Below are 56,352 nucleotides of genomic sequence, written 5' to 3' on the forward strand. Positions count from 1 at the left end.
CGTATTCATCTGCTCAGCCGACTTCAAATGCTGCGCCACCACCGGTTCGGTCTTCTCGACCAGGGCCTTCACTTCCGCATCCTTGGCCTTCTTGGCGTCGGCCATCAGCTTGGCGTGGACGGTCTTGTGGTCCTGCACCCCGGCCTGCTTCATGTAGGCCTTGTCGAAGTCGGCGCCGCTCATCTTTTCCAGCTTGGCGGCCATGGCCTTGTGCTTGGCGTCCGGTTCGCTCGGCAGGGTCACGCCGCGGGCGTCGGCCAGGGTTTTCACTTCGTTCAGGTTGGCGGTGTGATCGTCGATCATCTGCTGGCCGAAGGCTTTCACTTCGCTGCTCTGGCCCTTGCTCTGGGCCAGCTTGCCGCCCGCGACTTCGGCCATGTCGGCCATCGCGATGTCCTTGAGGATCTTCGTGTCGCCTGCGCTCAGTTTGGCGCCCGAAGCCGTCGCACCTGCGGCGCCGCTGGCGCCCGACGCGCTCATGCCGCTGCTGCTGGAACCCGAGGAATGCATGCCGGACGACTTCGAGGTCGAGCTGCTCGAGCTGCCCATGCTCTTGGTCGACTGCTTGGCGCGGTTTTCCATGCCGGTGCTGTTGCTGTTGTCCATCGTCCCTTCCTTGGTCGTCTTGCCGGCCTGGTTGGGGTTGGTGGAACTGGTGCCGGTCTGGGACGGGCTGGAGCCGACCGAGGTCTGGGCGTGGACGCCGACTGCGCCGAACATGGCTGCCACTGCCGACACGGCCAGCAGTCCCTTCAAGGTTTTATTCTTGTGCATGTCGTTCTCCTGATCTCTTATGGTGAAGTTTGACCCGTGTTCAAATGACAACGGTGGCACAAAGTGTATCGCCGTGCTTTACCGCACAGCGCGCGTTAGCCCATAGGAAATTTGCGATCAGCGGAAGCTGAGCGCCGCCGTCAGGTCGCCCGGCGGACGCGCGCCGCGCGACTCGAAGGCGGCGTTACGCGCGGCCAGGCCTTCCAGCAGTGGCAGACCGTGCAGGCGGGAGATGAAGCGCAGGACCGAGGTCGTGTCGTAGAAGTTGTGATCGACGGCGCCCTTCTTCGCGAACGGCGAGACGACGATGGCCGGAATGCGCGAACCCGGCCCCCAGCGGTCGCCCTTGGGCGGCGCCACGTGGTCCCACCAGCCGCCGTTCTCGTCGAAGGTGATGACCACCACCATATTGTTCCACTGCGGCGATTTCTTGAGGTGCTCGATCACGTTGGCGACGTGGGCGTCGCCCGATTCGATGTCCGAGTAGCCGGCATGCAGGTTCAGGTTGCCCTGCGGCTTGTAGAAGGCCACGGCAGGCAGGCGGCCGGCCACCGCGTCGGCGATGAACTTGTTCGATATCGGGCTGTCGCCCAGGCCGCCGTCGCGCAGGTGTTGTTCGCGCGCGGCCGTACCTGGCGCAAATTGCTTGAAGTAATTGAAGGGCTGATGATGGTGCTGGAAGTTCGGGCGCGAACCTTCGCCGCGGCCGTCCAGCGCCGCCTGCCAGGCGCCGCCGTACCAGGCCCAGCTGATGGAACGCCGGGACAGCAGGTCGCCRATCGTGTCGTAGCTTTGCGGCGGCAGCACCGAAGCATCCATCGGGTCGGCCGCGTTCGCATCGCCGCCCGGCGCCGGACGCACCCAGCTCGGCTGGTAAGGCGGGGCCATGGTGTTGACCGCATAGCCGTCCGGCGTGATGGCGCCATGGTTGACGAATTTCGGCTTGCCGTCCAAAGCCGACTTCGGCGAGTCCGGCGCCACCGCCAGGCGCATGCCCTGCGGACCGTCTTCGAGCACCGCGATCTTCTTCTTCGCCGGGGTCTCGGCGGCGTTGAAGAATTCCGGCGTGCGGCCGCTGATCAGGAACTGGTGGTTCAGGTAGGAACCGCCGAAGGCCGCCATGAAGAAGTTGTCGCACAGCGTGAACTCGCGCGCAATCTGATACAGGCCCAGGTTCTTCGAGGTCTCGCCGTAATGGCCCATCACCATCGCGCCGCTGTCGCCCCAGGCGACGAAACCGTCGTTCTTGCCGCCRTTGATCTGCATCTGGTTGTGATAGAACTGGTGGGTCAGATCGCGCGTGACCAGCCCTTCCGGCAGCGGCTTGCCTTGCGCATCGGCGAGTGCGAACGGCGCGTTGGGCAGGTGCTGGATATCGTCTTCCTTGATGATGTAATCCTTGCCGCCCAGGTTCTGGCGCGCCGGCACCATGCCGCCCCAGATCTTCGGCAGTTCCGGCAGCACCGAGCCGTCGCGGTCCTTCTGCGCGGTGGCGGACGCGGGCAGGCTGGCGAGGGGCTGGGCCAGGCCGGGGAAATCGGCGAACAGGTTGTTGAAGCTGCGGTTCTCGAGATAGATCACGACCACGTTCTTGACGTGTTCCTTCAGCTTGGCGTCGAGCGAGCCCTTGACGGGCTTGTGGGCCTTCGCCGTTTTCGTGGCCGCTTCGCTGGCGGCCGGCAGGGTGGTCGACAGGCCGACCGCCGCAGCCGCCTGGAAGATCTTGCGGCGCGAAGGATTGGCGGGCTGGCCGGCTTCCGGCTGCTCGTGGTCGTGATGCTTTTCTTGCACGGTTCTCTCCTGGACGGGCATCGGGTCGGCCCGCGAAAACACCGATTATGGGCGTTTTTTGCCAGGTGGAAAAGATCTCAGCGGCAATACCGACTATTGACGCGCGCGTGCCTCGACACGTTTCAGCAGCAGGCCGATCTCGTCGAGCACCAGCCAGGGGTCCTGTTCGTCGAACAGATGGGCCGTGTAGCGCATGCGCACGTGGCGGGTGTCGGTAGACACTTTCGCCAGCTCGAACTGGGCGGCGTCCCAGGTCGTGTTGAAGGCGTCGACGTCGTCGTAGCTCATCTTCGCCTGGCGGATATTCGTGTACGGCAGGCCGCGGCTGAGCACCGTCACCGGCAGGTCCAGCGTGCGGGCGCCGGCCAGGGCCTGTATCGCCTCGACGTAATCTTCGTGGGAATTCTTGTCCCGTTCCCAGCTGATGACCATGTCCATGATGCGCCAGCCGTCCGGCGACATCGTCCGCTTCATGGCCGGGTACCAGGATTCGTGCACGCTGTCGACGAAGACGATGCCCTTGACGGTATCCGGATGCGCCTGCACATAAGCGCGGGCGATCATGCCGCCGAAGGAGTGGGCGACCAGCACCACGTCGCGCCAGCCGCGCTCGCGGATCAGGCCGTCGAGCTCGTCCGTGAGCGCGCGCATGGGACGGGGCGCGTTCTGCGGCGTGCTCTTGCCGACGCCGGCGCGGTCGTACAGGCAGACCCGGTAACCCGGCACCGAGAAATTGCGGAAGGTATTCTTGTAAGTCGCGTGGGCATCGAGTCCCATGCCGGCGATCAGCACCACCGTCTTGCCGCCTTCGCCGCGGCATTCCCAAGCCAGGCGGTTGGGGCCGACCTGGGCGAACTGTTCGCCCGGCGCTTCAGCGGCCACGGCATGCAGCGACAGGGTGAAAAGCAAGCCGGCCAGCAGTGTCTTCATCGACGATCCTTTCGCGCAAGAATTCTGTCGAATGTAAGACGCGGGTTGCAAGACGTCAATTCATCACGCATGAAGACCGGGAGGTCGATTGCGTCAAACGCCTGTCACATTTCAGGGCCAGAATACGCATCGCTCCTGGGAAAAGAGCACGGCGGCCCTGCCGCCCTACCGGCGCCGGCGGTCGGGAAATATACCGGCACCAATTCAACGTATCGTCTCAGAAGCCCGCCCGCGCGCGCAGCTTGCGGCGCACGTGCTTGCCGGCGCGCGGCAGGTTTTCCACGGCGCGCTCGGCCAGCACGCCTTCGATGAAGCCGAGCAGCGCAATCTCCTGCGGCACCCGTTCGCGCAACTGGGCGACCAGTTCGCGCGCGACCACGCCATCGTTCAGCAGCCCCAGCTCATCCTGCATGTCGGACAGCAGATCGTGGCGGCGCACTTCCTTCCTGCCGTGGCTGAGCGCTTCGAAGAACTCGCGCGCATAGCGCTCCTTCTTGGCGGCGATGCGCACCTTGTGCAGGGTTTCCGGGTGCTTCAGGTCGATCACGCGGGCACGCTTGCGCACGCGCGCGGCGGCATGCTGCACCAGGCGCGGCGCGGCCTTGCTCACCTTCTGTTCCAGCGCATCGGCCGGCGCATCCCCGGGGCGCGGATCGGCCTGGCGCCCACTTTGCTTCCATCCCTGACCGGCAATCCATGCGCCCAGCCCCAGCATCAGGCCCGTATAGCGCGGGCTGCCGACCGCCGCGCGCACGCGGGCGCGATGCCGCTCCGCTTCTTCGCGCGCCGCCACCGCGACCCGCGCCAGCGCCGGCTTGTGTTCTTCCGGCAGCGGCAGGCCGGGCAGCAGCGATTCGATGAAGACGTCCCAGTTGCGGGCGTCGCCCAGCTCGCCCGCCAGCCATTCGACGTCGGCCGCCAGCGGCGCCGGCAGCTGCACCATGTCCTTCACCATCGCCATCGCCGCGCGCAGGCGGCGCAGGCCGACGCGCATCTGGTGCAGGCTCTCGACCTCGCCCGCCAGCAGGCCTTGCTCGTTGGCCTGCATCTGCGCCAGGCAGTTCTGCAGGATGCCGCCCAGGGCCTCGCCCAGGCTGGCCTTGCGCCTGAGCGCCACCGCGCCCGCCTTCACGGCGTGCGGCGTCACGCCGCCAGCCAGCGCATAGCCGCGCTCTGCCTTGCTGACGTTCTCGATCCGCACCGGCACCGCCTCGTGCACCTGGCGCGCCAGGTCGTACAGGCGCGCGGGGTCGCCCTCCTTCATTTCGAGTTCCAGTTCGCGCACCGGCACCGTACGGTCGCCGCGCTGCAGCTCGCCGGTATCGAGGGCGCATTCGACCTGCACGCCATCGTCCAGTTCCAGCAACCAGGCGGCGCGCTTGACCTTGTTGACGAACACCGGCTCGAGCGCCAGCTCATGCCGGCCGAGCTGTTTGGCCAGGGCCGGCACGGCGTCGCGCAGCTGGCGCGCGAACAGCTCGCGGTCCGGCTCGGCCGACGGCACCTCGGCTTCCAGCTCGACGCGCCGGTGCAGGCCGGCGACCACCGTGCCGCCGCCCTTCAGCGTCTGCACGTGGCGCGTACCCTCGCTGCGCACCCGCAGTGCGAAACCGTGCTGCCACAGCGTGAAGTCGGCGGTGTCGAAATAGCGGTCGACGTGTTCGCGCTCTTCCGGCTTGTTGCCGCCCCGGGGGCGCAGCAGCGGGATCTTCCTGACCTGGCTGACGCTGGCGTTATCGAGGGCCAGCTTGATTTCGCATTCCATCGTTTGTCCTCCTGACAGCGTTACTGTAGCGCTTTCGGTGCGAGACGGGCACACCGGTCGCCCCGCCATGGCAACGGGCTCGCATGTCAGGAGGAGGTCAGACGGAGATTCCGGCAGGCAAGGAATGAAGGTCCAGGCGCCGGCCGGCCTTGACGATCTGGCTGGGCAGCTCGTGGCCCAGCAGTTCCTGCAGGCGCCGCGCAGCCTGCAGCAGCAGGGCCAGGTCGACGCCGGTATCGTAGCCCATCAGTTCAAGCGCGTGCACGATTTCCTCGGTGCAGACGTTGCCGGTGGCGCCCGGTGCGTAGGGGCAGCCGCCGATGCCGCCCAGCGACGCGTCGAAGCGCTCGGCGCCGGCATCGATCCCGGCCAGCACATTCGCCAGGCCCATCCCGCGCGTGTTATGGAAGTGCAGGGTCAGCTCGAGACCGGGCCAGCGTTCCCGCACTTTTCCGGTCAGTTCACGCACCTGGGTCGGATAGGCCATGCCGGTCGTATCGCACAGGGTGATGCCCTGCACCTGCAGCTCGTCGACGAAGCGCGCGCACCAGTCCAGTACCGCCTCCTGCGCCACTTCCCCTTCCATCGGGCAGCCGAAGCTGCAGGACAGCGAGATGTTGACGCGTACGCCATGCGCTTGCGCCAGCGCCGCCACGTCCCGCAAGCCGGCGAAGGACTGCGCGCGTGTCATGCGCAGGTTGCTCAGGTTGTGGCTTTCGCTGGCCGACATCACCAGGTTCATCTCGTCGACGCCGGCGGCGATGGCGCGTTCGGCGCCGCGCAGGTTGGGCACCAGGGCGCTGTAGACGACGCCAGGCCGACGGGCGATCCCCTCGAACACCTCGACCGCATCGGCCAGCACCGGCACCGCTTTCGGCGACACGAAGGAACTGGCTTCCAGTTTGGCCAGGCCGGTCTTCGAGAGCGCATCGGCCAGTGCGATCTTCTCTAGCGTCGGCACGAAGCGTGTTTCGGCCTGCAGGCCGTCGCGCAGGCCGACTTCCTGGATGTGGATGCGGCGGCCCTTGCCGCTCCACGCATTCATGTTCGCATTCATGCCACCACCTTGCGCTCGCGCAGCGCCGCGATCTGCTCTTCGGTGAGGCCGATCTCGCGCAATACCGCGTCGGTGTCCTCGCCCAGGCGCGGCGCGGCCGAACGCACCGCGCCCGGCGTGCCCATCAGCTTGGGCACGATGCCCGGCACCTCGACCTGGTAGCCCTCGCGCGTCTGCTGGGTCAGGATCATGTCGCGCGCACGGTAATGCGGGTCTTCGGCGATGTCCTGCACGGTATAGACCTTGCCGGCCGGGACCCGGGCCCCATTCAGGACCTCGAGCACTTCGGCCACGCCGCGGGTCGCGGTCCAGACACCGATGGCGGCATCGATCTCGGCCACCCTGGCGACGCGGCCGGCATTGTTCGCCAGGTCCGGCGCTTCGGCGAGGTCGGGGCGGCCGATCGCCGCCATCAGGCGCTTGAAGATGCTGTCGCCGTTGCCGGCCACGAGTACGTAGCCGTCATTGCAGCGGTAGGCGTTGGACGGGGCGATGCCCGGCAAGGCGCTGCCCGCCGCCTCGCGCACCGCGCCGAAGGCGCTGTATTCGGGGATCAGGCTTTCCATCACGTTGAACACGGCTTCGTGCAGGGCGACGTCGATCACCTGGCCGCGTCCGCCGTTGACCTTGCGGTGATACAGCGCGGTCAGCACGCCGATGGTGCCGTGCAGGGCGGCCAGGGTGTCGCCGATCGAAATCCCGCAGCGCACCGGCACGCGGCCCGGTTCGCCGGTCAGGTGGCGCAGGCCGCCCATCGCCTCGCCGATCGCGCCGAAGCCCGGCAAGTCGCGGTAGGGACCGGTCTGACCATAGCCGGAAATGCGCAGCATGACCAGGCCCGGATTCAGTCCGGACAGCACATCCCAGCCCATGCCCCAGCTTTCCAGGGTGCCGGGGCGGAAGTTCTCGACCAGCACGTCGGCCTCCGCGATCAGCTTGCGCGCGATCTCCTGCCCCTCTTCGCTGCGCAGGTCGAGCGCGAGCGAGCGCTTGTTGCGCGACTGGACCTGCCACCACACCGAGGTCCCGTCCTTCATCATGCGCCAGTTGCGCAGCGGGTCGCCGGCGCCCGGCGCCTCGATCTTGATCACGTCGGCGCCGAATTCGCCCAGCGTCTTGCCGGCGAAGGGCCCGGCGATCAGTTGTCCCATCTCGATCACGCGCACGCCCTTCAGCGCCTGGTCGGAAAAATTCGCGTGGATCATGTTCGATGCCGTCATGTGCTTGCCCCTTCAATGTTCGGATTGTTCGCGCCGGCGCAGCCGCTCGGGCATGCCGAAGGCCAGGATGGCCGCGCACACCAGGCTCAGGCCGGCGATCGCATACAGCGCCGGCGTGGTGCTGCCGGTGACGTCCTTGATGCGCCCGACCATCACCGGGCTGACGATGCCGCCCAGCTGGCCCAGCGTGTTGATCAGTGCGATGCCGCCCGCCGCGCCGGCGCCGCTCACCAGCTTGGGCGGCAACGCCCAGAACGCCGGGATCGACGCTACCACGCCGGCGCCCATCACGGCCAGCGCCGCCAGCAGCAGGGCCGGCTGGTGGTCGAACAGGCCGGCGCAGCAGAAGCCGGCGGCGCCCAGCAGCACCAGGCCGATCACGAATTTTCGGCGCTCGCCGCTGGCGTCCGAGATCCGGCCGACCAGCACCATCGCGATCGCGCCGCACAGGTAGGGCACGGCGGTGAGCAGGCCGATCATGGTCGGGTTGGTGGTGCCGGCGCTGCGGATCATGTGCGGCGCCCAGAAATTCAGGCCGTAGGAACTCACCTGGATCAGAAAGTAGACCAGGCCCAGGGTCAGGAAACCGGGCGTCTTGAGCGCGCCCAGCAGCGAATGGCTGCCGATCTGGCGGTTCTGCTCGGCGATGCGCGCGGCCAGCAGGCTGCGCTCCTGGGGAGTGAGCCATTGCGCATCCTCGATCCTGTCCTTCAGCGACAGGAACACGACGGCGCCCAGCGCCACGCACGGCAGGCCGCCCACCAAAAACAGCCAATGCCAGCCGGCCATGCCCAGTGCGCCGTCCATGTGGCCCAGCACCAGGCCGGCGGCAGGCGCGCCGACCAGGCCGGAAAAGGCCGAGGCCAGGAACAGCATCGAGGTGATACGGCCGCGGTAGGCGGCCGGGAACCACAGCGTCAGGAAATACAGCACGCCAGGCGCGAAGCCGGCCTCCATGGCGCCGATGAGGAAGCGCAGCACATAGAACTGCCACTCGGTCTGTACCAGCGCCATCAGGGCGGTGGCGATGCCCCAGGACACCATGATGCGGGCGATCCAGCGGCGCGCCCCGACCTTGTACAGCATCATATTGCTGGGCACCTCGAACAGGACGTAGCCGACCGAGAACAGGCCCGCGCCCAGGCCGTAGGCGGTGTCGGACAGCGACAGGCTGTTCTGCAGCGCGAACTTGGCGAAACTGATGTTGATGCGGTCGAAGAAGGCGAAGAGATAGCAGACCATGATCAGCGGCATGATGCGCCATGCCACTTTTGCCACGATCTTCGCTTCGCCCGGAACGGCCACGGAGGCCGCACCGGCGGGGGCGGACAGGATTTTGCTCATGATGTCTCCGGATAGGGTGTCGTCGAATGACCCGGCGCGCTCATGCGGGATGGCGCGCTTTTGGTGTTGTGGGTCGATTCTGGCACTCCGGGTCCGGATGGCGGAATGACCAAGACGGGAACCCGGCTTTCGCGTTTCGCGAAAGCTCGAGCACTCAGCGTCCGGGCTGGGGCGCAGCGGCGAGGTGCTCGACCAGCATCCGCGCATGGCGCGGCAGGGTCTCCAGGTCGCGCACGCCAATCAAGAGCTGGCGCCGCGCCCATGCGTCCTGGAGCGGGATCTGGCGCAGGTTCAGCGAGCGCACCAGCGCCCGCACGGCATCCGCCGGCAGTACCGCCACGCCCAGTCCTGCCGCCACCATCTGGCACATGGCGTCGAAGCTGCGCACCTGGATCCGCAACTTGAGGCGCTGGCCCATGGCCTCGGTCTCGGCCTGCAGGCGCTGCGCCAGCGAGGTGCCCTGCGACAGGCTGACGAAGTCGAATTCGGCGGCTTCCTCGAAACGCAGCGAGCGCCGCCGCGCCAGCGCATGCCCGCTTGGTGCCACCAGCACCAGCCGGTCCTCCCGGTAGGGCATCAGCTGCAGGCCGAGGGCCGGGGTGCGGTCGGCAAAGATGCCGATATCGGCCCTGCCCTCGAGCACGCCGAGCACGATCTCGCCACTGTTGAGTTCCGCCAGTTCGATGCGGATCGCCGGCGTGGCGCGCGCAAAGGCGGCGATGTCGGCCGGCAGGAACTGGGTGATGGCCGAGGTATTCGCCCACAGGCGCGCCACGCCGACGATGCCGTTCGCGTGGTCGCGCAGCTCGGCCGCCAGCAAGTTGACGTCGCCGAGGATGCGCAGGGCATGGCGGGCCAGCGCCTCGCCGGCGGCGGTGATGGTGATACCGCGCGAATGCCGCTCCAGCAGCCCCGCGCCGACCGCCGCCTCGAGGTCGGAAATGCGCTTGCTGGCCGCCCCGACCGCCAGGTTGGCCAGCTGCGCGCCCTTGCTGATGCTGCCGGAGCGCACCACGTGCATGAACAGGGAAAGCGAGACGAGATCGAGGCGGTGCAGGTTCATGCCGACATGCTACACTGAACGCATGTTCAATCGATCCTTCCACCACGGAGTGTGTTACCGCAGGCCATAGAAGCCTGCCGATTGCATTGTCATATCCACAGATTCCATGGCCACAGCGAGAACCGTCTCCTGTGGCCTTTTTCATTTCCGGAGACCCGATGACACTCAAGCTGTACGACACCTGGGAGCGGCGCCTGCGTCCTTTCGACCCCCTCGAACCCGGCCGCGCCGGCCTGTACGCCTGCGGCCCGACGGTCTACGACTACGCCCACATCGGCAACCTGCGCACCTACCTGTTCGGCGACCTGCTCCGCCGCGTGCTGCAACTGAACGGCATCGAGGTGAGGCACGTCGTCAACATCACCGACGTCGGCCACCTGACCTCGGACGCGGACCTGGGCGAGGACAAGATGGAAAAGGGCAGCCGGCGCACCGGCCGCAGCGCCTGGGACATCGCCGCCTTCTACACGGATGCCTTCCAGCGCGACCTGGAGCGCCTGCGCATCCTGCCGCCGACCGTCTGGGCGCGCGCCACCGACCACATCCCCGAGCAGATCGCCTTCATCCTGGACATCGAGCGGGCCGGCTTTACCTACCGTACCGCCGATGGCATCTATTTCGACACGACACGCCTGGAACGCTATGGCCACCTGGCCCGGCTCGACATCGCCGGACTGCAGGCAGGCCACCGCGTCGATCCGGGCGACAAGCGCTCGCCCACCGATTTCGCGCTGTGGAAGTTCAGCGGCGCCGAACAAAGGCAGATGGAATGGGACAGCCCCTGGGGCCGCGGCTTCCCCGGCTGGCACATCGAGTGCTCGGCGATGTCGACGCGCTACCTGGGCGCCCTGTTCGACATCCACATCGGCGGCGAAGACCACGTGCCGGTCCACCATTCGAACGAAATCGCCCAGCACGAGGCCTGCCACGGCCACCCGCCGGCGCGCTACTGGCTGCACGGCGCGTTTTTGCGGCTGCAAGACAGCGACAAGATGTCGAAGTCGGACGGCAGCTTCATCCGTCTCGATTCGCTGGTCGAGCGCGGCTTCGATCCCTTGGCCTATCGCTATCTTGCGCTGACCGCGCATTACCGCTCGAAGCTGGTGTTTTCGTGGACGGCGCTGGAGGCGGCGCAGACGGCGCTCGGGCGGCTGCGGCGGGCGTATGTCGAACTGCCTTCCGGTGGCGTGGCCGATCCCGCTTATCGCGAGCGCATGCTGGCTGAGCTGAACGACGACCTGAATACGCCGAGGGCACTGGCACTGGCATGGGAGGTATTGAAATCCGGGCTGCCGGGTGCGGTGCAGAAAGCGACGCTGGGCTGGCTGGACGAAGTGCTCGGGTTGGGATTGGATACCTGGCGGCCCGAGACGCACGCCGTGCCGGACGCGGTGCTGGCGCTGGTCGAAGCGCGCCGGCAAGCACGCCTCGATAAGCGCTGGGCCGATGCCGACGCCTTGCGGACCGCGATCGAGGACCAGGGTTTCGTTGTGCGCGACACGGCCGAGGGTTCCGTCGCGGCGCCGAAAACGGCCACTCTCCCGGTTACCGATTGATACGCCTCTTACAGACTCGTCGGCAGGATCTGCGGGCGCCGKATGACATACTGTACGTACGGATGCGCACAGAACTGTCCAGCTCAGCGCGCTAGCATTCGTCATCGATAGAACGGGAGGAAAATATGAAAATCGCACACCGACACATCGTCCGCATTGCCGCCGTGCTGGCCTTGACCGCCGCGTCCACCGGCGCATTCGCCCAGAGCGCCGAATACCGCCGCGGCTACGACGACGGTTACGCAGCAGGCCAGCGCGACGCCCGCAACGGTCCGGACATCGCGGACGGTTCGATGTCCTGGGGACGCCTGCACATCGAGGAGGCCGAGTATGGCGTGCGCGACGCAAGCTGCAACGCGCGTCGCAGCGTGCGCGACCAGGTCGAGCGCAATCGCGGCTTCGTCATCGCCAACGACCAGTTGTGCGGCGACCCGGCGCCGAACCAGAGGAAGCGCCTGCGCGTGATCTACCGTTGCGGCGACAGCGCACCGGCACGCGCCTACGCAAACCAAGGCGAAAGACTGCGCCTGAGCTGCAGCCGCTGAAGCCCCGCCGCCGAAGCCCATAGGCAGGCCTGCGGCGAAGCGGGCCGGCCTCGGCTTCAGGTTGATCCCAGGCGCGTAAAACCGTCGGCGCTCCAGTCTTCGCTGCCGACGCCGTGGTGCACACAGAACAGTCCTTCGGGATCGTATGCCGATTTTATGGCCCGCAATCTCGGATAGTTCTCGCCCCAATACTCGCGTTGCCAGTCGCGGTTGAAGTAGTTGCTTTCCGAAACATAGGAACCCGAATGCGGCGCGATCCTGCGCAGTTCGGCGGCGGCCCGGTCGATGTCGCGGGCGTTCCTGCGGGCCGCCGCCAGGTCGATAGCGGGCCGCGCATAGCCCGGATAGGCGGGCGGCCTTTCTCCTTCGGCGATGATGACCAGGGTGAATGCATCGGCGACCGCGGGATTGGTCGCGGTCTGCCGGGCCGCGGTGCGGACCTCGGCCGGTGCGCCCGCCAGGCCCTTGCCGATGTGCAGCCGCAGCATCTGGTGGCGGCTCGCCGCAAACAGCGCGTCCGCGAGCGCCTGCCGTCGTTCCGCCTGCAACAGGGCCGCCGGCAGCCACAGCGAATCGTAACCGTGCAGGAAGACGCCAACCTCGCCCTGGTCGCCCTTCCCCCACACATGATGCCGCGGCGCGCCATCGCGCATGTCCCGCGAATAGGTCGATGCGCGCTTGGCCGGGTCCCACCAGCTGCGTGCCTCCCAGGCCCAGGCGCCGGGCGAGACGAGTTCGTAATCCCGCGGCGCCGCCGCTATCCAGTCGAAGAAGGGTTGCCATGCATCGCGCGTCTGCTCGGGACTGAGGCCCTGGCTGACCATGTCGATTTCCAGCACGTTGTCCGGCCTGAAGTGCACGTGTTCGCCCCAGTGCGGATTGAACAGGGTCTCGCGGTAGAAGTCGATGAAGCGGGCGATCAGGCGCGCGAAGGCGTCGTTCGAGCGCGCCCTGACCTCGCCCCAGGCGCCGCCGACGAAGCGCGGCAGTTCGTGGGTGCGCAGGGTGACCCGGGTGACCACGCCGAAGGTCCCGCCACCGCCGCCCTTGAGCGCCCAGAACAGGTCGGGATCCTTGCATGCGTTGACGATGCGCACGCGGCCGTCGGCGGTGACGATTTCGGCTTCGAGCAGGCTGGAGGCCRCCGTACCGAAGCCTTTCGAGAACGCATTGAAGCCGCCGCTCTGCACCAGGCCGGCCACGCCCACCGTGGTGCAGCTGCCGCCCTGGACGTAGCGGCCGCCTTCCGTCGTCACGGCGTGATACAGATCCATCCACATGGCGCCGGCGCCCGCGCTGACCGCCGGGACGGGGGCGGCATGGCCCGCACAGCCCTCGGCGACGAAGGCATCGTGCAGCGTGACCTGGTTCATCGCACGCGTCCAGATCAGTAGGGAATCGGGCGCGTTCGAGGTCCCCAGGTAGCTGTGGCCGCCGCCCTTGACCGCCAGGCGCAGCCGGTTCTTGCGCGCGAAGACGACGCCGGCGGCGACGTCCCCGGCATGGCGCGCTGCGATCGCATACGCGCTCGGCGCCGGCGTCCAGGCATCTAACCAGCCCGAGTTCTCGGTGCCGCCGGGCTGGTCGCCGATCCAGTAGGGGTTGCCGATGTTCTTGTGCGCCTCGAGGCAGGCGGCGCCGTCCGGATCGGCCACGCAGCCTTGAAACAGCGCGTGAGCCTTGATCAGGTTGCCGCCTACGGTCTCGTTGAGCCTGGCCCAGCTGGCGGCGTTCGGCCATGCGGCGTCCAGGGGCCGTACGCGCCGATAGACGGCCTTGGCCGGCGCGCTGCCCGCCGATGCAGCGCCCAGGGTCGGCAGCGTCCCGGCGGCGGCCACTGCCAGCGACGACAGGAAATCTCTTCGTTTCAAGGGTGCCTCGCATTCGGATGGCGAATGCCGGCAAGCTTAGCGAAGGGATGTCCTCGGCGACAAAGCAATTGTGGCGAAGCGGGCGCCGCCTGGGGTGAACCGGATCCGGTTCACCGCGAGGATACGCTCAGTCGAACTTGCTGAAATCCGGCTTGCGCTTCTCGAAGAAGGCCGTGAACGCCTCCTTCGCCTCGGCGCCCACCAGCATCGCGCTGAAGCGCTCGTTCTCGGCCGCGATGGTGTCCTTGACCAGCGCCGCGCGCGAACGCTTCATCAGCGCCTTGGTGGTGCGGATCGAGGCGGCCGGCAACTTGACCAGCTTGGCGGCCTGGCCCTGGGCGAAGGCCAGCAGCTCGCCAGACGGCAGCACTTTCGCGACGATGCCCATCTCGAGGGCTTCCTGGGCCAGGAAGGCTTCGCCCAGCATCAGCTTCTCGGCGGCGCGGGTGTAGCCGGCCGCTTGCTGGACCAGCAGCGACGATGCGAATTCCGGGCACAGGCCCAGCTGGCTGAAGGGCATCGAGAACTTGGCGGTGTCGGCGGCGTAGACCAGGTCGCAGTGCATCAGCATGGTGGTGCCGATGCCGACGGCGGCGCCGCTGACTGCCGCGATTACCGGCTTGCTGCAGCCCTCCAGCGCCTGCATGAACTGGAAGACCGGGCGGGTTTCGGTCATCGCGCCTTCGCCGACGTTGTTGAGGAAGTCGTCGAGGTCGTTACCGGCGGTGAAGATCTCGGGCTTGCCGGTGATGAGGACGACGCGGATCTGCGCGTCGGTCTCGGCGGCGCGCAGGGCTTCGGCCATGGCGGTGTACATGGCGCCGGTGATGGCGTTCTTGCGCTCCGGGCGGTTGAATTCGATGGTCAGGATGCCGTTGGCGGTGGTGGTCTGGATGTCCATTCAGGAGGTCTCCGGTATTGTTTGTTCGTGTATTGCGCGGGCACGGCGTGCCCACCCTACGAAAAAAGGGTGGGGACGGTTTTCCRTGCCCACCCTCCTCGACTTGCTGCGTGTGGATTACACGCGCTCGATGATACCCGCAGCGCCCATGCCGGCGCCGACGCACATGGTGACCATGCCGTACTTCAGCTTGTTGCGGCGCAGGGCGTGGACCACGGTGGCGGCGCGGATGGCGCCGGTCGCGCCCAGCGGGTGGCCGAGGGCGATCGCGCCGCCCATCGGGTTGACCTTGCTGGTGTCCAGGTTCAGGTCGCGGATCACGGCCAGCGCCTGGGCGGCGAAGGCTTCGTTCAGCTCGATCCAGTCCAACTGGTCCTGGGTGATGCCTGCGGCAGCCAGGGCTGCGGGAATCGCGACCTTCGGGCCGATGCCCATGATCTCCGGCGGCACGCCGCGCACGGCGAAGGACGAGAACTTGGCCAGCGGGGTCAGGTTGTGCTCCTTCAGGATCTTCTCGCTGACGACGATCAGCGCGCCGGCGCCGTCCGACATCTGCGAGGAGGTCGCGGCGGTGACCGAGCCCTTGGCGGCGAACACCGGCTTCAGCTTGGCCATGCCTTCCATGCTGGCGTCGGCGCGCGGGCCTTCGTCCAGGTCGACGGTGCGGCGCTTGACGTCGATCTCGCCGGTCGCCAGGTTCGGCGTGCGGGTCACGATCTCGACCGGGGTGATCTCGTCCTTGAAGAAGCCGGCCTGCTGGGCGGCGATGGCCTTGCGGTGCGATTCCAGGCCGAAGGCGTCCTGGTCTTCGCGGCTCACCTTCCACTGGGCGGCGACCTTCTCGGCGGTCAGGCCCATGCCGTAGGCCAGGCCGACGTTCTCGTCGTCGAACACGCGCATATTGATCGACGGGTGGTGGCCCATCATCGGCACCATCGACATCGATTCGACGCCGCCGGCGATCATGACGTCGGCTTCACCGACGCGGATGCGGTCCGCAGCCATCGCCAGGGCGGTGATGCCCGAGGCGCAGTAGCGGTTGACGGTGACGCCGCCGACGGTGTTCGGCAGGCCGGCCATGACGACGGCCTGGCGCGCCACGTTGAAGCCCTGTTCCGCTTCCGGGAAGGAGCAGCCGACGATGGCGTCGACAATCAGGGCCGGGTCCAGGTTCGGCACGGCGGCCATGGCGCCCTTGATCGCGGCGATCAGCAGGTCGTCCGGACGGGTCTTGTTGAAGAAGCCGCGCGGCGCCTTGCCGATCGGGGTGCGGGTCGCTGCGACGATGTATGCGTCTTGAAGTTGTTTGCTCATGTCATTAAGTCCTTATGTCCGCTGACTAGGTTACGCACCGCTTAGTTCCGTACTGGTTTACCGGTCTGCATCATGCCCATGATGCGTTCCTGGGTCTTCGGATTGTTCAGCAGCGAGATGAAGGCCTTGCGCTCCATGTCCAGCAGCCACTGCTCGGAGACGTAGCTGCCCTGGTCGATGTCGCCGCCGGTGACGATCTCGGCGATGGTGTCGCCCAGGTGGTAGTCATAGGCCGAGATGAAGCCGCCGTCGCGCATGTTGACCAGCTGGCCGCGGATGGTCGCCCAGCCGTAGCGGCCGGTGACCGGGACCGGGCGGCGCAGCGGTGCGCGGTAGCCGGCGTCGAACATCGAGCGCGCGGTGACCTTCGCCACGTGCAGCAGTTCGTAGGGGTTGAAGACGATGACGTCGTCGTCCTTCAGGTAGCCCATGGCCTTCGCTTCGAGGGCGGATTTCGATACCTGCGCGGTGGCCGCGTTGGTGAAGCCGGTCTTCAGGAATTGCAGGATGTCGTTGCCCTTGGCTTCGTTGGCGGCGCGTACAGCCGCTTCCTTCAGGCCGCCGCCGGCCGGCACCAGGCCGACGCCGACTTCGACCAGGCCGATGTAGGACTCGATCGAGGCCACGCGCTTCGACGCGTGCAGCGCCATCTCGCAGCCGCCGCCCAGGGCCAGGCCGCTTACTGCCGCCACCACCGGGATGTTCGAGTACTTCATGGCCATGAAGGTGTCCTGCAGCTCGCGCACGATCGGCTCCATCGCCTTCGCGCCGCCGGTCATGAAGGCCGGCAGGGCCGATTGCAGGTCGGCGCCGGCCGAGAAGGCGCCGCCTTCGGCTGCGTCGGTATTCCAGATCACCAGGCCCTTGTAGCCCTTTTCCGCCTCTTCCAGGCCGCGCTTGATGCCCTTGATGACGCCGTCGCCGATCACGTGCATCTTGGTCTTCAGCGAGATGACCAGCACTTCATCGTCCGAGTGCCACAGGCGTACCGAGTCGTCCTCGAACACGGTGGTGCCGGCAGTCTTCGGATCGACCGTGGTGCTGCCGACGACCGGCGCGCGGAATTGCTGGCGCTGGTAGACCGGCAGGTCCGATACCGGCACATAGGCGTTCTTCGAGACCGAGTAGGAACCCTCGGCGGTGTGCACGCCTTTCTCCGACACCGGTGCGCTGAACACCCAGGCCGGGAGCGGTGCGTTCGACAGGGCCTTGCCGGCCTCGATGTCTTCCTTCACCCACTGGGCGATGGTGTTCCAGCCGGCGGCCTGCCAGGTCTCGAACGGGCCGACGCTCCAGCCGAAGCCCCAGCGCATCGCGAAGTCGATGTCGCGTGCGTTGTCGGCAATCGACTCCAGGTGGAAGGCGATGTAATGGAAGGCGTCGCGGAAGATCGCCCACAGGAACTGCGCCTGCGGGTTGGTCGATTCGCGCATCGCCTTGAATTTCTTGACCGGGTCCTTCTCTTTCAGGATGCGCGCGACGATGTCGGCCGCCTTGGCGCCGCCCGGCACGTATTCGCCGGTGGCGAAGTCCAGGCGCATGATGTCCTTGCCGACCTTCTTGTAGAAGCCGGCGCCGGCCTTCTGGCCCAGCGCGCCCTTCTCGATCAGCTTGGACAGTACGGCCGGGGTCTGGTAGACGCTGAAGAAAGGATCGTCCTTCAGGTTGTCCTGCATGGTCTTGATCACGTGGCCCATGGTGTCCAGGCCGACCACGTCCGCGGTGCGGAAGGTGCCCGACTTGGCGCGCCCCAGCTTGGCGCCGGTCAGGTCGTCGACCACGTCCACCGACAGGCCGAACTTCTCGGCTTCATGGATGGTGGCCAGCATGCCGAAGATGCCGACGCGGTTGGCGATGAAGTTCGGGGTGTCCTTGGCGCGCACCACGCCCTTGCCCAGGGTCGAGGTCAGGAAGGTCTCGAGCTGGTCGAGGATTGCCAGGCGGGTAGCCGCGGTCGGGATCAGCTCGACCAGGTGCATGTAGCGCGGCGGGTTGAAGAAGTGGACGCCGCAGAAGCGCGCCTTCAGGTTGTCGTCGAAGCCGTCGGCCAGCTTCTCGATCGACAGGCCCGAGGTGTTCGAGGCGAAAATGGCGTTGGCGCCGATGTGCGGCGCGACCTTCTTATACAGGTCGTGCTTCCAGTCCATGCGCTCGGCGATGGCTTCGATGATCAGGTCGCAGCCGGCCAGCACGTCGAGGTTGTCTTCGTAGTTGGCGACTTCGATCAGGCTTGCATCTTCCTTGTTGCCCAGCGGAGCCGGCGACAGTTTTTTCAGGTTCTCGATGGCCTTCAGGACGATGCCGTTCTTGTTGCCCTCTTTTGCAGGCAGGTCGAACAGCACGACCGGGACCTTGGCGTTGACGCAGTGCGCGGCAATCTGCGCGCCCATCACGCCGGCGCCCAGCACGGCGACTTTCTTGACGATGAAATTAGTCATCTCTCGTAATCCTTAGTTAGCGTCGTTCCCGCGAAGGCGGGAACCCAAGTTCGTCGATCTGCAGGCAAACTTGGGTCCCTACCTGCGCGGGGACGACGGGTCTATGTAGCGGGTGTACGCGTTGGTACGTGATGGTCTTGCTTAGAACAGATCTGCATCCAGCGCCAGCAGGTTCGCCGAACCCGAACGCGCCTGACGGATCAGCATCGCGGTTTCCGGGTACAGGCGGCCGAAGTAGAAGCGCGCCGTTGCCAGCTTGGCTTCGTAGAACTTGTCGCTTGAATCCTTCTTCTCCAGTGCGATCTTCGCCATCTGCGCGAAGAAGTAGCTGAACACCAGGTGGCCGACCACGCGCAGGTAAGGCACGGCGGCGGCGCCGACTTCGTCCTGGTTCTGGAAGGCCTTCATGCCGATTTCCATGGTCAGCTTGGTGACCTTCTCGCCCAGTTCGCCCAGCGGGGTGACGAATTCGCTCAGCGACTCGTCCAGGCCGTTGTCTTCCACGAAGGCCTTGATCTTCTCGCCGAAGGCGCGCAGCTTGGCACCGTTGTCCATCAGGATCTTACGGCCCAGCAGGTCCAGCGACTGGATGGTGTTGGTGCCTTCGTAGATCATGTTGATGCGGGCGTCGCGCACGTACTGCTCCATGCCCCACTCGCTGATGTAGCCGTGGCCGCCGTACACCTGCATCGCTTCCGAGGTGGCGATCCAGCCGTTGTCGGTGATGAAGGCCTTGACGATCGGGGTCAGCAGCGCGACTTCGCCGGCGGCTTCCTTGCGCACTTCTTCGTCCGGATGGTTCAGTTCGCGGTCGATCTGCAGCGCCACGTAGGAGGTCAGCGCGCGCGCGCCTTCGGCATAGGCCTTCGCGGTCAGCAGCATGCGGCGCACGTCCGGGTGCACGATGATCGGGTCGGCCGGCTTGTCCGGTGCCTTCGGGCCCGACAGCGAACGCATCTGGATGCGGTCTTTCGCATACACCAGCGCGTTCTGGTAGGCGACTTCGGTCAGGCCCAGCGACTGCATGCCGACGCCCAGGCGGGCGGCGTTCATGAACACGAACATCGCGTTCAGGCCCTTGTGCGGCTGGCCGATCAGGGTGCCGACCGCGCCGTCCAGGTTCATCTGGCAGGTGGCGTTGCCGTGGATGCCCATCTTSTSYTCGATGGCGCCGCAGAAGATCGGGTTGCGCTCGCCCGGCTGGCCGTCGGCGTTCGGCAGGAATTTCGGCACCAGGAACAGCGAGATGCCCTTGCTGCCTTCCGGTGCGTCCGGCAGGCGCGCCAGCACCAGGTGGACGATGTTTTCCGACATGTCGTGCTCGCCGGCCGAGATGAAGATCTTCGAGCCGGTGATTTTATAGGTGCCGTCGGCTTGCGGCTCGGCCTTCGAGCGCAGCAGGCCCAGGTCGGTGCCGCAGTGGGCTTCGGTCAGGCACATGGTGCCGGTCCACTCGCCCGAGGCCAGCTTCGGCAGGTAGAACTTCTTCTGGTCTTCGGTGCCGTGCTCCTTCAGGCACTCGTAGGCGCCGTGCGACAGGCCCGGGTACATCGACCAGGCCTGGTTCGACGAGTTCAGCATCTCGTAGAAGGAGTTGTTCAGCGCCACCGGCAGGCCCTGGCCGCCGTATTCCGGATCGCAGGCCAGCGCGGCCCAGCCGCCTTCCACGTACTGCTTGTAGGCTTCCTTGAAGCCCTTCGGCGTGGTGACGGTCCTGGTTGCGGCGTCGTAGTGGCAGCCTTCGCGGTCGCCGGAGTGATTCAGGGGGAACAGCACTTCCTGCGTGAACTTCGCGCCTTCTTCGAGCACCTGGTTGATGATGTCGGCGTCGATCTCCTGGTACGCCGGCAGGCTCTTGAACTCTTCGGCGACGTTCAGGAATTCATGCAGAACGAACTGCATATCCCGGATTGGCGCGACGTACTGACCCATGTTGTTCTCCTGACGAAGGTAATGATTGGTGTGTGGTGATTACTTTGCGGGATTGCGGTAGTTCTCGATCAGGCGCGCGAAGCCGCGGTGAGCGCGGTCGGGGGCGCCGGGAATGCGCAGGAAGCGGGCATCGTGGTGCACCGCCAGCACCAGGCCGTACATCTCGTACACCAGCTGCTGGGGGTCGGTGTCGGCCTTCAGGTCGCCGCAGTCGACGGCCTGCCGGGCGCAGCGTACCAGGGCGTTCTGCCAGATCTGCACCATGCCGACCAGCTCGTCGCGGATCGGTCCCGGACGGTCGTCGTACTCGACGGCGCCGCTGATATAGATGCAGCCCGACGCGATCTCGACCGAGACGCGCTTGAGCCAGTGCTTGAACATCGCCTCCAGGCGCGGCAGGCCTCGCGGCTCCTTCACGCTGGGGAAGAAGATTTCCTGTTCGAAGCGGCGGTGATAAAGTTTCAGCACTTCGATCTGCAGGTCTTCCCGCGAACCGAAGTGGGCGAACACGCCCGATTTGCTCATGTTCATGCGATCGGCCAGCAGGCCGATCGTGAGGCCCTCGAGGCCGTCGCGGCTGGCGAGTTCGAGCGCAACGTCGAGAATCGCTGCACGCGTCATCTCGCCCTTGCGCATGACCATGGATTTGGCTGAAGTATTGATACGATGCTCCCAGTGGATCGAGAAAAATCCGAACGCTCGTACTATTATCTACCAGCCTTGAAATGTCAAACGGGAAGTTTAGAGGCGCGGTTCTAGTAGGGTGGGCGCGGCCGGCGTGGACACGCAGTGTGCACCCTACGAGTCCCCGGCCCGTTCGATCGCCCGGCGGTCGCGCTTGGTCGGCCTTCCCTTGATCGTGCTGCTGGGCTCGGGGAACAGGCGGCGCGCTTCCTGGTCGTTCGCGCGCTTCTGGATGCTGACCTCCGTTTCGCGGTAGAGCGCCTGCGCAACCGGGGCCGGGCCGCGGGTGCCGGACAGGCCCTGCACGATGACTTCCCAGCGGGTCGAACCGTTGTCGATGAGGAGCTTGTCGCCCACTTTCACGGCGCGCGCCGGCTTGACGTTCTCGGCGTTGATCTTGATCCGTCCACGGTCGACCGCTTCCGCCGCCAGCGAGCGCGTCTTGAAGAAGCGCGCCGCCCACAGCCATTTGTCGATCCGTACGTTCTCGTTTTCGCTCATAAATCCGGGTGTCTGTTCAGGCATAGCCGATCGTAAAGATCCGCATCGTCAGTTTATACAAAAGATAGGCCATTTCATGGCCGGTGCGGCGCACCCAACCAAGTTGCCTCAAATCATCGAGCCCGACCGGCACACCTTCGGCGATGCCGCGCTCGATCTGCTTCGCCATGCTGGAGGCGAAGGCGGCGTCGCGCACCACCACATTGGCTTCCTGGTTCACGAACAGCGACAGGGCGTCGCAATTGCTCGATCCCACCGTGGCCCAGTCGTGGTCGACCACCGCCACCTTGGCGTGCAGCTGGGTCCGGCGGTACTCGACGATGCGCACCCCGGCCGCCAGCAGCTGCGGATAGAAGGACCCCGCCACCGCGTCCTGCATGCGGAATTCGCCGACGCCGATCAGGAGGCAGACGTCGACCCCGCGCCGCGCGGCCTGGGCCAGCGCCTGGCGGAACTTGAGCCCCGGCGCGAAGTACGGCGTGGCCATCAGCACGCGCTTGCGGGCGCGGCCGATCGCCTGCAGGTAGGCGCGCTGGATGGTGCGGCGATTGCGCAGGTTGTCGCGCACCACGAAGCCGGCGCGCATCGGATGCTCGCCCAGCCCCGGCGCCTGCTTGCGGGTTTCCTTGAACAGGTGGTAGCGGTGCTTGATGTTCAGGTGGCCGGCGCGGGTCCACTGGGCCTGGGATTCGCGGTGGATGCGCTCCACCAGCGGGCCGCGCACGCGCACCGCGAAATCCCAGCGCGGCGCCGGCAGCGGCTCGTAGGGTGCGTAGTCGCACAGCGAATCGTCGTTGGTATTGATGCCGCCCACGAAAGCCGTCTGGCCGTCGATCACGACGATCTTGCGGTGGCTGCGCGCCACGCCGCGCCGGAACCAGGGGTTGAACATGCGGTAGTGCACGCAGTGTTTGGCGAATTCCTCGCCGAGGCGGCAGGCGACCCGGCGCCCGGTCCCGAACCAGTCGACCAGCACCCGCACCTTGACGTCGCGCTTGGCGGCGCGGATCAGGGCGTCGGTGACGGCGCGCGCGGTGTCGTCCTCGGCGTAGATATAGGTCTCGTAGAGGACCTCGTGCTTCGCGGAATCGATCGCGGCCAGCAACTCCCTGAAATAGTTGCCGCCGCTTTCCAACAGTCTGACGTCGTTGTTGCCGACGTAGGAAACCGTTCGCATGGGCGGACTAGGCCAGGCTCAGGTTGGCAACGATGGGCGCGTGGTCCGACAGGCGCGCCCATTGCGGCCCGTGCAGGACTTCCGCCTGCTCGACCTTGAAGCCGCGTACATAGATGCGGTCGAGACGGAACCAGGGCAAGGCCGCCGGAAAGGTCCGCGCCGGCACCAGGCTGCGCTCGCGGTCGCGGACCTTGCGCACCAGTTCGCCGATCCGCGAGGAACGCCGCTCCAGTTCGTCGAACACCTCGACCACGCCCAGCTTCATGCGCAGGCAATCGCTGAGGGTATTGCGCCAGTCGTTGAAGTCGCCGGCGATGATGACCGGTTCGCCGTTCGGCGCCGACTCGTTGATGGCATTGATCAGGGCATCGGTCTGGCGCCGGCGGCTGCCTTCGAACAGGCCCAGGTGGACGACATAGCAGTGCACCTTGCAGTCCGGCGTGTCCAGCACGCAATGCAGGATGCCGCGCTGCTCGTAGGCGTGATCGGAAACGTCGTGGTTATGCTGGTTGGCGATCGGGAAGCAGGACAGCAGCGCATTGCCGTGGTGGCCGTGATCGTAGACCGCGTTCATGCCATAGGCGGCATGCAGGGATTCGCCGGCGAAGAACTCGTGCTGGGCAGTGTCCGGCCAGTGGTGGTGAGGGCTGCGTACCTTTTCGCCATAGCGCGCCTGGTAGCGGTCGTGCCGGCCCTGCACTTCCTGCAGGAACACGACATCCGCACCAAAGGTACCGATGGCTTTTTTCAGCGCCAGTACGCGCGGCGTACTGCGGAAGGACGAAACGCCTTTGTGGATGTTGTAGGTCGCAACACGAATTTTCATGGGAACATTTTAACCCCATCATTCCGTGTTCTTCTGGACAGAGCGCCAATCGTGCGGCGCATCAGATTCGGCAGTGGATGCCTGGGCGGGACGCCATTCCCGGGGCACGCCGGGAATGGCCAAGGGATCAGATGCTCATTGCCGGCAGGAAGTGCTCAGCCGGTGCATTATTGTTTGATTCGCTGCTTTCACGGCGAATCGGGTTGGTGCGCAGCGGGCCTGTCAAGAGCAGACCGTTCAGCAATTCGATGCACAGATAATCTTCGTCGACGCTGACATCTTTTACTTTCTGCTCGTGCTTGCGTTCGCTCATAGTTCCTCCCAGTATCCTTGTTGGACTTGCAAAAACAAAAACTCGCCAATGGCGATTTATTGACCTTAGTCAAATCGTTTCACCCTGTCAAACGAACTAATCTATTGTGTTATCTCATCAGTTCCGAATTAAATTCTGAAAACCCTATGAAACTGTAGGTTACAACTGACAGACGCGTAGGAGTTTTACTCATCAATTTTTTTATGTATGCACGTCGCTGTGACGCACATCCAACACCCTGTCGAGCACTTGTTTCTCGAGTACACCAAAAGCCGCGCTGCCGCGTGCGCGAGGGCGCGCCAGCCCGACCGCCAAGTCCATTGCCAGCCGTCCCTGTTCCACAAGAAGGATGCGGTCGGCCAGCACCACGGCCTCCTGCACGTCGTGGGTCACCAGCACTGCCGTGAAGCCGCGCACCAGCGCCGTGGTCGAGCGGTCCAGCCGGTACGGCAGCACCGCCACCAGCGTTGAACAGCACGATTGCGGTCGCCATCTTTCTGCAATACGCATAAAGATGGACTCAGCAAGCGCCAGGATCAGGAGGGAAAATGCCGCGGCAACTGCAGGATCGCTTCCGCGTTCGAGCTCGAGAAGCAGCGGTCGGCGGCCTCCAGCAGCGGCAGCCAGGCGAAGTGCAGATGCTCGCGCGGCGCCAGGACGATCGGGATGTCGCGCGGCACGCAGACGGAGAAGACGTGCTCGGTATTGTGCGTTATGCCGGGTGCATAACGGTGGCGCCAGGTCTGGTAGATCTCGTAGACGTTGGACAGGTGCCAGTCCTGCAGCTTGATCCGTTCGCCATCGGCGACGATGCCGGTTTCCTCGAACAGTTCGCGGGCGGCGGTTTCCAGGAGGGGTTCGTCGACGCGGTCGAGGGAACCGGTGACGGATTGCCAGAAGCCGGGCCGGTCGGCGCGTTCGATCAGCAGGACCTCGAGGTCGGCGGTGTGGATGACGACGAGGACGGATTCGGGGATTTTGTGGGGCATGACGCTATTGTAGGGTGGGCTCGCCGTGCCCACCCTACGATGCTTTAAGCGACCTTCGGCTGCTCGTTACGCAGACGGATATGCAGCTCTTTCAGCTGCTTCTCGTCGACTTCCGACGGCGCGTTGGTCAGCAGGTCCTGGGCGCGCTGGGTCTTCGGGAAGGCGATCACGTCGCGGATCGAGGTCGAGCCGGTCATCAGGGTGATCAGGCGGTCCAGGCCGAAGGCCAGGCCACCGTGAGGCGGCGCGCCGTACTGCAGGGCGTCCAGCAGGAAGCCGAACTTCAGCTGGGCTTCTTCGGCGTCGATCTTCAGGGCACGGAACACCTTGCTCTGGACTTCTTCGCGGTGGATACGGATCGAGCCGCCGCCCAGTTCCCAGCCGTTCAGGACCATGTCGTAGGCCTTGGCGATGCAGGCGCCCGGGTTCGATTCCAGCATGTCCTCGTGGCCGTCCTTCGGCGCGGTGAACGGGTGGTGGGTCGCGGTCCAGCGGTTCGCTTCGTCGTCGTACTCGAACATCGGGAAGTCGATCACCCACAGCGGCGACCAGACGTCGTCGAACAGGCCAGCCTTCTTGCCGAATTCCGAGTGGCCGATCTTCACGCGCAGCGCGCCCATGGCGTCGTTGACGACCTTGGCCTTGTCGGCGCCGAAGAAGATCAGGTCGCCGTCTTCGGCGCCGGTCAGTTCGAGCACTTGCGCCAGCACTTCGTCCGACAGGTTTTTCACGATCGGCGACTGCAGGCCATCGCGGCCCTTGGCCTTCTCGTTGACCTTGATGTAGGCCAGGCCCTTGGCGCCGTAGATGGCGACGAATTGGGTGTAGGCGTCGATTTCCGAACGCGGCATCGAACCGCCCTGCGGCACGCGCAGGCCGACCACGCGGCCGCCCGTCATGTTGGCGGCGCTGTTGAAGACCTTGAACTCGACGGTCTTCATCAGTTCGGTCAGTTCGGTGAACTGCAGCTTGACGCGCATGTCCGGCTTGTCCGAACCGTAGGAGCCCATGGCGGTAGCGAAGTCCATCACCGGGAACGGGTTCGGCAGGTCGATGCCGGCGGCGTTCTTGAAGACCACGCGCATCATGTCTTCGAACAGGTCACGGATTTCCTGCTCGGTCAGGAAGGAGGTCTCGCAGTCGATCTGGGTGAATTCCGGCTGGCGGTCGGCGCGCAGGTCTTCGTCGCGGAAGCACTTGGTGATCTGGTAGTAGCGGTCGAAGTTGGCGACCATCAGCAGCTGCTTGAACAGCTGCGGCGACTGCGGCAGCGCGAAGAAAGTGCCCGGGTTGACGCGCGACGGCACCAGGTAGTCGCGGGCGCCTTCCGGGGTCGACTTGCCCAGCATCGGGGTTTCGATGTCGATGAAGCCCAGGTTGTCCAGGTACTTGCGGACTTCCATCGACACCTTGTAGCGCAGGCGCAGGTTGTGCTGCATCTGGTCGCGGCGCAGGTCGAGCACGCGGTGGGTCAGGCGGGTGGTTTCCGACAGGTTGTCGTCGTCCAGCTGGAACGGCACCGGCACCGAGGCGTTCAGCACTTCCAGTTGGGTGGTGTTGATCTCGATCTTGCCCGACTTCAGGTTGGCGTTGGCGGTGCCCTCCAGGCGGTTCACGACGGTGCCGGTGATGCGCAGGCAGTACTCGTTGCGCACGTGCTCGGCGCCCTTGAAGACGTCGGCATTGTCGGGGTGGCAGACAACCTGCACCAGGCCTTCACGGTCGCGCAGGTCGATGAAGATGACCCCGCCGTGGTCGCGGCGGCGGTGCACCCAGCCGCACAGGCTGACGGTTTGGCCCAGCAGCTCTTCGGTCACGAGGCCGCAGTAGTTGGTACGCATGGAGGACATAGTTTTTCGATCCAGGTTGGTTATTCGGTGCCTGCTGCCAGGCGTTTGATTTCTTGAGAATCCTTGACGGCGGCGGCGGCGGTGTCGGCATCGCCGGCAGTGGCCGGCGCCACGACGCCCATCGACACGATGTACTTCAGGGCCGCGTCGACCGTCATGTCCAGTTCGACCACCCGGCTGCGTTCCATCATCAGGAAGAAGCCCGAGGTCGGGTTCGGGGTGGTCGGCACGTACACGCTCACGTAGTCGCCCACCAGATGGTTCTTCACGTCGCCGCCCGGCACCCCGGTCAGGAAGGCGATCGTATAGGAGTTCTCGTGCGGGTACGGGATCAGCACGGCCTTGCGGAAGGCGTTGCCCGAGGACGAGAACAGGGTGTCGGACACCTGCTTGACGCTGCCGTAGATCGAGTTGACGACCGGGATGCGGTTCAGCAGGCGCTCCCACAGTCGCACGAACCATTTGCCGACCAGGTTATTGGTCAGCACGCCGGTCAGGAACACGATCGCCAGCGTGATGATCGCGCCCAGGCCCGGGATATAGGTGCGCGGCTGCCACTCGCTCGGCACCAGCACGAGCGACTGGTCGAGCGTGCTGATCACGAAATTGAGCACCCAGGCGGTAATCGCCAGGGGAACCAGGACCAGCGCGCCGGTGATGAAATATTTACGCATCGGAACTCGTCGACGCGGGCGCGGCGCGGGCGGTGCTGCCGCTCTCGCTGCTGGTGGTGGAACCGGAACCGGAACCGGCGCTGGCGCTGGCGCCGCTGTCGGCACTGCCGGTCGCGGGTGCCGCGCCGGTCGCCGGCGCGCTGCCACCGCGGAAGTCGGTCACATACCAGCCGGTTCCTTTAAGCTGGAAACCGGCGGCGGTGACTTGCTTCTTGAACGATGACTTGCCACACGACGGGCAGACGCTCAGCACCGGATCCGAAATCTTTTGCAGTACATCCTTGGCAAAACCGCATTCATCGCAGCGGTAGGCGTAAATCGGCATCTGAATACTCCGCAAAAATCATCAAAACCCTGAATTATAAAGCTTTTGCGGAAGGTTTTGCCCCTTGGCGCCACCGCCGGGGCGAATGAATACGCTTGCAACTTGCTGCTATCTGGCAACAGTGTTGTTTTTATTCCGCACGATCGATGAGTTGCGTTTGCCGAACATCAACTTACCTGTTTAAATAGCACTCCTTAGTTGCTAAGAAACAGAAGTTTGCGCGACTGGCTCTGCCGTCGCCGCCAAGCCATAAAAGAACGACTTCAAATCGGGGCCCTCTGCGGGCCCTTTTCTTTTCCTGAGCTAATGACGCGTTCCTCACCTCCCCGCCCCGGCCGCCGTCCCAAGATCGAGGGCGGCAAGGAAACCGCTCCCGTGATCCTCGACGCCGCCGAAAAACTGTTCTCGGTACATGGCTTCCATGGCGTCACGGTGCGCGCCGTCGCCGTCGAATGCGGGGTCGACTCGGCCCTGGTCCATTATTACTTCGGCACCAAGCAGGAATTGTTCGATGCCGTGTTCGCGCGCCGTGCCGGCCCGATCAACCAGGACCGCATGGAGGCGATGGCCCGCTACGAGGAAGCGCACGGCGATCGCATGACGGTCGAAGGCGTCGCTTCGGCCTTCCTGATGCCCCTGCTCGACCGGGCGCGCCACGCCGATCCGGGCTGGAAGAATTATTTCGCCCTGCTCGCCCTGGTCAACAGCTCGCGCGGCTGGGGCGCGGACACCATGACCAGCCACTTCGACCCGGTGGTGCGGCGCTTCATCGGCCTGCTGCAGCGGGTGCTGCCGCGTGCCGGCATCGACGACCTGTTCTACAGCTACCAATTCCTTACCGGCGCCCTGACCCTGACCCTGGGCGCCACCGGCCGCCTGGACCAGTTATCCGAAGGCCATGCCTCCTCGTCCGACATGGATGCGATTGCGCCGCGCATGATTGCGTATTGCGCGGCCGGCTTCCGCGCCGTGTGCAAGCACTAGACGCTCAGCGCCTGCGCCACACCAGCCAGCGCTCCTTACCGGCAAAGACAGGAATCGATTCAAGCACGTCCTGGTCCACCACGCAGTCGAAATGCGGCGTCAACAGCGCGTCCAGCTGCGGGCGGGCGATGCCGAAGGGCGGGCCCTTGGGCGCGTCGTCGAAAAAGAAGTAGCCGGCCAGCAGACCGCCGGGCGCCAGCAGCGCCGCCCAACGCTGGGCGACTTCCGGCCAGCGCGCCCGCGGCAGCGCGCACAGGAAGGCCTGTTCGTAGACCAGGTCGAGCGGGCGCGGCGGCACATACTCGAAGAAATCGGCCTGCACGATGTGGCCGGCCCACTGCCCCGCCAGGCGTTTGGCGCGGGCGACGGCGGTGGCCGAGAAGTCGATCGCGGTGGCGTCCCAGCCCGCCTCCAGCATCAGCGCCAGTTCGTAGCCGGAGCCGCAGCCCGGCGCCAGTGCGGACATGGGCTTGTTCGCCTGCGCCACGAAGGCGCGCAGTTCGGCCGGCGCGCCGCCGCGGTCCCAGGGTGTGAACTGCTTGTCGAAGCGCTCGTCCCAGAACGCGGGCGCGAGCGGGTCGCGGTTGGAAAAATCCGGCATGGCGTCAGGGGTGAACGAAATGCACGGCGGCCAGGCCGATCACCGCAACGCTGGTGATGCAGGCCAGCGCGGCCAGCAGGCGGTTGGTGCGGCGCTGGTTCTCCACCAGCTTGGCCATCAGGTCGCCCATGTCGAGGTCGCTGTGCGCATGCTTGTGCAGCACCTGGTGCACCAGGCGCGGGATCTGCGGAAAGATCTGGGCAAAGCGCGGCGCTTCGTCGCGCAGGCGCTCGACCATGCCGCGCCAGCCGACCTGCTCGGCCATCCAGCGCTCCAGATAGGGCTTCGCCGTCTTCCACAGGTCGAGTTCAGGATCCAGCTGGCGTCCCAGGCCTTCGATATTCAGCATGGTCTTCTGCAGCAGCACCAGCTGCGGCTGCACCTCGACGTTGAAGCGGCGCGAGGTCTGGAACAGGCGCAGCAGCACCTGGCCGAAGGAGATGTCCTTCAGCGGGCGGTCGAAGATCGGCTCGCAGGTGGCGCGCACCGCGGCTTCCAGTTCGTCGACGCGGGTGTCGCGCGGCGCCCAGCCGGATTCGATGTGGGCCTCGGCCACGCGCTTGTAGTCGCGGCGGAAGAAGGCCAGGAAGTTCTGCGACAGGTAGTCCTTGTCGAAGTCGTTCAGGGTGCCGACGATGCCGAAGTCGAGCGCGATGTAGCGCCCGAAGGTCGCCTCTTCCACCGACACCAGGATGTTCCCGGGGTGCATATCGGCGTGGAAGAAACCGTCACGGAAGACCTGGGTGAAGAAGATCTCGACGCCGTCGCGCGACAGTTTTTTCAGGTCGACGCCGGCGGCGATCAGGCGGTCGGTCTGCGAGATCGGGATGCCGTTCATGCGCTCCATCACGATCACGCTGCTGGAGCAGTAATCCCAGTACATCTCCGGGACCATCAGCAGGGTCGAGTTGGCGAAGTTGCGGCGCAGCTGGCTGGCCTGGGCGGCTTCGCGCATCAGGTCGAGTTCGTCGTGCAGGTACTTGTCGAATTCGGCGACCACTTCGCGCGGCTTCAGGCGCCGGCTGTCCGGCCACACTTTCTCGATCAGGCCGGCCGCCATCTGCATCAGGGCCAGGTCTTCGTCGATGGTCGACTTCATCCCGGGCCGCAGCACTTTCACCGCGACTTCCTTGCCGTTCTTCAGGGTGGCGAAGTGGACCTGGGCGATCGAGGCCGAGGCCACCGGGGTGCGTTCGAAGGTGGCGAACAGCTCGCTCGGAGGCGCGCCGAGCGAGCGCGTGATCTGGGCGATGGCGAGGTCGGAATCGAAGGGCGGCACGCGGTCCTGCAGCAGCGACAGCTCGGCCACGATATCCGGCGGCATCAGGTCGGGACGGGTCGACAGCACCTGGCCGAACTTCACGAAGATCGGGCCCAGCTCCTCCAGCGCCAGGCGCAGGCGGATCGCGCGCGGCGAGGTGATGCGGCGCCAGAAGAACACCGAGTTGATGAAGCGGGCGGTGCGCGGCACGTCCAGGCCGGACATCGCAATTTCGTCGAGACCGTATTTCGTGAAAACCGTCAGGATCTTCAGGAGGCGCAGGAATTTCAGAATCATCAGCTATCCGTTGGCGGGCGCTGCGCCCGCTGTTGTTCCAGTGTCTGTTCGAGTTTCTGCTCCAGCCTGGCGATCCGCTTGGCCGAGCGCTCGACGTCGTCGCGCAGGCGGTTCACCTCATCGGCGAAGGCGTCGACGCTGCTCGGGCGGATCAGGACGCGGCGCTCTTCCAGCAGGAATTCGGCGACGTTCTCGGCCAGCCGGCGTGCGCTGCCCGTGGCATGCGAGACGGCCGCGCGCGCGCCGCCCGCCAGCCGGTTTGCCGCGATCGGCCCGAACAGGCGGTCGAGATCGTGCTCGGCATCCCAGCGCAGCCCTTTCGAGAGCTGGGAGATGGTGTTGGCGAATTCCGCGTCACCCTCGATGCGCACATAGGAAAACGCGCGGTCGCGGTTCTGCAGGATCAGCGGCAGGTCGCCCGGCTTGACGTGGATGGTCACGTCGGGCACATCGTCGCCGCCGGCCACCTCCAGCATGCCGTCCCTGGCCACGCGCATGCACAGGCGCAGGTGGCCCATGTCGATGCAGGCAACCTTGCCGGCACGGCGCATCAGGGTGTCGCGCGCCCAGGCTTCCTGGGCCAGCAGGTGGTTGATGGTCGCTACGCTTAAGAAAGTAGGAGTCGATGACATTGAAGCTTGCGTTAAAAAAAAACCGCCCTGTGTTGGGCGGTTTCGATCTTACCAGTTCGCCGAGGCACAAACCCGGCAGCACAGATCGTTATGGCAAAAAATCTTGCAAAAATGATCTTACGTGATCTGTTGAATGCCCGCCAGGACCCAACCGCCATTGCCGTTCAGCGGCTTGGCCAGGTTCCACACCTCGACGTAAGGTTCGGCCTGGGCGCCCGGGGCGTTGCGGATCATGCCGTCGAACTGCACGCTGGCCAGGTAATCGCGTTCGGTGGTCTCGATGCCCAGCAGCTGGGCGTCGATCGAGACGACCTCGGTATAGTCCTGCTTGCCGCCGCGCTCCTGGATCTGCAGCTGCAGCTCGGCGAACACCTCGGGCGCGGTGAATTCGCGCAGGTCGGCGACGTCGCCACGGTCCCAGGCGGCCTGCATGCGGATGAACGACGCTTTCGCATGGCGCAGGAAGGCCTCGGTGTCGAAGCCGGCCGGCACGCCCCACTGCTCGTGCGCGGCCTGCTTGTTCAGCGACACGTTCGAAGTCGGCTGGTTATAGCCGCCCGAATAAGCCTGGTTCGCGTTCGGCTGCCAGCCCTGGTTCAGGCCGGAACCGATTTCCGGGGTGGCCGAGGCCGAAGCCGGCACCGGGTTCTGGTTAAAGCCCGAGAACGGCGGATTGGCCGGGGTGTCCTTGCGGCGGAACATGCGCACGATGAACATCACGGCGAACACCAGCAGCAGGATCATCAGGATCGAGGACAGCGCGCTGGCCATGGCCCCGCCGATGCCGAAGTGCGAGAACAGCGCGCCCAGGCCCAGGCCCAGCAGGGCGCCGCCCAGTACGCCCTTCCACATGCTCGGACGCTTTTGCGGAATCGGTTGCGGCGCCATCGGGGTCGGCGCCGGACTCTGGTAGCCCGGCTGCTGCGCGGGAGACGGCGCCGGCGCGGGCGCGGGCGCCCGCATCCGGCTGACCGACGACGACTGCCGGCCGAAGGAACGGCCGCCACCCACCGGACGTGCGAACGCATCGGCGACGAAGGACAGTGCGGTCACCGCGATCATCGTGCTGGCCAAGAATTTCTTCATCGTGGACACCTCAAAGTTTGATGCCGGTGTGCAGTGCGGCCACACCAGCCGTCAGGTTGTAATACTGTACGCGTTCCAGGCCCACGCTTTCCATCATCGACTTCAGCGTTTCCTGGTCCGGATGCATGCGGATCGACTCGGCCAGGTAGCGGTAGCTCTCGGCATCGTTGGCGATGCGCTGGCCCAGCCACGGCAGCACCGAGAACGAATAGACGTCGTACGGCTTCTGCAGCGGCGCGGCCACCTTCGAAAACTCCAGCACCAGCAGCTTGCCGCCCGGCTTCAGCACGCGGCGCATTTCCGCCAGCGCCTGGTCCTTGTGCGTCATGTTGCGCAGGCCGAAGGCCACGCTGACCCGGTCGAAGTAGTTGTCCGGGAACGGCAGTTTCTCTGCGTCACACAGCAAGGTGGGGGTGACTAGACCTTTATTCAATAGACGATCGCGGCCGACGCGCAGCATCGACTCGTTGATGTCGGTAAGCCAGACCTCGCCGCTCGGGCCCGCCTGCTTGGCGAAGGCCTTGGACAGGTCGCCGGTGCCGCCGGCGATGTCGAGCACCTTGAAGCCGGGACGGATGCCCGCCTGGGCGATGGTGAAGGTCTTCCAGATGCGGTGCAGGCCGCCGGACATCAGGTCGTTCATCACGTCGTACTTGGACGCGACCGAGTGGAATACCTTGGCGACTTCATGGACCTTCTCTTCTTCGGAGACGGTCTTGTAGCCGAAATGGGTGGTGTTGGTCATATCGTTTGCCTTTTGATCTTGTCGCATTATACAAGCGGCATGCGGACCGACGCCTATGGATGTGCGAAGGCCACATTCCTGCGCGTGCGAGTGTCCGCTTCGGCGTCGAAAACATCTCCCGGCACAAGCATTTTTCCCGTCTGGAATGATTTTGAACATCGCTGTCGTAAAATTCACGACATCGTTTCAATCGTGCAGCACTTTCTTAAAATTTTGCTTATAGTGATTCAGCTTTGTTAACTCCACATGGCGGAGACCAGCGGAGACGGGCAAAGTTTTAGACAAAATCCTTTTGAGAGAGAAATAACATGGCGACTGGCACTGTGAAATGGTTCAACGATTCCAAAGGCTTCGGCTTCATCAAACCGGATGATGGCGGCGACGACCTGTTCGCGCATTTTTCGGCGATCAATGTGGCCGGCTTCAAATCGCTGGCGGAGAACCAGCGCGTCAGCTTCGAAATCACCACCGGCCCGAAGGGCAAGCAAGCTGCGAACATCCAGCCCCAGGCATGATTGCCGACCAGCCGGCCCGACCGGCTCCATAAAAAGCGCCGTGCGATTTCGCCGGCGCTTTTTTCGTTTACCTTGGGCCCGGTCTCACCTACATTGACTGTCTGGAGTGACTTCTCTGGAGCTCGATATGGCCATCACCAATGCAGCCGCCGGCACCAATGTCCACGAAATCGCCGACGGCGTTTATCGCATCAATACCCCGGTCAATCTCGTACCGGGCGGCTTCTCCTTCAACCAATACCTGGTCGTCGACGATCAACCGCTTCTTTTTCACACCGGGCCAAGAAAGATGTTCCCGCTGGTCTGGGAAGCCGTGGAAAGCGTCATGCCGGTGAGCCATCTGCGCTTCATCGCCCTGTCGCATTTCGAAGCGGACGAGTGCGGTTCCCTGAATGAATGGCTGGGCGTTGCGCCCGAGGCCGCCCCCTTGTGCAGCCGGGTTGCGGCAATGGTGTCGGTGAACGATTTTGCGGACCGGCCAGCCCTGGCCATGGCCGACGGCGCCGAGCTCAGCCTGGGAAAACGCTCGGTCAAATGGCTCGATGCGCCACATCTGCCTCACGGCTGGGAAACAGGCTTCCTGATGGATACCCGAACCAAAACGCTGTTTTGCGGCGACCTGTTCACCCAGGGCGGCCTTGGCGAGGCCGCCCTGACCAGCGACGACATCCTGGAGAACAGCGAAGCGTTCCGGAAACCGATGGATTATTTCTCGCACTCGACCCATACCAGGGAATTGATCGAGCACCTGGCATCCGAATCGCCCGGCACCCTGGCGTGCATGCACGGCAGTGCCTGGAGGGGCGACGGCGCAACGCTGCTGCGCGCCCTCGGCGAACGGCTGGTCAGCGCTTAGCTTAGTGATGGTGGCCGCAGGCATGCGGCTTGGATTGCGCGCCCGGCAGCACGGTGCCCGGCGCACGGCCGCTATCGCCCTCGAAGCCGGCAGAGTGCAGGCGCTGCAGGTAGTCCTGCCACAGCGCCGCCTCTTCCTTGCCCAGCTTGTACAGGTAGTCCCAGGTATAGATGCCGGACTGGTGGCCGTCGGTGAACAGCGGCTTGATGGCATAGTTACCGACCGGCTCGACGCCTTCGATACCGACATCGCGCTTGCCGACCTGCAGCACTTCCTGGCCGGGCCCGTGGCCCTTCACTTCGGCCGAGGGCGAGTAGACGCGCATCAGCTCGAAGGGGATGGAGAAGGCGGCGCCGTCGTCGAAGGCGATTTCCAGGATTTTGGATTGCTGGCGGATGGTCAGGTTGGTGGGGGTGGGCATGATCGAAAGCTAGCGATGAATGTTGGCCGATGAGCCGTCATTCCGGCGAAGGCGGGAACGAGGGTGCGTAGGGTAAGGATGGGCGCTGTTTTATCGGTTTGCGAATTTTCGCTTGATCGCTTCCGCCAACTGGGGAACCAGGGCCCGCCTCTGCGCCAGCACGTCCGCAGGAGTCTCGCGCACCGCCTGGGCCCAAACCGGCGCCGGAAAATGCGCATCGTCCGCATAACGCGGAATCACATGCCAGTGCAAATGCGGCACCACATTGCCCAGGCTGGCAACGTTGACCTTCAGCGGCTGCATCACCTCGCGCACGGCCTGCTCCAGCTTCCACACCGCCTCGTTCAGCAGCAGGCGGTCCGCGTCAGGCAGGTCGCTCACTTCGCGCACATGCTCGTTCCAGATCACGCGGGCGAAGCCTGGGTAGTTGGGCTCGTTCGCCAGGATCACCGAGAACTTGTCGTTGGCGACCACCTTGGACGAAGCCGCCAGTTCGCACAGCTCGCAGCCGGCTTGCCTCGTCATACCAGCACCCTTTCGATACCGCCGTTGTTCGCATTCGCCACGTAGTTCGGCATCCAGTTCTCGCCCAGCAGATGCCGCGCCATCTCGACCACGATGTAGTCGGCGGTCGTGCCCGAGTCGTCGTTGTAGCGCGACAGGCCCTGCAGGCAGGACGGGCAGCTGGTCAGGATCTTGACGTCGCCGCTGAAGCCGTCGGCGCGCAGCTTGTCGGCGCCCTTCTCCATCTCTTCTTCCTTCCTGAAGCGGACCTGGGTCGCGATGTCCGGGCGAGAAACGGCAAAGGTACCGGACTCGCCGCAGCAGCGATCGTTCTTCTCGATCTTCACGTTGTCCGCGGTCTGCACCAGCGCGTTCACGGTCTTCATCGAATCCTGCAGCTTCATCGGCGTGTGGCAGGGGTCGTGGTACATGTAGCGGGTACCGGTCACGCCTTCCAGCCTGACGCCCTTCTCCAGCAGGTACTCATGGATGTCCATGATGCGGCAGCCCGGGAAGATCTTCTCGAACTCGTAGGTCGCGAGCTGGTCGTAGCAGGTGCCGCAGSWSACCASCACSGTCTTGATGTCGAGGTAGTTCAGSGTRTTSGCCATGCGGTGGAACAGCACGCGGTTATCCGTCATCATCTTGTCGGCCTTGTCGTACTGGCCGGCGCCGCGCTGGGGATAGCCGCAGCACAGATAGCCCGGCGGCAGCACGGTCTGCACGCCGACTTCCCACAGCATCGCCTGGGTCGCCAGGCCCACCTGCGAGAACAGGCGCTCGGAGCCGCAGCCCGGGAAGTAGAACACGGCCTCGGTGTCGGCGTTGGTCACCTTCGGATTGCGGATGATGGGGATGACCTTGTCGTCCTCGATGTCCAGGAGTGCCCGCGCCGTCTTCTTCGGCAGGTTGCCCGGCATCTTCTTGTTCACGAAGTGGATCACCTGCTCGCGCACCGGCGCCTTGCCGGTGGTCGGCGGCGGCGCCTTGGTCTGCTCCTTCGCCACCGCCTTCAGCACGCTGGCGCCGAGGCGCTGGGCCTTGTAGCCCAGGTCGACCATGGCCTTGCGGGTCAGGTTGATGGTGGTCGGGTCGGTCGCGTTCAGGAAGAACATGGCGGCGCGGTTGGCCGGCTTGAAGCTGCGCTTGTCCATCTTGCGCAGCAGGTTACGCATGTTCATCGAGACGTCGCCGAAGTCGATGTTGACCGGGCACGGCGTCACGCACTTGTGGCACACGGTGCAGTGGTCGGAGACGTCCTCGAACTCTTCCCAGTGGCGGATCGACACGCCGCGGCGGGTCTGCTCCTCGTACAGGAAGGCTTCGATCAGGGCCGAGGTCGCGAGGATCTTGTCGCGCGGCGAGTACAGCAGGTTCGATTGCGGCACGTGGGTGGTGCAGACCGGCTTGCACTTCCCGCAGCGCAGGCAGTCCTTGATGCTGTTGGCGATCTCGCCGATGTCGCTCTGCTGCATGATCAGCGACTCATGGCCCATCAGGCCGAAGGACGGCGTATAGGCATTGCGCAGGTCGGCGTAGGCGGTGTCGGTATTCAGCAGCTTGCCCTTGTTGAAGCGGCCTTCCGGATCGACCCGCTTTTTATACTCGCGGAAGTCGTGGATCTCTTCGTCGGTCAGGAACTCGAGCTTGGTGATGCCGATGCCGTGCTCGCCCGAGATCACGCCGTCCAGGGAGCGCGCCAGCTTCATGATGCGCTCGACGGCCTTGTGCGCATCCTGCAGCATCGCGTAGTCGTCCGAGTTCACCGGCAGGTTGGTGTGGACGTTGCCGTCGCCGGCGTGCATGTGCAGTGCCACGAAGACGCGCGAACGAAGCACGCGTTTATGGATCGCAGTAGCCTCATCAAGGATCGGTTTATACGCCGCGCCGTTGAAGATCTGGCGCAGCGGCGCGCGGATGTCGTTCTTCCACGAGACGCGCACCGTGTGGTCCTGCACCACGTCGAACAAGGTTGCCTGCGGCTGGCCCGATACGCGGCGCTCGAAGGTGTCAATGAAACCGTCGAGGCCGAATTCGGCCAGCTTCGGCAGCACGTCCCGCAAAGGATGGTCCAGGTTGGCCAGCAGCCAGCCCCAGCGCGCAGCGGTCTTCGCCAGCAGCTCGTCGGCCTGCTGCGGACGGTCGCCCAGGATCTCTTCCTTCGACACGCCTTCGCCGGTGGCATCGTCGGCCTTGCTCACTTCCAGCTGGCCGGAGGTGAACAGGGCGTGCAGTTCCTCGACCAGCTGCAGCTTGTTCTTGATGGACAGCTCGATGTTGATGCGCTCGATGCCGTCGGTGTACTCGCCCATGCGGTTCAGCGGGATCACCACGTCTTCGTTGATCTTGAAGGCGTTGGTGTGGCGCGCGATGGCCGCGGTGCGGGCGCGGTCCAGCCAGAATTTTTTCCTGGCTTCCGCGCTGACGGCAATGAAGCCCTCGCCCACGCGGGTATTCGCGATGCGCACCACTTCGGAGGCCGCCTGCGCGACCGCGTTCTCGTCGTCGCCGACGATGTCGCCGAACAGCGCCATCTTCGGCAGCGTGCCGCGCTTGGATTTTGTCGCGTAGCCGACCGCGCGCAGGTAGCGCTCGTCCAGGTGCTCCAGGCCCGCCAGGCGCAGGGTTTCGAATTCCGGCTTGCCGTTCTTCGGCAGGCTGTCCAGGTAATCCTTGATCTCGACGATCGAGGGGATCGCATCGCGCGCCTGGCCGAAGAATTCCAGCGCCACGGTGCGCGTGAACTTCGGCATCTTGTGCAGGATCCAGCGGCCCGAGGTGATCAAGCCGTCCGTGCCCTCTTTCTGGATGCCCGGCAGGCCGGCCAGGAATTTGTCGGTCACGTCCTTGCCCAGGCCTTCCTTGCGGAAGCGGCGGCCTTCGATGGCCAATAGCTCGGTGCGGAACGGCGCGCCCTTGGGTGCGCCCTTCTCCGACGGATGGGTCCACTCCAGCCTGAAGGTCGCGACCGGGGCGTCGTGGATCTTGCCGAGGTTGTGGTCGACGCGGGTCACGTCCAGCCAGTCGCCGTTCGGGTCGACCATGCGCCAGGAAGCGAGATTGTCGAGCGCCGTCCCCCACAGCACGGCCTTCTTGCCGCCCGCATTCATGGCGATGTTCCCGCCGATGCAGGACGCGTGGGCCGAGGTCGGATCGACCGCGAACACGAAGCCGGCCTTCTCGGCCGCCTGCGAGACGCGCTGGGTGACCACGCCGGCGCCGGTATGGATGGTCGCGTATTCGCGGTCCACGCCCGGCAGGCGGCTCATCTCGACTTCGCCCATGCCGATCAGCTTTTCGGTGTTGATCACCGCCGACATCGGGCTCAGGGGAATCGCACCGCCGGTATAGCCGGTGCCGCCGCCGCGCGGGATGATGGTCAGCCCGAGCTCGATGCAGCCTTTCACCAGGCCGGCCATCTCGTCCTCGCTGTCCGGCAGCAGGACCAGGAAGGGATACTCGACGCGCCAGTCGGTGGCGTCGGTCACGTGCGAGGTGCGGTGCATGCCGTCGAAGCGGATGTTGCGCTTGTCCGTGTAGCGGCCCAGCACGGCTCTAGCGCGCTTGCGCAGGTCGTACATGTCGCTGAATTCGCGGCCGAAGTCGTCGACCGCCTTGCGGGCCGCGGCCAGCAACTGCTCGACGGCGCTGCTGCGGGCGGCGGCGGTGGCCGCATCGGCATTGTCGCCGGCATCCACGCTCAGGCGGCGCTTGTCGACTTCGGCCAGGCGGTGATGCAGGGCCTCGATCAGCTTGGCGCGCCGCTTCGGGTTGTCCAGCATGTCGTCCTGCAGATAGGGATTGCGGCGAACCACCCAGATGTCGCCCAGCACTTCGTACAGCATGCGCGCGGAACGGCCGGTCTGGCGCGCGCCGCGCAGCTCGTCAAGCAGCCGCCACGAGGATTCGCCCAGCAGCCGGATCACGATCTCGCGATCGGAAAATGAGGTGTAGTTGTAGGGAATTTCACGCAGGCGGGCCGGTGCGTTTTCTTCGAGCAGGGCGTGGATATTGGCTGGTGCGTTCATGGTGGATCGGCTAACGAACTGACGCGTAGTGGACAGTCATTCTAGCTTATTGCGATGCACCATGCTGGGTAACGAATGATTTTTACAATCCGGTTTTAGCACAAACGTCGGAAAAATCGTTACCAGTGCAAATTTTCGATGCACAAAAACGTGTTTTTGCACCGAAAACTCGGCAATCCGAACATGGTGGCATCTTATCCACGAAGCGTGGCTTCATCCTTGTTCCACGCCCGGTAGCGCCGGGTCAGGCGCATGCTGCGCAACTGGTCGAGCACCACGGTGAAAAGCGGGCTGTAGGCGGCGGACGCCGCGCCGCCCCGGCCGAGCGCATGCAGGCGCCGCCGCACCAGCGCCATCCGCGCCAGGCTGGCCAGCACCTTGTCCTTCCAGTCGACCGCCGGCATGGCCGCCACCGGCTCGCGCCCGTCCCGCCACTGGCGCGGCAGGTCGGGGACGGCAGCCAGCGCCGTCGCCATGCCGACGATGGCGACGCCGCCGTGCAGCACCTGTTCGGCGACTTCACGGCGCGCGATGCCGCCGGTCGTCATCAGCGGCATCGCCGCAACCGCCGCCAGGTCCTTGGCGAATTCCAGGAAATAGGCTTCGCGGGCGAGCGTGCGGCCATCCGCGGTGCGGCCCTGCATCGCCGGGCTCTCGTAGCTCCCGCCCGACAGCTCGACCAGGTCGACCTGTTCGCGATTCAGCATGGCCAGCACCTGGCGTGCGTCGTCCTCGGAAAAGCCGCCGCGCTGGAAGTCGGCCGAATTCAGCTTGACCGCGACGCAGAAGCCCGGCGCCACGCGGGAACGTACTGCCCGCACGACCTCCAGCAGCAGGCGCGCGCGATTGGCCAGGCTGCCGCCCCAGGCATCCTCCCGCCGGTTGCTCAGCGGCGACAGGAATTGCGAGATCAGGTAGCCATGCGCCGCGTGGATCTGGACGCCGGTGAAGCCTGCCTGTTCGGCCGCATGGGCGGTCGCGGCAAAGCGTTCGATGACTTCCGCGATATCGCCTTCCCGCATCGCGACCGGCTGCGCAAACAGCTTGCTGTGCTTGCCCAGGTCCAGCGCCACCGCCGACGGCGCCCAGGCCTGTCCTCCCATGTTCGCCAGCACCTGACGGCCCGGATGGCTGATCTGCATCCAGACCTGGGCGCCATGCGCGCGCGCCGCCCGGGCCCAGTCAGTGAAGGGCGCCAGCGGCGTGCCCGCTTCGAGCGCGATGGTGCCCGGACCGGTAAGCGCGCGCCGGTCGACCATCACGTTGCCGGTGATGATCAGGCCGGTTCCGCCCTCGGCCCAGCGCTGGTAAAGGCGCTGGATGGCGGGCCCCGGCAACTGRCCGGCAGCGGCCAGGGTCTCTTCCATGGCGGCCTTGGCCAGTCGGTTGGGGACGATGGCGCCGTTCGGCAGGGTCAGGGGAGTGAACAGCATGGGATGGCCTCGATTCGATGTGGATGAGGTATCCTAAGCTTGAAGTCAACTTCAAGGTCAAGCACGAAATGAAAATCGGCGAACTGGCGGAACGCAGCGGGGTTCCGGCCTCCACCATCCGCTACTACGAGAAGGAAGGATTGTTGCCGAAGGTGCAGCGGGGGGCGAATGGGTATCGGGACTACCAGGACGGCGCGCTGTCGCGCCTGGACCTGATCCAGCTCGGCCAGAACCTCGGCTTTTCGCTGAATGCGATCCGGACGGTGGTGGCGCTGCACGGCGATGCGCTCAAGGATGCGCTGCTAGGCAAGCTGGAAGCGCGGCTGGAAGAGATCGACCGCCTGAGCGCCATCCTGGCTGCCCAGCGCAGTTCGGTGCTCGAAGCGAAGGAACGGGTGCAGGCGGCCGTGGCCAGCGGCGATTGCCGGGTGCAGGCGGCCTGGGAAATCACCCGAACACGCGGCCCGTCATCTCCCCAAGCCACTTCCACCACCCGTCCGGCACGTACAGCAAAGTCACGGTCATGAAGATATAGCGCCCGAACTTGCCGATCGCCATGTACATCACGCTGGACCAGAACGGCAGGTGCAGCCAGCCGGCCAGGGTGCACAGCGGATCGCCGATGCCGGGCACCCAGGACAGCAGCATGGTCTTGGAGCCGTAGCGCGCCAGCCAGTGGAACCAGCGCGACTTGCGCTCCTTGGCGAAAGCGACCTTGGCGCGGTAGCCGATCCAGTAGTCGACCATGCCGCCCAGCGTGTTGCCGAGGGTGGCGACCAGGATCACCGGCCAGAACATGGCGGGGTTGGCTTTCACCACCGCGAACACGGCCGGTTCCGAGCCCAGCGGCAACAGGGTGGCCGAGACGAAGGCGATCAGGAAGACGGAAGTCAGGCCGACGGTTGGCACAGCAAGGACTTTCAGCAGCCAGAGGACGGCGGACTCGATCATGGGTGGGGTTGAATGAAGAGCAGGATAGGTCCATTATAATGAGGAAAAACCCACCGCCACGACACGGTAGGCCCCGCTCCATCCCGCGCCGCCCGCCGTACTGCACGCCTCGGTTATCCGCCTTGCAAGACAGTCCTGATGTCGCCTCCGGAATCCACTATCACATCCGCCATGACTACCGACTACCTCAAGAAAATCCTGACCGCGCGCGTCTATGACGTGGCCCAAGAAACCCCGCTCGAACTCGCGCCGACGCTGTCCCAGCGCATCGGCAACCGCATCTATTTCAAGCGCGAAGACATGCAGAGCGTGTTCAGCTTCAAGCTGCGCGGGGCCTACAACAAGATGGCGCACCTGCCGCTCGAGCAGCTCAAGCGCGGCGTGATCTGCGCCTCGGCCGGCAACCATGCCCAGGGCGTGGCGCTGTCCGCGAGCCGCCTCGGCTGCCGCGCACTGGTCGTGATGCCGACCACCACGCCGCCGGTGAAGATCAACGCCGTCAAGGAACGCGGCGGCGCCAACGTCGAAATCGTGCTGCACGGCGACTCCTATACCGACGCCTACAACCACGCCCTGCTGCTCGAGCGCGAGCAGCAGCTGACCTTCGTGCACCCCTTCGACGATCCGGACGTGATCGCCGGCCAGGGCACGATCGGCATGGAGATCCTGCGCCAGCACTCCGGCCCGATCCATGCGATCTTCGTGGCGATCGGCGGCGGCGGCCTGATCTCCGGCGTCGGCGCCTATGTGAAAGCGGTGCGCCCGGACATCAAGGTGATCGGCGTGCAGACCGTCGATTCCGATGCGATGGCGAAGAGCCTGAAGGCCGGCGAACGCGTCACCCTGCCCGACGTCGGCCTGTTCTCGGACGGCACCGCGGTGCGCCTGGTGGGCGAGGAAACCTTCCGCATCGCCAAGGAAGTGGTCGACGAGATCGTGATCGTCGATACCGACGCGATCTGCGCCGCGATCCAGGACGTGTTCCAGGATACCCGCAGCATCCTCGAGCCGGCCGGCGCGCTGGCCGTGGCCGGCGCCAAGGCCTATGTCGAGCGCTCGCTGCTGACCCGCAATCCGGTCAAGAACGAGACCCTGGTGGCGGTGGCCTGCGGCGCCAACATGAATTTCGACCGCCTGCGCTTCGTGGCCGAGCGCGCCGAAATCGGCGAGGACCGCGAAGCCGTGTTCGCCGTCACCATTCCCGAGCAGCGCGGCAGCTTCAAGCGCTTCTGTGCCCTGGTCGGCCCGCGCAACGTCACCGAGTTCAATTACCGGATCAGCGACGAGCGCGAAGCCCACATCTTCGTGGGCGTGCAGATCGGCAGCCGTAGCGAATCCGGCATGCTGGCCCGCACCTTCGAGGAGCACGGTTTCCGCACCCTCGACCTCACCCACGACGAGCTGGCCAAGCTGCACATCCGCCACCTGGTCGGCGGCAAGAGCGCGCTGGCGCACGACGAACTGCTGTACCGCTTCGAGTTTCCGGAGCGTCCGGGCGCGCTGATGCGTTTCCTGGACAGCATGGCACCGAACTGGAATATCTCGCTGTTCCACTATCGCAACCAGGGTGGCGACGTCGGGCGCATCCTGGTCGGGCTGCAGGTGCCTTCGGGGGAGATGGATGAGTTCCGGCAATTCCTGGCTAGTCTGGGGTATCGCCACTGGGATGAAACCAACAATCCCGTCTACAAGCTGTTCTTGTGATTGCGGCGTGGGCACAGGGTGTCCACGCGTAATTCAGCGCAGTAATTGGCATAAAGGTGTACGATACGCGGCTTTGCCGACGCGGCGATCCCGCGTCAAGTCCCGCACCTCGAGACTGAATATGACCAATACCCCTGATCAATCGCCGCTCGGTAAGACCTCGGCCTACCAGACCCAGTACGCGCCCGAGCTGCTGTTTCCCATTCCGCGCCAGCAGAAGCGTGACGAGCTCGGCCTGAAAGGTACGCTGCCCTTCTTCGGCGTCGACATCTGGAACGCCTATGAGCTGTCGTGGCTGAACATGCGCGGCAAGCCGCAGGTGGCGATCGCGACCATCACGGCCCCCGCCGATTCGCCCAATATCGTCGAATCGAAGTCCTTCAAGTTATACCTCAACTCCTTCAACCAGACCCGCCTGGCGAATACGGACGCCCTGCTGGCCCTGCTGCGCGAAGACCTGTCGACTGCCTTCGGCGCGCAAGTAGCCGTGACGCTCACCCAGCCGGAAGACTTCGGCAAGCTCAAGATGGGCGAGCTGGAAGGCGTGCTGCTGGACCGCCTCGACATCGAGGTCGACAATTACAGCCCGGCACCGGAACTGCTCAAGGCCAGGCACGACGAAGCCGCGGTCGAAGAGACGCTGGTATCCCACCTGCTGAAGTCGAACTGCCTGGTCACGGGCCAGCCGGACTGGGGCACCGTGCAGATCCATTACGCCGGTCCGCAGATCGACCAGGAAAGCCTGCTGCGCTACCTGATCGGCTTCCGCGAGCACAACGAATTTCACGAGCAATGTGTCGAGCGCATCTTCACCGACATCCTGCGCCAGTGTAAGCCGCACAAGCTGGCGGTCTACGCCCGCTACACGCGGCGCGGCGGGCTCGACATCAATCCTTGGCGCGCGAATTTCAGCGCCGGCAAGGCGCCCAATCTGCGCACCGCCCGGCAGTAGAAAAATCCAGGCATTGTCCCCATCTAGTGTTCGTTTCCAGCGACAGAACCGTGGCATCAAAGCGACGTCAATCGTTTCGCAGTGACGAAGCGCAGACTGGGCATGCTGGCAAGTTTCGGCTAGAAAATACGGAAGATGGGTCTGAAATTCGCCTTTCCATTCGAGAAATTTGAAATTTCGTAGCGGATATTGCGTGTAGATACAAAACGATTGCGCGCGATCAAACCGATGTTTGGCCACAGGGATAAAACAGCCAGTCGTACAGACGCGAAATCGAATGTCATGGCCATGAAACAGGCCTATAATTCCCGCTCGCAAGAACCTGGGTGTACCGCAACAGAAGCGTGTTATGACTAATCTAAGCAAAATCCTCTCGCTCGAAAACGTTCAGCTCGATCTGGAAGTGTCGAGCAAGAAGCGCGCCTTTGAACAGGCCGGCCTGATCTTCGAGAACAACTGCGGCATCGCCCGCTCGACGGTCTCGGACAACCTGTTCGCGCGCGAACGCCTCGGTTCGACCGGTCTCGGTCATGGCGTGGCCGTGCCGCATGGCCGCATCAAGGGCAGCAAGAGCCTGAAGTCGCCGCTGGCCGCCTTCGTCCGCCTGGCCGAGCCGATTCCCTTCGAATCGCCGGACGGCCAGCCGGTCAGCCTGCTGTTCTTCCTCCTGATCCCGGACCACGTGACCCAGCAGCACCTGGAAATCCTGTCCGAAATCGCCGAACTGTTCTCCGACGAAGCCGTGCGTACCGCGCTGGCCACCGATCCGGACCCGCGCTCGGTGCATGAACGCATTATCAACTGGCAACCGAGCCTGCAGGCACTGGGTTAGAATAAGGCCATGCTCCAGACTCCGCTGACCATCCAGAGGCTGTACGACGACAATCGCGATAGCCTGCAACTTGGCTGGTTCGCGGGCTTCCCCGGCGGCGAGCGCCTGATCTCGGGCGACGCCGTCTCGGCCGCCGACCAGGTTGGCCACCTGAACCTGATCCACCCGGGCCGCATCCAGGTGTTCGGGCACCAGGAACTGAATTACTACCAGCGTCTCAAGTCGGGCTCGCGTAGCCACATGATCGGCGAAATGATCGCGGGCGGCCCGCCGGCCCTGATCATCGCCCAGGGCCTGGACACCCCGCCGGACATCCTCGCCATCTGCGACGAGCAGAACATTCCGCTGTTCTCGACCCCGCTGCCGGCCGCCCAGGTCATCGACTTCCTGCGGGTCTATTTATCGAAGAAACTGGCGCAGCGCGTCATCATGCACGGCGTGTTCATGGACGTGCTGGGCGTGGGCGTGCTGATCACCGGCGATTCCGGCCTCGGCAAGAGCGAGCTGGGCCTGGAACTGATCTCGCGTTCGCACGGCCTGGTGGCCGACGACGCGGTCGAATTCTCGCGCATCGCCCCGAACATGATCGAGGGCCGCTGCCCGCCGCTGCTGCAGAACCTGCTCGAAGTGCGCGGCCTGGGCCTGCTGGACATCAAGGCGATCTTCGGCGAGACCGCCGTGCGCCGCAAGATGCGGCTGAAGTTGATCGTGCATCTGGTCAAGCGCGGCGCGCTGGACGAGGAAGTCGAGCGACTGCCCTTCCACTTCCCGACCGAGGACGTGCTCGGCCTGCCGATCCGCAAGGTCGTGATTCCCGTCGCGGCCGGCCGCAACATCGCGGTGCTGCTGGAAGCCGCGGTGCGCAATACCATCCTGCAGCTGCGCGGTATCGATACGCTGCAGGAGTTCATGGAACGTCAACGCCAGGCGATGAGTGGCGATTAGGTTCTGAGTTACCACCATCGCAACTGGCCTGGCCACTGGCGACAAGGTCTTACCGTTGCGGTATGATGGACACATGCGAATCGTTCTCATCACCGGTATCTCGGGTTCCGGCAAGTCGGTAGCCCTCAATGTTCTCGAAGACGCAGGCTACTACTGCGTCGACAACCTGCCGCCCGCCCTGCTGCCTTTGCTGGTCGAGACAGTCAATGGCGCCGACAGCAAGTGCGTCGCCGTCGCCGTCGACGCCCGCAGCGCCGAGTCGCTGGCGGAACTGCCGGCCACGGTCCGCACGCTGCGCGAACAAGGGCATGACGTCAAGGTGATGTACCTGACTGCCAGCACCCATTCGCTGGTGGCCCGCTTTTCCGAGACCCGCCGCAGCCATCCGCTGTCGCACGAGCTGCGCCCGGGCGAGAACCCGGCTTCGCGCCGCACGCTGATCGAATGCATCTCGGAAGAGCGCGACCGCCTGGGAGCGATCGAGAAGCTGGGCCATGTGATCGACACCTCGGAAATGTCGGCGAACAAGCTGCGCGCCTGGGTCAAGGAACTGGCCGAGATCGAATTCGCGAAGCTGACCCTGTATTTCGAATCCTTCGCCTTCAAGCGCGGCGTGCCGCTGGACGCCGACTTCGTGTTCGACGTGCGCGCCGTGCCGAATCCCTACTACGATGTGACCTTGCGCCCGCTCACCGGCAAGGACGCGCCCGTCATCGCCTTCCTCGACGCCCAGCCCCAGGCCGTCGAAATGCTGGCCGACATCCGCGCCTTCGTGGCCAAATGGCTGCCCTCGTTCAAGACCGACAACCGCAGCTACCTGACGGTGGCGGTCGGCTGCACGGGTGGACAGCACCGCTCCGTGTACATGGCGGAACGGCTGGCGGCTTACTTCGGCGAATCCGAACGGGTGGTTGTGCGGCATCGCGAGCAGCACTGATAGCCGAACCGGGATCCCCGCCTCCGCGGGGACGACGAGCTAACACTCACACCAGCCCGGTCGCGTAAAACACCCCAATCACAAAGAACACCGCCAGCGTCTTGATGACGGTAATCGCGAAGATCTCGCGATACGACTCGCGGTGCGTCAGCCCGGTCACCGCCAGCAGGGTGATCACGGCGCCGTTGTGCGGCAGCGTGTCCATGCCGCCGCTGGCCATCGCCACCACGCGGTGCAGGACTTCCATCGGAATGTGGGCCGCTTCGGCGCCCTTGATGAACAGGTCGGACATCGCGGCCAGCGCGATGCTCATGCCGCCCGAGGCCGAGCCGGTGATGCCGGCCAGCGAACTGACCGACACCGCCGCATTCACCAGCGGGTTCGGAATCCCCTTCAGGGCATCGCTGACGACGATGAAGCCCGGCAGTGCGGCGATCACGCCGCCGAAACCGTATTCGGACGCGGTATTCATCGCCGCCAGCAGGGCGCCGCCGACGGCTTCCTTCGAACCGCTGGCAAAGCGCTGGCTGACGCGGCGGAAGGCGGTCGCGAGCACCAGCAGGATGCCGAGCAGCAGCGCGGCTTCGACCGACCAGATCGCCAGCACGCTCTTGACCGTGGCCGTCAGCGGCGTGTGCACGCCCGGCAGCACTTCGGGCGGCACCGTATAGGCGCCGGCGCCGTACCAGACCGGGATCATCTTGGTGAACGCGAAGTTGGCCACGCCCACCAGCACCAGCGGCAGCACCGCGATCAGCGGATGCGGCAGCGCTTCCCGGTTCGCCTCCGCCTCGGGCACATCGGCGTGCGCGCCATAGCCCTCGCCTTTCGCCATCGCGGCGCGGCGGCGCCATTCCAGGTAGGCCAGGCCGACCACGATGATGAACACCGAACCGATGGTGCCGAGCACGGGCGCGGCCCAGCCGGTGGTCTTGAAGAAGGTGGTCGGGATGATGTTCTGGATCTGCGGCGTGCCCGGCAGCGAATCCATGGTGAACGAGAAGGCGCCCAGTGCGATCGCGCCCGGCATCAGGCGCTTCGGAATATTGCTCTGACGGTAGAGCTCAGCCGCAAACGGATACACGGCGAACACCACCACGAACAGCGACACGCCGCCATAGGTCAGCAGCGCGCACACGGCGACGATCACGGCGTTCGCGCGCGAGCGGCCGATGTAGCGGATCGCCGCCTGCACGATGGATTTCGAGAAACCGGACATCTCGATGACCTTGCCGAACACGGCGCCCAGCATGAAGACCGGGAAGTAGAGCTTGACGAAGCCGACCATCTTTTCCATGAAGATGCCGGAAAAGACCGGCGCCACGGCGGACGGGTCGGTGAACAGGACCGCGCCGAGGGCGGCGATCGGTGCGAACAGGATGACGCTATAACCGCGGTAGGCGGCCACCATCAGGAAGGCCAGCGCGGCCAGGACGATCAGAAACGACAAATTGGACTCCTCTATTGTTGTGCTTGGCTATGCCATTATTTCATTGCCTGATGAAATCATCGCATAAATTCGTGCTTATGCTGCAACGCATTATCGGTAGGCGAAAAAAAACCCGGCGGATGCCGGGGCGGCGGAGCGGGCGCCGCTTATGCCAGGTGGCGCAACGGATGCGCATGCGCCGGCCACACCGGCTCGAAGAAGCGCGCCACCATCTCCGGCGTGACGGCATCCAGCGCGGGCGGGTTCCACTTCGGCGCATTGTCCTTGTCGATCACCAGCGCGCGCACGCCTTCCAGCACTTCGCCGTGTTCGAAGTTGCGGCGCACCAGCGAGCGCTCCATGCGCAGGCAGGCAGCCACGTCCATCGTGGCGCCGCGCACCAGCATCTCGCGCGTCACGCACATCATCAGCGGCGAGCGCTGGCGCATCGCGGCCAGGGCCTTCTGCGCGAATGGGGTGTCATCGCCCTCCAGCGAGACCATCACGGCCTGTACCGAGTCGGCGCCAAAGTGCCTGTCGACCAGCGCGCGTTGCGCTTCGAGTTCGCTGGCGCCGGCCTGCTGCGCGAACGGCGCGGCGAAGGCGCGGATCGCATCGGCCAGCTGCTTGCCCGGCGTCGCAGCGATCAGCGCATGCAGTGCCGGCAGTTCGGCGCCCGGCACGAACACGTCGGCCAGGCCGACGTAGAGCGCATCGGCGGCGCCGATGGTCAGCCCCGTCAGTCCCAGATGCATGCCGAGCGCGCCCGGCGCATGCGACAGGAAGTGGCTGCCGCCGACGTCCGGGAACAGGCCGATGTTCACCTCGGGCATGGCCATCTTCGTGCGTTCGGTCACGATGCGCAGGCCGGTCTCGGGCCCGCCCTGGGCGATACCCATGCCGCCGCCCATGACCACGCCGTCCATCAACGAGATATAGGGTTTCGGATAGAAGTGGATCAGGTGGTTCAGCGCGTATTCTTCGGTAAAGAAGTCTTCCAGCAGCGCACTGCCTCCAGTGGGCGTGGCGCGCCCGGCCTGGTGGAAGAAGCGGATGTCGCCGCCTGCGCACAGGGCTTTCTCGCTGCTGCTCTTGATAACGACGGCGTCGACGTTCGAATCGTCGCGCCAGGCCAGCAGGGTCTCCGTCAGTGCGCGCACCATCTCCAGCGACAGCGAGTTCAGGGCCTTGGGACGGTCGAGGGTAATGATGCCGGTGCCGCTGGCAACGCGGGTCTGCACGTATTCGCTCATGTTCTTTTATTTATTGAAATGGAAAACGGCATTGTAGCGCGGCCCGGAAAACGAAAAGGGCGCCAGATGCGCCCTTCCTTGCTTGTGCTGCGCCAGCGGAAGGATCACGCTGTAGCGGCAGCTTCTCCTCCATCGTTGGGTATGCGCTTGAGCGGTGTACTACTGTGATCCTGCAGCATCTGCTTGTACTTCTGCACCTGCCGGTCGAGCCGGTCCATCAGCATGTCGATCGCGGCGTACAAGTCGTGCGCGGCGCTGGCGACGTGAACGATCTTGCCGGCGAGGCGCAAGTTGATCTCGGCCTTCTGGCGTTTTTCTTTCTCGGTGAGATTGTCAATGCAGAGGATGACGTGGGAGTCGATCACTTGATCGAAATGGCGGGTGATGCGTTCGAGCTTGTTCTGTACGTATTCACGGATTGCCGGGGTTACATCGAGATGATGTCCGCTGATAGTGAGATTCATACACACTCCTTTGATGATGCGCTGCCTGTCGTACGCGCATACCACGCACCAGGGCAGCGTTGTTGCAAGAAGCTTGCTGCAAGAGCTTGCTGAAAGAGCTTGCTACAGAGATTTACGGAGGCTGACGGGAGGGATCTTCAGCGCCTCGCGGTATTTCGCTACCGTGCGGCGTGCGATAACCATTCCCTGTTCCCCTAGCATCTCCGCGATCTTGCTGTCGGATAAAGGGTTTTTGGGGTCTTCTGCTCCTGTGAGTTGTACGATGAGAGCCCGGATCGCGGTCGAGGAGGCTTCTCCTCCTGCCTCGGTCGCGACGTGACTCCCGAAAAAGTACTTCAACTCGAACATGCCGTGCGGCGTCAGCATGTATTTCTGAGTTGTGACACGAGAAATTGTGCTCTCGTGTAGACCTAGTGTATCAGCTATCTCACGTAAAACAAGGGGCCGCATGGCAACGGCGCCATGGGAGAAAAAGTTCCGCTGGCGCTCCACGATTGCTTGAGCTACCCGAAGGATAGTATCGAAGCGCTGGCGCATGTTTTTGATGAGCCATTTTGCTTCCTGCAACTGCGCCGCCAGCTGGGATTCCGATTTTCCCTGCTTCATCAAGGTGGCATACAGGCTGTTCACGCGCAGGCGCGGCATCACCTCGGGATTCAGCTGCACGCTCCAGCCGTCCTTCGCGCGGCGCACGATCACGTCCGGCACCACGAAGTCGGAAACGTCGGAAGCGAAGGCCGCGCCCGGATGCGGATTGCAATGGCGGATCACGGCCTGGGCTTCGCGCAGGTCTTCGTCGTCGCAGTCGAGGGCTTTCTTGAGCTTGTTGAATTCGCGCTGCGCGAACCAGGTCAGGTAGCGTTCGACGATGGTCAGCGCCATGCGCCGCGTGACCAGCGGCACGCCCGGCATGCGGCGGATCTGCAGCGCCAGGCATTCGGCGGCGCTGCGCGCGCCCACGCCGGGCGGGTCCATGCTTTGCACCAGCGCCAGTGCGGTGCGCAGCTCCTCGAATTCCACTTCGAGTTCGGCCGGCAGGCGCGCATGCAGCTCGTCCAGGGTTTCTTCGAGGTAGCCGTTGTCGTCGAGGGTGTCGACGACGATCTCGACCAGCGCGCAATCGCGCGGCGACATGCAGGTCAGGCGTACCTGCTCCATCAAGTGTTCGCGCAGCGAGACCGGGCTGGCTTCCAGCTGCGGGCGGCCATCCTCTTCCTCGCCGCCGCTGCCGCTGCCGGAACGGCCAGACTCGCCCCAGTCCATGTCGTGCTCGGCGCCGCCGGCATCGCCGTTGTCGCTGTCGCCGCCTTCGGCTTCGGCGCCACCGCCGCCATTGCCCTCCTCGCCCTGGCTGGACGAGGGCGGCGAGTCGGGCGTGGTCGAGGTCGACGCGCCGTTGTTGATCGCGCCGTCGGCCAGCAGGCGCACCGAGTGGTCGAGCGGATCGTCGAGGCGTTCGAGCAGCGGGTTGTCGCTGAGGACCTGTTCAATCTCCTGGTGCAGCTCGAGAGTGGACAGCTGCAGCAGCCGGATCGACTGCTGGAGTTGCGGTGTCAGCGCAAGGTGCTGTGAGGTCTTGAGTTGCAGCGTCTGTTTCATGACTACATCCGGAAATGTTCACCCAGGTAGACGCGGCGGACGGATTCATTCGCGATGATGTCGTCCGGGCGTCCCGACGCCAGCACCGCGCCCTGGTTGATGATGTAGGCACGGTCGCAGATGCCGAGCGTCTCGCGCACGTTGTGGTCGGTGATCAGGACGCCGATGCCGCGCTCCTTCAGGAAGCGCACGATGCGCTGGATCTCGATCACCGCGATCGGATCGACGCCGGCAAACGGCTCGTCCAGCAGCACGAAGCGCGGGTTGGTGGCGAGGGCGCGCGCAATCTCCACGCGGCGCCGTTCGCCGCCCGACAGCGACAGCGCCGGGTTCTCGCGCAGCTTCTCGATCTGCAGCTCGGCCAGCAGCTCGTTGAGGCGCTCCTCGATGCGGTTCTTGCCCAGCGGCTTGCCGTCCTCGCGCTGCAGTTCCAGCACGGCGCGGATGTTCTCCTCCACCGTCAGCTTGCGGAACACCGAGGCTTCCTGCGGCAGGTAGGACAGGCCCAGCATGGCGCGCCGGTGGATCGGCAGGCTGGTGATGTCGGTGCCGTTGATGACGATGGCGCCGGCGTCGGCCGGCACCAGGCCCACGATCATGTAGAACGAGGTCGTCTTGCCGGCGCCGTTCGGGCCGAGCAGGCCGACCACCTCGCCGCAGGCGACCTGCAGCGAAACGTCGCGCACCACCAGGCGCTTGCCGTAGCTTTTCTGCAGCCCCTTGGCCACCAGGGTGCTGCCGCCGCTCGCGATGGCGGCGGCGTCTGCGTGTACATCCATCATTGCTTTCCTGCTTCCGGTTGCCCGGCCGACGCAGTGCGGCGCGGATAAAAAGTAAAACTGGCGCGGGCCTTGCCGGGCCTGTCGACGCCGCTCGGGTCGTTCAGGTTCAGCAGGACTTCCTTGCGCGCATCGTAGGCGATGAATTCGCCGCCCATTTCACGCATCACGTTGCGGCCTTCCAGCTGCCTGATGGCGGCGTTCGAACTGAACTTGACGACCTCGGTGCGCTCGTCGTACTCGATGCGCTCGGCCTGGCCTTCGTCCCACTGCTCGGGGCCGCTGTCGCGCTTCTGGCGGAACGACGCCGGCTTGCCGGGCGCCGCGACCAGGACGATGGTCTTGTAACCGTCCGGCGCTTCCTTGATCTCGGCACGCTCGGCCTTCAGCAGCATGGTGCCGCGGGTGGCGGTCACGCCGCCGGTCAGGACCACGGTTTGCGTGACCTGGTCCAGGGTCCCGTTGCCGCCGACCACCTTCAGCGGCTTGAGCGCATCCGCCCGCTCCGCCTGCGCCAGCGGCGCCAGCAACAGCGCGGCAGCGGCAAGGACGGCCTTCATTTACTGCTTCCCTGCCGGCGCCGCCGGCGTGGTCGCGGGAGCCGCCGCCGGCGCGGTACGGCGCGGCGCGATGATGATCGTGCCGCGTCCGCCGCCCGGCTTGCTTTCGCCGCTGGTGTCGTTGAACACGTTGGCCTGCTCGGTGCGGTTGTCGTAGGAGATGAACGGGCCGTTCACCTCGCTGGTCATGCGCTTGCCTTCGAGCTGCTTGACGACCGCGTTCGAGAACAGCTTGACCAGCTCGGTGCGCTCGTCGTATTCGATGCGCTGGGCCTGGCCTTCGACCCACAGGTCGGGGCCGCCGTCACGCTTCTGGCGGAAGGTCGCGGGCTGGCCCGGCGCGGCGGTCAGGGTCACCGCCATATAGCCTTCCGGCGATTCCGTGAGCACGGCCTTGTCGGCCTTGATCGTCAGGGTGCCGCGGGTCAGCACGACGTTGCCGGTGAAGGTGCGGGTCTGGGTGACCTCGTCGATGTGCGCGTTGTTGAAATCGATCTTGGCCTGCTTGAGAGAATCCGCACGCTCCGCCGAGGCGGTCAGGCTTGCCAGCGACAGCGCGGCGACAGCGAGTATTTTTTTCATTGTTTTCCTTTCGGCGGGAAGATGAGTTCTCCGCGGCCGCCCAGCGTCACCTGCTGTGTGGCGTTGTTGGCGACCATGCCGACGCCGGTGACCGAGGCGGCGCCGAGCGTCATCTGGATCGGCTTGTCGGTCTTCGAGATTTCCTCGTCCGGCAGCACGGTCAGCGCCTCGGTGCGGATGCGCATCGGCTTCGAGGTGGCGCTGCCGGGACGCGAGATGTCGACATTGCCGATCAGGTCGATCTGGTTCTGGTCCTGGTTGACGTTGGCGGTGTTCGCCGTCATCGTCATGTGCGGCCGGTCGGTGCTCATGCTCTGCACGACCGGCTTGTCGATCACCGAGGTGTTGTTGGCCGGGCGGTGGGTCAGGCGCTCGCCCGAGATCACGTAGCGCGGCTGGCCAGCTTCCGACATCCGCACGAAGCTGAAGTTGTCGATGATGTAGTCCGGATCGTCGCCCACGTCGACGCGGTGCGCTTCGCCTTCGCCGCGCATCACCTGCACCAGCCAGAAGCTGCCGAAGGCGAAGAACACGGCCGCCAGCATCAATGCCAGCAGACGCCAGCGATGCGCGGTGCGCTTGTTGACGTAGGTCGTGGTCGCCATGGCTTGCGAAGGATTATCCAAAGTACGGTGCCAATGCCTGTTCGTAGGTTCCCTGGGCGCGCATCACCATGTCGCAGACTTCGCGCACGGCGCCGCGTCCGCCCGCATTCTTCGTCACGTAGTGGGCGCGGTACTGCACTTCCGGATGGCCGCTCGGCACCGTGACGGCAAAACCGACGCGGGTGAACAGCGGCAGGTCGATCACGTCGTCGCCGATGTAGCCGCACTGCTCGGCCGTCACGCCGGTCTTTTCCAGCAGCTCGGCAAAGGCCAGGCGCTTGTCGTGCTGGCCCTGGAACACATGGGTGATCCCGAGGTCGGCGGCGCGCTTGACCACGATCGGCGAATTGCGCGCGCTGATGATGGCGGTCTGCACGCCGGTGCGGTTCAGCAGCTGGATGCCGAGGCCGTCCAGCACGAAGAAGGTCTTGGTGATCTCGCCGTTGGCGTCATAGGTCAGGCTGCCGTCGGTGAGGACACCGTCGACGTCGAAGATCATGACCTTCACGCGCGCGGCACGCTGCAGATGTTCCAGCTGGGTCACCATCAGATCACCTTGGCGCGGGTCAGGTCGTGGATGTGGAGGGCGCCGACCAGCATGCCGTCGGCGTCGGYCACCAGCATCTGGTTGATGCGGAATTCCTCCATCACGGCAACGGCGTCGACCGCCAGCTGCTCGGGATGGATGCGGCGCGGATTCGCGTGCATGACGTCCTGGATCGTCAGCCTGCTGAAGTCATGGGTCTTCTCGAACAGGCGGCGCAGGTCGCCGTCGGTGAACACGCCGACCGGGCGGCCGGCGTCGTCGACGATGGCGGTCATGCCCATGCCCTTCTGCGAGATTTCCAGCAGGGCCTCGGTCAGCGGAGCATTCGGCTTCACTTTCGGCACCGCGTCGCCGCTGCGCATCACGTCGCGCACGTGGGTCAGCAGCTTGCGGCCGAGGGCGCCGCCCGGGTGCGACAGGGCGAAGTCTTCCGACTTGAAGCCGCGCAGCTCCAGCAGCGCGACGGCGAGGGCATCGCCCAGCGCCAGGGTGACGGTGGTGGAAGCGGTCGGCGCCAGGTTCAGCGGGCAGGCTTCCTTGTCGACCGAGACGTCGAGGTGGACGTCGGCAACCTGGGCCAGGCGCGAGCCCGGCTTGCCGGTCATGGCGATCACGGGCACGCGCATGCGCTTGACGGCCGGAATCACGACCGCCAGCTCGGCGCTTTCGCCGGAATACGAGATCGCGACCAGCACGTCCTGCGGCGTGACCATGCCGAGGTCGCCGTGGGCGGCTTCGGCCGGGTGCAGGAACAGGGCCGGGGTGCCGGTCGAGGCCAGGGTCGCGGCGATCTTGCGGCCAATGTGACCCGACTTGCCGATGCCCGAGACGACCACGCGGCCCTTGCAGGCCAGCATCAGGGCCACAGCTTGCGCAACGGCAGGCTTCAGGCTGTCGTCCTGGCCGAGACGCGCGCTCAGCTTGCGGATCGCTTCGCCTTCGATGTCCAGGGTCTCGCGCGCCAGCTCCAGAGCGCGCTTTGCCTGGGCCTCGTCAAAACTTGTCAACAT

Annotated in this window: 53 protein-coding genes and 1 pseudogene (2 of these 54 only partly in view); 11 read left to right on the plus strand and 43 right to left on the minus strand. The window is 65.1% G+C overall.

Annotated features, from left to right (window positions below; genetic code table 11):
- The 8 genes from AC1DIX_RS12005 to AC1DIX_RS12040 all read right to left on the minus strand — a co-directional run.
- Nucleotides 1–774: the 5' portion of a DUF4142 domain-containing protein gene (locus tag AC1DIX_RS12005; RefSeq protein ID WP_441934980.1), read on the minus strand. 30 nt of this gene lie to the left of the window's left edge; the window shows 774 of its 804 coding nt (coding positions 1–774); the start codon lies at nt 772–774; its stop codon lies off the left edge, out of view.
- A 117-nt stretch (nt 775–891) separates the two neighbouring features.
- Nucleotides 892–2,586, minus strand: a complete 1,695-nt coding sequence (locus AC1DIX_RS12010; protein ID WP_477324508.1) for an acid phosphatase — start codon at nt 2,584–2,586, stop codon at nt 892–894.
- 72 nt (nt 2,587–2,658) lie between these two features.
- On the minus strand, nt 2,659–3,495 hold the full coding sequence (locus AC1DIX_RS12015) for an alpha/beta fold hydrolase (RefSeq protein WP_477324510.1): 837 nt from the start codon (nt 3,493–3,495) through the stop codon (nt 2,659–2,661).
- Nucleotides 3,496–3,712: 217 nt separating this feature from the next.
- Nucleotides 3,713–5,260 (minus strand): CYTH and CHAD domain-containing protein, encoded by a 1,548-nt coding sequence (locus tag AC1DIX_RS12020; protein ID WP_477324512.1) that lies wholly within the window; start codon nt 5,258–5,260, stop codon nt 3,713–3,715.
- 97 nt (nt 5,261–5,357) lie between these two features.
- A complete protein-coding gene (locus AC1DIX_RS12025) occupies nt 5,358–6,317 on the minus strand; it encodes a hydroxymethylglutaryl-CoA lyase (RefSeq protein WP_441934976.1) in 960 nt (319 codons plus the stop codon).
- Nucleotides 6,314–7,537: a CaiB/BaiF CoA transferase family protein gene (locus tag AC1DIX_RS12030; protein WP_477324514.1), complete on the minus strand. Its 1,224-nt coding sequence runs from the start codon at nt 7,535–7,537 to the stop codon at nt 6,314–6,316. The genes AC1DIX_RS12025 and AC1DIX_RS12030 overlap by 4 nt, the downstream gene beginning before the upstream one ends.
- Nucleotides 7,538–7,549: 12 nt before the next feature.
- On the minus strand, nt 7,550–8,881 hold the full coding sequence (locus AC1DIX_RS12035; RefSeq protein WP_477324516.1) for an MFS transporter: 1,332 nt from the start codon (nt 8,879–8,881) through the stop codon (nt 7,550–7,552).
- A gap of 154 nt (nt 8,882–9,035) precedes the next feature.
- Nucleotides 9,036–9,944, minus strand: a complete 909-nt coding sequence (locus AC1DIX_RS12040; protein ID WP_477251981.1) for a LysR family transcriptional regulator — start codon at nt 9,942–9,944, stop codon at nt 9,036–9,038.
- 158 nt (nt 9,945–10,102) lie between these two features.
- Here AC1DIX_RS12040 and cysS point away from each other — a divergent pair, with 158 nt between their 5' ends.
- The gene (cysS, locus tag AC1DIX_RS12045; protein WP_477251983.1) at nt 10,103–11,500 is read left to right on the plus strand and encodes a cysteine--tRNA ligase; all 1,398 of its coding nucleotides are present in this window, start codon (nt 10,103–10,105) and stop codon (nt 11,498–11,500) included.
- Nucleotides 11,501–11,625: 125 nt separating this feature from the next.
- A complete protein-coding gene (locus tag AC1DIX_RS12050; protein ID WP_477324518.1) occupies nt 11,626–12,045 on the plus strand; it encodes a hypothetical protein in 420 nt (139 codons plus the stop codon).
- Nucleotides 12,046–12,101: 56 nt separating this feature from the next.
- Here the strand turns inward: AC1DIX_RS12050 and AC1DIX_RS12055 are convergent, their stop codons facing one another.
- From AC1DIX_RS12055 to AC1DIX_RS12125, 15 genes and pseudogenes are all read right to left on the minus strand, one after another.
- Nucleotides 12,102–13,916 (minus strand): FAD-binding oxidoreductase, encoded by a 1,815-nt coding sequence (locus tag AC1DIX_RS12055; RefSeq protein ID WP_477324520.1) that lies wholly within the window; start codon nt 13,914–13,916, stop codon nt 12,102–12,104.
- 127 nt (nt 13,917–14,043) lie between these two features.
- The gene (locus AC1DIX_RS12060) at nt 14,044–14,817 is read right to left on the minus strand and encodes an enoyl-CoA hydratase (RefSeq protein ID WP_441934969.1); all 774 of its coding nucleotides are present in this window, start codon (nt 14,815–14,817) and stop codon (nt 14,044–14,046) included.
- 117 nt (nt 14,818–14,934) lie between these two features.
- On the minus strand, nt 14,935–16,131 hold the full coding sequence (locus AC1DIX_RS12065) for an acetyl-CoA C-acyltransferase (RefSeq protein WP_477324522.1): 1,197 nt from the start codon (nt 16,129–16,131) through the stop codon (nt 14,935–14,937).
- A 41-nt stretch (nt 16,132–16,172) separates the two neighbouring features.
- Nucleotides 16,173–18,569 carry a 3-hydroxyacyl-CoA dehydrogenase/enoyl-CoA hydratase family protein gene (locus AC1DIX_RS12070; RefSeq protein ID WP_477324524.1) on the minus strand — a complete coding sequence of 799 codons (2,397 nt, stop codon included), beginning with the start codon at nt 18,567–18,569 and terminating at the stop codon, nt 16,173–16,175.
- A 141-nt stretch (nt 18,570–18,710) separates the two neighbouring features.
- Nucleotides 18,711–20,501 carry an acyl-CoA dehydrogenase C-terminal domain-containing protein gene (locus AC1DIX_RS12075; RefSeq protein ID WP_477324526.1) on the minus strand — a complete coding sequence of 597 codons (1,791 nt, stop codon included), beginning with the start codon at nt 20,499–20,501 and terminating at the stop codon, nt 18,711–18,713.
- A 39-nt stretch (nt 20,502–20,540) separates the two neighbouring features.
- The gene (locus AC1DIX_RS12080) at nt 20,541–21,137 is read right to left on the minus strand and encodes a TetR/AcrR family transcriptional regulator (protein ID WP_441935120.1); all 597 of its coding nucleotides are present in this window, start codon (nt 21,135–21,137) and stop codon (nt 20,541–20,543) included.
- 162 nt (nt 21,138–21,299) lie between these two features.
- Nucleotides 21,300–21,686, minus strand: a complete 387-nt coding sequence (locus tag AC1DIX_RS12085) for an RNA-binding S4 domain-containing protein (protein WP_441934965.1) — start codon at nt 21,684–21,686, stop codon at nt 21,300–21,302.
- Between the two features lie 16 nt (nt 21,687–21,702).
- Nucleotides 21,703–22,863 (minus strand): cardiolipin synthase ClsB, encoded by a 1,161-nt coding sequence (clsB, locus tag AC1DIX_RS12090; protein ID WP_441934964.1) that lies wholly within the window; start codon nt 22,861–22,863, stop codon nt 21,703–21,705.
- A 7-nt stretch (nt 22,864–22,870) separates the two neighbouring features.
- Entirely contained in the window at nt 22,871–23,689 is an 819-nt protein-coding gene (locus AC1DIX_RS12095; RefSeq protein ID WP_441934963.1) for an endonuclease/exonuclease/phosphatase family protein, read from the minus strand.
- 127 nt (nt 23,690–23,816) lie between these two features.
- Entirely contained in the window at nt 23,817–24,002 is a 186-nt protein-coding gene (locus tag AC1DIX_RS12100) for a hypothetical protein (protein ID WP_441934962.1), read from the minus strand.
- A gap of 201 nt (nt 24,003–24,203) precedes the next feature.
- Nucleotides 24,204–24,413: pseudogene (locus tag AC1DIX_RS12105) on the minus strand (ATP-binding cassette domain-containing protein); the annotation flags it as partial.
- Between the two features lie 125 nt (nt 24,414–24,538).
- The gene (gene nudB / locus AC1DIX_RS12110) at nt 24,539–24,991 is read right to left on the minus strand and encodes a dihydroneopterin triphosphate diphosphatase (protein ID WP_477324528.1); all 453 of its coding nucleotides are present in this window, start codon (nt 24,989–24,991) and stop codon (nt 24,539–24,541) included.
- A gap of 44 nt (nt 24,992–25,035) precedes the next feature.
- Nucleotides 25,036–26,841 carry an aspartate--tRNA ligase gene (aspS, locus tag AC1DIX_RS12115; RefSeq protein ID WP_441934960.1) on the minus strand — a complete coding sequence of 602 codons (1,806 nt, stop codon included), beginning with the start codon at nt 26,839–26,841 and terminating at the stop codon, nt 25,036–25,038.
- Nucleotides 26,842–26,861: 20 nt separating this feature from the next.
- Entirely contained in the window at nt 26,862–27,515 is a 654-nt protein-coding gene (locus tag AC1DIX_RS12120; protein ID WP_477324530.1) for a DUF502 domain-containing protein, read from the minus strand.
- On the minus strand, nt 27,508–27,840 hold the full coding sequence (locus AC1DIX_RS12125) for an FmdB family zinc ribbon protein (protein WP_477324532.1): 333 nt from the start codon (nt 27,838–27,840) through the stop codon (nt 27,508–27,510). The genes AC1DIX_RS12120 and AC1DIX_RS12125 overlap by 8 nt, the downstream gene beginning before the upstream one ends.
- Before the next feature lie 306 nt (nt 27,841–28,146).
- Here AC1DIX_RS12125 and AC1DIX_RS12130 point away from each other — a divergent pair, with 306 nt between their 5' ends.
- Entirely contained in the window at nt 28,147–28,824 is a 678-nt protein-coding gene (locus AC1DIX_RS12130) for a TetR/AcrR family transcriptional regulator (protein ID WP_477324534.1), read from the plus strand.
- Between the two features lie 4 nt (nt 28,825–28,828).
- On the opposite strand, the gene AC1DIX_RS12135 is transcribed toward AC1DIX_RS12130, so the two are convergent.
- From AC1DIX_RS12135 to ubiE, 5 genes are all read right to left on the minus strand, one after another.
- Entirely contained in the window at nt 28,829–29,425 is a 597-nt protein-coding gene (locus tag AC1DIX_RS12135) for a methyltransferase (protein ID WP_477324536.1), read from the minus strand.
- Nucleotides 29,426–29,429: 4 nt separating this feature from the next.
- The gene (gene ubiB / locus AC1DIX_RS12140) at nt 29,430–30,983 is read right to left on the minus strand and encodes a ubiquinone biosynthesis regulatory protein kinase UbiB (RefSeq protein WP_477324538.1); all 1,554 of its coding nucleotides are present in this window, start codon (nt 30,981–30,983) and stop codon (nt 29,430–29,432) included.
- Nucleotides 30,983–31,615 (minus strand): ubiquinone biosynthesis accessory factor UbiJ, encoded by a 633-nt coding sequence (locus AC1DIX_RS12145; RefSeq protein ID WP_441934954.1) that lies wholly within the window; start codon nt 31,613–31,615, stop codon nt 30,983–30,985. The genes ubiB and AC1DIX_RS12145 overlap by 1 nt, the downstream gene beginning before the upstream one ends.
- A gap of 117 nt (nt 31,616–31,732) precedes the next feature.
- Nucleotides 31,733–32,701: a Tim44 domain-containing protein gene (locus tag AC1DIX_RS12150; protein WP_477324540.1), complete on the minus strand. Its 969-nt coding sequence runs from the start codon at nt 32,699–32,701 to the stop codon at nt 31,733–31,735.
- A gap of 10 nt (nt 32,702–32,711) precedes the next feature.
- The gene (ubiE, locus tag AC1DIX_RS12155; protein ID WP_441934952.1) at nt 32,712–33,446 is read right to left on the minus strand and encodes a bifunctional demethylmenaquinone methyltransferase/2-methoxy-6-polyprenyl-1,4-benzoquinol methylase UbiE; all 735 of its coding nucleotides are present in this window, start codon (nt 33,444–33,446) and stop codon (nt 32,712–32,714) included.
- A gap of 308 nt (nt 33,447–33,754) precedes the next feature.
- Here ubiE and AC1DIX_RS12160 point away from each other — a divergent pair, with 308 nt between their 5' ends.
- Together AC1DIX_RS12160 and AC1DIX_RS12165 are read left to right on the plus strand one after the other, a co-directional pair.
- A complete protein-coding gene (locus AC1DIX_RS12160) occupies nt 33,755–33,961 on the plus strand; it encodes a cold-shock protein (RefSeq protein WP_441934951.1) in 207 nt (68 codons plus the stop codon).
- A gap of 127 nt (nt 33,962–34,088) precedes the next feature.
- Complete coding sequence (locus tag AC1DIX_RS12165) at nt 34,089–34,817, plus strand: oxygen-binding di-iron domain-containing protein (protein WP_441934950.1); 729 nt, start codon at nt 34,089–34,091, stop codon at nt 34,815–34,817.
- 1 nt (nt 34,818) lies between these two features.
- Here AC1DIX_RS12165 and AC1DIX_RS12170 read toward each other — a convergent pair whose 3' ends face one another.
- From AC1DIX_RS12170 to AC1DIX_RS12185, 4 genes are all read right to left on the minus strand, one after another.
- The gene (locus tag AC1DIX_RS12170) at nt 34,819–35,238 is read right to left on the minus strand and encodes a gamma-butyrobetaine hydroxylase family protein (RefSeq protein WP_441934949.1); all 420 of its coding nucleotides are present in this window, start codon (nt 35,236–35,238) and stop codon (nt 34,819–34,821) included.
- Nucleotides 35,239–35,328: 90 nt separating this feature from the next.
- Entirely contained in the window at nt 35,329–35,763 is a 435-nt protein-coding gene (locus AC1DIX_RS12175) for an HIT family protein (protein ID WP_477252003.1), read from the minus strand.
- Nucleotides 35,760–39,770, minus strand: coding sequence for a DUF3683 domain-containing protein (locus tag AC1DIX_RS12180; protein ID WP_477324542.1), 4,011 nt, complete (start codon nt 39,768–39,770; stop codon nt 35,760–35,762). Before AC1DIX_RS12180 ends, AC1DIX_RS12175 begins: the two co-directional genes overlap by 4 nt.
- A gap of 194 nt (nt 39,771–39,964) precedes the next feature.
- The gene (locus AC1DIX_RS12185; protein WP_477324544.1) at nt 39,965–41,203 is read right to left on the minus strand and encodes an NADH:flavin oxidoreductase/NADH oxidase family protein; all 1,239 of its coding nucleotides are present in this window, start codon (nt 41,201–41,203) and stop codon (nt 39,965–39,967) included.
- 23 nt (nt 41,204–41,226) lie between these two features.
- Here AC1DIX_RS12185 and AC1DIX_RS12190 point away from each other — a divergent pair, with 23 nt between their 5' ends.
- Entirely contained in the window at nt 41,227–41,730 is a 504-nt protein-coding gene (locus tag AC1DIX_RS12190) for a MerR family transcriptional regulator (RefSeq protein ID WP_477324546.1), read from the plus strand.
- On the opposite strand, the gene AC1DIX_RS12195 is transcribed toward AC1DIX_RS12190, so the two are convergent.
- Entirely contained in the window at nt 41,651–42,154 is a 504-nt protein-coding gene (locus AC1DIX_RS12195; RefSeq protein ID WP_477252011.1) for a YqaA family protein, read from the minus strand. The two genes, AC1DIX_RS12190 and AC1DIX_RS12195, sit on opposite strands and share 80 nt — an antisense overlap.
- Before the next feature lie 138 nt (nt 42,155–42,292).
- Here AC1DIX_RS12195 and ilvA point away from each other — a divergent pair, with 138 nt between their 5' ends.
- The 5 genes from ilvA (at nt 42,293) to rapZ (ending at nt 47,524) form a co-directional block, all read left to right on the plus strand.
- Complete coding sequence (gene ilvA / locus AC1DIX_RS12200; protein WP_441934938.1) at nt 42,293–43,858, plus strand: threonine ammonia-lyase, biosynthetic; 1,566 nt, start codon at nt 42,293–42,295, stop codon at nt 43,856–43,858.
- A 121-nt stretch (nt 43,859–43,979) separates the two neighbouring features.
- Nucleotides 43,980–44,810 (plus strand): NADPH-dependent 7-cyano-7-deazaguanine reductase QueF, encoded by an 831-nt coding sequence (queF, locus tag AC1DIX_RS12205; RefSeq protein ID WP_441934937.1) that lies wholly within the window; start codon nt 43,980–43,982, stop codon nt 44,808–44,810.
- Between the two features lie 349 nt (nt 44,811–45,159).
- A complete protein-coding gene (locus AC1DIX_RS12210; RefSeq protein WP_258843953.1) occupies nt 45,160–45,642 on the plus strand; it encodes a PTS sugar transporter subunit IIA in 483 nt (160 codons plus the stop codon).
- Nucleotides 45,643–45,651: 9 nt separating this feature from the next.
- A complete protein-coding gene (gene hprK, locus AC1DIX_RS12215; protein ID WP_258843954.1) occupies nt 45,652–46,587 on the plus strand; it encodes an HPr(Ser) kinase/phosphatase in 936 nt (311 codons plus the stop codon).
- Nucleotides 46,588–46,660: 73 nt separating this feature from the next.
- Nucleotides 46,661–47,524, plus strand: coding sequence for an RNase adapter RapZ (gene rapZ / locus AC1DIX_RS12220; protein WP_477324548.1), 864 nt, complete (start codon nt 46,661–46,663; stop codon nt 47,522–47,524).
- Between the two features lie 46 nt (nt 47,525–47,570).
- On the opposite strand, the gene AC1DIX_RS12225 is transcribed toward rapZ, so the two are convergent.
- From AC1DIX_RS12225 to AC1DIX_RS12270, 10 genes are all read right to left on the minus strand, one after another.
- Nucleotides 47,571–48,974, minus strand: coding sequence for a GntP family permease (locus AC1DIX_RS12225; RefSeq protein WP_477324550.1), 1,404 nt, complete (start codon nt 48,972–48,974; stop codon nt 47,571–47,573).
- Nucleotides 48,975–49,120: 146 nt separating this feature from the next.
- Entirely contained in the window at nt 49,121–50,206 is a 1,086-nt protein-coding gene (locus tag AC1DIX_RS12230) for an enoyl-CoA hydratase/isomerase family protein (protein WP_477252019.1), read from the minus strand.
- Nucleotides 50,207–50,310: 104 nt separating this feature from the next.
- The gene (hpf, locus tag AC1DIX_RS12235; protein ID WP_441934933.1) at nt 50,311–50,670 is read right to left on the minus strand and encodes a ribosome hibernation-promoting factor, HPF/YfiA family; all 360 of its coding nucleotides are present in this window, start codon (nt 50,668–50,670) and stop codon (nt 50,311–50,313) included.
- 102 nt (nt 50,671–50,772) lie between these two features.
- Entirely contained in the window at nt 50,773–52,269 is a 1,497-nt protein-coding gene (locus AC1DIX_RS12240; RefSeq protein WP_477324552.1) for an RNA polymerase factor sigma-54, read from the minus strand.
- 2 nt (nt 52,270–52,271) lie between these two features.
- Nucleotides 52,272–53,048: an LPS export ABC transporter ATP-binding protein gene (lptB, locus tag AC1DIX_RS12245; RefSeq protein ID WP_441934931.1), complete on the minus strand. Its 777-nt coding sequence runs from the start codon at nt 53,046–53,048 to the stop codon at nt 52,272–52,274.
- Nucleotides 53,048–53,608 (minus strand): lipopolysaccharide transport periplasmic protein LptA, encoded by a 561-nt coding sequence (lptA, locus tag AC1DIX_RS12250; RefSeq protein ID WP_477324554.1) that lies wholly within the window; start codon nt 53,606–53,608, stop codon nt 53,048–53,050. The genes lptB and lptA (AC1DIX_RS12250) overlap by 1 nt, the downstream gene beginning before the upstream one ends.
- Complete coding sequence (gene lptA, locus AC1DIX_RS12255) at nt 53,609–54,190, minus strand: lipopolysaccharide transport periplasmic protein LptA (RefSeq protein ID WP_441934929.1); 582 nt, start codon at nt 54,188–54,190, stop codon at nt 53,609–53,611.
- Nucleotides 54,187–54,795, minus strand: coding sequence for an LPS export ABC transporter periplasmic protein LptC (gene lptC, locus AC1DIX_RS12260; RefSeq protein ID WP_477324556.1), 609 nt, complete (start codon nt 54,793–54,795; stop codon nt 54,187–54,189). Before lptC ends, lptA (AC1DIX_RS12255) begins: the two co-directional genes overlap by 4 nt.
- A 13-nt stretch (nt 54,796–54,808) precedes the next feature.
- Nucleotides 54,809–55,342, minus strand: coding sequence for a KdsC family phosphatase (locus AC1DIX_RS12265; protein ID WP_441934927.1), 534 nt, complete (start codon nt 55,340–55,342; stop codon nt 54,809–54,811).
- Nucleotides 55,342–56,352, minus strand: the 3' portion of a protein-coding gene (locus AC1DIX_RS12270; protein ID WP_477324558.1) for a KpsF/GutQ family sugar-phosphate isomerase. The gene runs 24 nt beyond the window's last position; 1,011 of the gene's 1,035 nt are visible here — the last part of the coding sequence; the start codon falls outside the window, past its right edge; its stop codon occupies nt 55,342–55,344. The genes AC1DIX_RS12265 and AC1DIX_RS12270 overlap by 1 nt, the downstream gene beginning before the upstream one ends.

The organism is Massilia sp. 05N420, assembly GCF_056397205.1.

Bases quoted from the DNA above. Each gene is read 5' to 3' on its own strand.
- cysS (WP_477251983.1), top strand. From the start codon at position 10,103: ATGACACTCAAGCTGTACGACACCTGGGAGCGGCGCCTGCGTCCTTTC.
- lptA (WP_477324554.1), bottom strand. From the start codon at position 53,608: ATGAAGGCCGTCCTTGCCGCTGCCGCGCTGTTGCTGGCGCCGCTGGCG.
- AC1DIX_RS12020 (WP_477324512.1), bottom strand. From the start codon at position 5,260: ATGGAATGCGAAATCAAGCTGGCCCTCGATAACGCCAGCGTCAGCCAG.
- lptC (WP_477324556.1), bottom strand. From the start codon at position 54,795: ATGGCGACCACGACCTACGTCAACAAGCGCACCGCGCATCGCTGGCGT.
- AC1DIX_RS12170 (WP_441934949.1), bottom strand. From the start codon at position 35,238: ATGCCCACCCCCACCAACCTGACCATCCGCCAGCAATCCAAAATCCTG.
- AC1DIX_RS12095 (WP_441934963.1), bottom strand. From the start codon at position 23,689: ATGAAAATTCGTGTTGCGACCTACAACATCCACAAAGGCGTTTCGTCC.
- AC1DIX_RS12080 (WP_441935120.1), bottom strand. From the start codon at position 21,137: ATGCGCAAGGGCGAGATGACGCGTGCAGCGATTCTCGACGTTGCGCTC.
- ubiE (WP_441934952.1), bottom strand. From the start codon at position 33,446: ATGACCAACACCACCCATTTCGGCTACAAGACCGTCTCCGAAGAAGAG.
- AC1DIX_RS12165 (WP_441934950.1), top strand. From the start codon at position 34,089: ATGGCCATCACCAATGCAGCCGCCGGCACCAATGTCCACGAAATCGCC.
- aspS (WP_441934960.1), bottom strand. From the start codon at position 26,841: ATGTCCTCCATGCGTACCAACTACTGCGGCCTCGTGACCGAAGAGCTG.
- AC1DIX_RS12230 (WP_477252019.1), bottom strand. From the start codon at position 50,206: ATGAGCGAATACGTGCAGACCCGCGTTGCCAGCGGCACCGGCATCATT.
- AC1DIX_RS12025 (WP_441934976.1), bottom strand. From the start codon at position 6,317: ATGAATGCGAACATGAATGCGTGGAGCGGCAAGGGCCGCCGCATCCAC.
- clsB (WP_441934964.1), bottom strand. From the start codon at position 22,863: ATGCGAACGGTTTCCTACGTCGGCAACAACGACGTCAGACTGTTGGAA.
- ilvA (WP_441934938.1), top strand. From the start codon at position 42,293: ATGTCGCCTCCGGAATCCACTATCACATCCGCCATGACTACCGACTAC.
- AC1DIX_RS12210 (WP_258843953.1), top strand. From the start codon at position 45,160: ATGACTAATCTAAGCAAAATCCTCTCGCTCGAAAACGTTCAGCTCGAT.
- nudB (WP_477324528.1), bottom strand. From the start codon at position 24,991: ATGCCCCACAAAATCCCCGAATCCGTCCTCGTCGTCATCCACACCGCC.
- AC1DIX_RS12190 (WP_477324546.1), top strand. From the start codon at position 41,227: ATGAGGTATCCTAAGCTTGAAGTCAACTTCAAGGTCAAGCACGAAATG.
- AC1DIX_RS12040 (WP_477251981.1), bottom strand. From the start codon at position 9,944: ATGAACCTGCACCGCCTCGATCTCGTCTCGCTTTCCCTGTTCATGCAC.
- rapZ (WP_477324548.1), top strand. From the start codon at position 46,661: ATGCGAATCGTTCTCATCACCGGTATCTCGGGTTCCGGCAAGTCGGTA.
- AC1DIX_RS12265 (WP_441934927.1), bottom strand. From the start codon at position 55,342: ATGGTGACCCAGCTGGAACATCTGCAGCGTGCCGCGCGCGTGAAGGTC.
- queF (WP_441934937.1), top strand. From the start codon at position 43,980: ATGACCAATACCCCTGATCAATCGCCGCTCGGTAAGACCTCGGCCTAC.
- AC1DIX_RS12150 (WP_477324540.1), bottom strand. From the start codon at position 32,701: ATGAAGAAATTCTTGGCCAGCACGATGATCGCGGTGACCGCACTGTCC.
- AC1DIX_RS12100 (WP_441934962.1), bottom strand. From the start codon at position 24,002: ATGAGCGAACGCAAGCACGAGCAGAAAGTAAAAGATGTCAGCGTCGAC.
- hpf (WP_441934933.1), bottom strand. From the start codon at position 50,670: ATGAATCTCACTATCAGCGGACATCATCTCGATGTAACCCCGGCAATC.
- AC1DIX_RS12240 (WP_477324552.1), bottom strand. From the start codon at position 52,269: ATGAAACAGACGCTGCAACTCAAGACCTCACAGCACCTTGCGCTGACA.
- AC1DIX_RS12015 (WP_477324510.1), bottom strand. From the start codon at position 3,495: ATGAAGACACTGCTGGCCGGCTTGCTTTTCACCCTGTCGCTGCATGCC.
- lptB (WP_441934931.1), bottom strand. From the start codon at position 53,048: ATGGATGTACACGCAGACGCCGCCGCCATCGCGAGCGGCGGCAGCACC.
- AC1DIX_RS12120 (WP_477324530.1), bottom strand. From the start codon at position 27,515: ATGCGTAAATATTTCATCACCGGCGCGCTGGTCCTGGTTCCCCTGGCG.
- ubiB (WP_477324538.1), bottom strand. From the start codon at position 30,983: ATGATTCTGAAATTCCTGCGCCTCCTGAAGATCCTGACGGTTTTCACG.
- AC1DIX_RS12065 (WP_477324522.1), bottom strand. From the start codon at position 16,131: ATGAGCAAACAACTTCAAGACGCATACATCGTCGCAGCGACCCGCACC.
- AC1DIX_RS12125 (WP_477324532.1), bottom strand. From the start codon at position 27,840: ATGCCGATTTACGCCTACCGCTGCGATGAATGCGGTTTTGCCAAGGAT.
- AC1DIX_RS12130 (WP_477324534.1), top strand. From the start codon at position 28,147: ATGACGCGTTCCTCACCTCCCCGCCCCGGCCGCCGTCCCAAGATCGAG.
- AC1DIX_RS12060 (WP_441934969.1), bottom strand. From the start codon at position 14,817: ATGGACATCCAGACCACCACCGCCAACGGCATCCTGACCATCGAATTC.
- AC1DIX_RS12050 (WP_477324518.1), top strand. From the start codon at position 11,626: ATGAAAATCGCACACCGACACATCGTCCGCATTGCCGCCGTGCTGGCC.
- AC1DIX_RS12070 (WP_477324524.1), bottom strand. From the start codon at position 18,569: ATGACTAATTTCATCGTCAAGAAAGTCGCCGTGCTGGGCGCCGGCGTG.
- lptA (WP_441934929.1), bottom strand. From the start codon at position 54,190: ATGAAAAAAATACTCGCTGTCGCCGCGCTGTCGCTGGCAAGCCTGACC.
- AC1DIX_RS12030 (WP_477324514.1), bottom strand. From the start codon at position 7,537: ATGACGGCATCGAACATGATCCACGCGAATTTTTCCGACCAGGCGCTG.
- AC1DIX_RS12160 (WP_441934951.1), top strand. From the start codon at position 33,755: ATGGCGACTGGCACTGTGAAATGGTTCAACGATTCCAAAGGCTTCGGC.
- AC1DIX_RS12035 (WP_477324516.1), bottom strand. From the start codon at position 8,881: ATGAGCAAAATCCTGTCCGCCCCCGCCGGTGCGGCCTCCGTGGCCGTT.
- AC1DIX_RS12135 (WP_477324536.1), bottom strand. From the start codon at position 29,425: ATGCCGGATTTTTCCAACCGCGACCCGCTCGCGCCCGCGTTCTGGGAC.
- AC1DIX_RS12145 (WP_441934954.1), bottom strand. From the start codon at position 31,615: ATGTCATCGACTCCTACTTTCTTAAGCGTAGCGACCATCAACCACCTG.
- AC1DIX_RS12085 (WP_441934965.1), bottom strand. From the start codon at position 21,686: ATGAGCGAAAACGAGAACGTACGGATCGACAAATGGCTGTGGGCGGCG.
- AC1DIX_RS12195 (WP_477252011.1), bottom strand. From the start codon at position 42,154: ATGATCGAGTCCGCCGTCCTCTGGCTGCTGAAAGTCCTTGCTGTGCCA.
- AC1DIX_RS12175 (WP_477252003.1), bottom strand. From the start codon at position 35,763: ATGACGAGGCAAGCCGGCTGCGAGCTGTGCGAACTGGCGGCTTCGTCC.
- hprK (WP_258843954.1), top strand. From the start codon at position 45,652: ATGCTCCAGACTCCGCTGACCATCCAGAGGCTGTACGACGACAATCGC.